The following is a 57,371-nucleotide window of genomic DNA, read 5'->3' on the forward strand; positions in this document are numbered from 1 at the left end:
GCGGTGCTGGCGTACCTCGACCGGGGCTGAGGCCGTGAGGGGTGCGCGGTGGGTGCGGGGCGGTGACCGGAATTGACCATTCCTCTCTGCCGACCGCCCTCCCCCGCCCGCACCTCGGTCTTTACGCCCACACCTGACCGGAGTTGACCGCCGCTGACCGATGTACGACCGGTCCAGTCACAACCGGCCGGAATCGGACACTCCACGGACAACCACCGTCCGGGCCTCGTCGTTAAGGTTGCGTTATGACGACCACCACGACCCCCGGTGTACGCCGCAGAATGGGCGTCGAGGAACGGCGGGAGCAGCTGATCGCCGTGGCGCTGGAACTCTTCAGCGTCCGCTCCCCCGACGAGGTCTCCATCGACGACATCGCGTCCGCCGCCGGAATCTCCCGGCCGCTCGTCTACCACTACTTCCCCGGCAAGCACAGCCTGTACGAGGCCGCCGTCCGCCGCGCCGCCGACGAGCTGACCGCCCGCCTCCGCGAGCCGCACACCGGCCCGTTGAGCGTCCGGCTGCTGCGCGTCATGAGCCGCTACTTCGACTTCGTCGCCGACCACGGCCCCGGCTTCTCCGCCCTGCTGCGCGGCGGCGCGACCGTCGGCTCGAAGCAGGCCAACGCGGTGGTCGACGACGTACGGCAGGCCGCGTACGAGCAGGTCCTCGCGCACCTGCGGATCGACGCGCCCGGCCCCCGGCTCGCGCTGGTCGTGCGCTCCTGGGTCGGCCTCGCCGAGACGACCGCGCTGACCTGGCTCGACGGCCGTACGATGCCGCGCGCCGACCTGGAGGTGCAGCTCGTGCACGGCTTCCTCGCGCTGGCGGCGGTGACGGCCGCCGACGACGAGGAGACGGCCGAGGTCATACGACGCATCATCGCGAACGAACCCGCCGACGGGCTCATCGGCCACCTGGTGACGACGCTGCTGGGCCTCCTCCCGGCGAACGGCGGTCCCCTCCTCGTACCGCGGGACGCGCCGCCCGGCAGACCGCCCGGCACACCGGAGGAGGCGGCGACCGCCGCCGCGCCTACCGCGCCCTGAACACCGCGACCGTGCGCCCCGGCACCGCGAACTCCCCCGCACCGACGTCGTACGACGCCGACTTGACCGTCCGGTCCGCGCCGCCCGCCTGCACCGGGTGCAGCGCGTACGGCGTCCCGGCCGTCCCGGGGACCCGCTGCGTGTGCCGGTCCGGCGTCGCGTTGAAGACGACCAGCAGGTCACCCGCCCGCAGCACCACGACCCCCGGCGTCTGCGCGGGGCCGCCGGACACCGGGAACGACACCTTCCGTTGCACCTCGGCCGCGCTGTCCAGCGAGAACGCGTCCTCCGTGGCGCGGATGCGCAACAGGTCGCGGTAGGCGGCGGACGCGCCGTCGATCTCCGTGCAGGACGGCGTGAGCGCGGGAGTCGTCAACAGGGGCCGCGCGTAAGGCCACTTGTCCTCGTTGTCCCAGGCGGGCGGCAGCCCTCGGCCGAAGCCGTTGCCCGAACGGCAGTCCCAGTGCAGGGCGTTGAACCAGTCGCCGGAGTCGAACGAGTTGCGGTCCAGCGACTTCGACCGCAGCCGCTCGCTGCCCGCCTGGCTGAGCGCGGGCCCCTGCGACAGTACGGCCGTACCCAGCGCCAGGACCTGCATACGGGCGCGGTCGGCGGCGGAGGTGCCGACGGGCAGCTTGTAGGCGAGGGCGTCGTACAGCGTCTCGTTGTCGTGCGCGTCGGCGTACGCGACGGCCTCCTCGGGTGCGGCCGTGTAGCCCGCGGGCGCGCCGTTGTAGTCGACGTCGGCGCCGCGTACGCGCCTGCCCCCGGAGTCGGTGAACGTGAAGTCCGCGAGGCTGCCGGTGAGTCCGACGGCGATCAGGTCCTGGTAGTGCAGCAGCCGCGCGCGCTGCTCCGCCCGACTGCCTTTCGCCGCCGAGGAGTTGGGGTCCGTCCACAGTCCGCTCGCGAAGCCCTGGACGCGCGGGTCCTCGTCGAACGGGCCGCCGCCGCGCACCGCGTCGCGCGCCCGGTCGGAGAACGTCGCGACGCCCGTACCGGCCATGTTCGCCTGCGTGGCCTGCGGGAACCGCGCGTCGCCCGCCACCTCCCCGAAGTCCCAGCCCTCGCCGTACAGCACGACGCGTTTCCCGTCGACGCCGTCCCGCTCGGGCGTCAGCCGGTCCAGGGCGGCGCGCACGGCCTGGATGTTGGCCTTCGGGTGGTGGCCCATCAGGTCGAAGCGGAAGCCGTCGATCTTGTACTCGCGGGCCCACGTCACCACCGAGTCCACCACCAGCTTGCCCATCATGGCGTGTTCGGGCGCGGTGTTGGCGCAGCACGTGGACGTCGCCACGCTGCCGTCCTCCAGCAGCCGGTGGTAGTAGCCGGGCACGATCCGGTCCAGCACCGAGCGCGGGTCCTGACCGGCGGCGACGGTGTGGTTGTAGACGACGTCCTGGACGACGCGCAGCCCGGCCCCGTTCAGCCCCCGCACCATCTCCCGGTACTCACGGGTGCGGCCCGGCCCGTCCGGGTCGCTCGCGTACGAGCCCTCCGGCACGGTGTAGTGCAGCGGGTCGTAGCCCCAGTTGTACGCGTCCTGGTCCCGTACGGCGCCCACACACTCCTGCTGCGCCGCCGAGTCCGCGGGCGACGCGCCGAGGTCGCAGCCGGGCCGCGCCTGGTCACGTGCGCGCTCGGGGATGCTCGCGATGTCGAACGTCGGCAGCAGATGCACGTACGACGTCCCCGCGCGCGCCAACTCGCGCAGCTTCCGCATGCCGTCGGAACCTCGCTCGGTGAACGCCGCGTAGCGGCCGGGATGGTGGGACGTCGCGTCGGCCACCGAGAAGTCCCGTACGTGCAGTTCCTGGATACGCGCGTCCCGCAACGGCGTCGCCGCGGGCTTCCGCAGCCGGTCCCAACCCCGGGGCGCCAGACGGGAGTCGGACAGATCCGTCACGAGGCCGCGGCGCGAGTCGACGGTGAGCGCCGTCGCGTACGGGTCGGTGACGCGGTTCGTGACCATCCTCCGCAGCGACGGCGCCCACACCTCCACCCGGAAGCGGTACGCCTTGCCGCGCCACGCGCGCTCACCCCGTACCCGCCACACGCCCGTCGCGTCGTCGCGCCGCATCCGTACGGTCTCCGGCGCCGCCCCGGCCTTCCCGGCGTCCGCGTCCGCGTCCTCCAGCTCCAGCGCGACCCGGTGGGCGGTCGGCGCCCACACCGCGAGCGTGGGGCGGCCGTCGGGCGCGAACACCGGGCCGAGGGCGGCGTCGGCGGCGCGGGTGCCGTACAGGTCGTCGAGCACGCCGGGCACCTGCACGCCGGTGGACTTCCGTACGGCGCCGTCGGCGGCGCGCTGCGTCACGACGAGCCGACCGCGTACGGCGGCGGGGACGCGGGCGAGGTCACCGGGGTGGACGGTGAAGGCGGCGTGGTCCTTGAGGTGGGGGTACCGGGCGCGCTGCGCGTCGGTGAGGCCGCCGGGCGCGGGCGTGAGGCGGAGGTGCGGGCCGTCGGGGCCGCCGTAGTCGAGGCGGGTGCGGGTGCCGGAGGGGGCGGGGACGTCCCAGGCGACGGTGCGGCGGTCGATCCACTGGGCGGCGGCCTCCGGTTCGGGGGCGGCGGCGGTCTCGGACGGGACGGTTCCGGCCGGTGCGTTGGCGGGCGCCGGGGTCCCGGCGGGCGCGGGGGCGCTCGCGAGGGACGCGAGGAGCGCGCCCGCGAGGGCGGTGGCGAGGGCGCCGCGTACGGCGGTTGCTCGGTGGTTCACGGGCGCTCTCCTTGGCACGGGGACCCGGGGCGTACGGGCGCGGCGTGCCGGGGCGGGCATGCCGGGCACCGGTACCGGGCGGCATGTGCCGCCTCTGCGGGGCGGGTTGGCGCCGGTCCGACCGGCCGGGCGCATGAAGCCCTCCCGAGGGGACCTCCGACCGGCCGGACCGGGACGCTGGAGAACGTAATAGCTTGCAGAAACTTGCGGAAGGGAGTGCGCGCGACTTCACCGCCTCCGCACACGTACGTACTCGCGCGCGGGGCGGTGGGCTTCAGCGGGTGTTCGGGCGGGCGTTCAGCGGGGCGCGGCGTCCACGAGACCGGCGCGGTCGGTGCGGTTGAGGACCATCAGCCCGTCGAGGGCGTCCCGGGCGCGGGCCAGCTCCGCGATGCTCGCGGTCAGCCGCTCGCGCTCCCGCTCCATGCGCTCCAACGCGCGGTCGGAGTTCTCGGGGCTGGGCGACTCGGAGCAGGGCATCAGGTCGTAGATGGTGCGGCTGGACAGCCCGGCGGCGTACAACTGCCGTATGCAGGCGACCCGTTCGACCTGGTCGGGGGTGAAGCGGCGCTGACCGCTGGCGCTGCGGGAGCTGGTGAGCAGCCCCTGCTCCTCGTAGTAGCGCAACGAACGGACACTGGCCCCCGTACGCCTCGCCAACTCCCCGATCCGCACCTGGACCTCCGCATGCCGTCCACCGGGCCCACGTACGCGTCCGCTTCCCTGACATGGGCGTGAGGTTCCAGCGTAACGGGTCCGTCGGCGGCCGACCGGCCGGGTCGCGCGCGGACGTACGTCCAGCGAGACCCGTCCGCTCAGCCCCGCGCCCGGCGCCACGCCCCGGAGGCGTACCGGGTCAATACGTCGCGCCGAGCCTCGCGCCGATGTCCCCGGGGAGCGGATAGACGCTCTCGGAGGGGAGTTGGGCGCGGGCCGCGTCGAGGTCCCCGTTCCGTACGTGCCCGTGGACGCGATGGGCGAGGGCGGTGACGTCGCGCAGATCGGTGATCCACTCGTCCACGTAGCGCTGCACGGCGACACCGGACAGCCCGATCTGGATCGACCGTTCCGTCCGCGGCTCCAGCCGCAGCGACCGTTCGGGGTCCCACTGCACCCGCACCGGGCTGGCGTCCTTCTGCTCGCGCCACGACCCGTGGTCGTCGTGCACCGCGCTGTCGTAGTGGCTGAGGCTCGCGTGCCGCAGGGCCCACTCGAACCCGCTCCGCCGGATCCGTACGGCGAGCACCCGCTCCTGGCCCTCCTTCCCGGCCCAGCCGCAGCGGTACATCATCCAGAGGAACGACGGCTTGATCCACGTCATCCGCTCCCGCTTGAACGGCGCCACGAAGGTGCCCGCGGCGAGCGCGGCATCGGCTATCGCGGGCGGGTACGCCTGGTACACGACGACGCTCTCGCCGTCGAAATCGGCCCGCACCTGTCTGTGCACAGAAGTCTCCAAGGGGGTGGCACTCACGGCGCGTTGAGGCGCCGAACACAACGTAACGAGAGCCGGCAGCGGGACGCACCCGAGTATCGCGACGCGAACACCGGAGAGGTCGCGGAAACCCGGGACAGGCCAGCACCGCGGGGCTGTTTCAAGCGGCTCGACGAAGCCTCCTACGACGCCTCGCCAAGTCCAGCCATGCGTCTCGTTTCACTCTCCGAGAGCCAGTACGGAGAGGCAACCACGGAGACCCACCCAGCCGCCTCCTCCTCGGACATGAAACCCCAATCGGGGTGTCGTTGCACGTAAGCAGCGACCATCTGCCAACGCTCCCGGTGCGCGGAGAGCCGGTAAGCCTTCCTCCACCCTTCCGCAGACTCCGGATCGGACGCCGCCATCCGACCAGCGACAACGGCTTCGAGCATGGCCCTCAACGCGGCGGCGTACCGAGGGCTCCCCACGTAGATATCCGCTTCACTTCCCTTACTGAACTTGAAGACGACGGCCGCGCGCAAAAGCGCCTCCACGCTCAGACTGTCGTCAAACTCCACAGCAAACACCAAGGGCTCCTTTCCTGTGCGAACCGAGTCCTGGCGACCCCGCCGGGACGCGTGCGCTCAGAGTAGTTTTTCTTCTCTCAGTAGTGACTTCGTCATGGCGGCCGTCACTCTCCCGTTTCCGCCAGATCAATGAACCTGTCGATCTGGCTCATCCCGGTGAACCACTCTGAGATCTTGTTGCCATCCTCATCCACAGATTCGCGAGGCCCGAGGGAAAGCCACGGGCGGTCCGGGTCGAACACGGGGTCCAGCTCGTCGAGAAAGATCACGGAGTTTTGGACGACCACGAGATCTCCCTCACGGTACAGCGGCCAGCAGAACACGAAATTACCGGACTCCGGCTCAGCAACCGAAGAGATGAGACACGAGACAGCCGATTCACCAGGACCTCCCAATCGCCGAAGGGCCCTACGCCAATGCCGTCGGTAATCAGCAACGCACCAAAGACTCAAGTCCATCGTAAACGTCTCACTGAATCCTCCGACCGTGATTCTTGCTCGCGCTTCACGAGCGCACGCCTCTTCATTCTCCAGAGCCTCGATCGAGAATCGATCGCTCCTTGAGGCAGCGGGGGTAGCCATCCCAGGCACCAGCCCTTTCCTCGCTGATCCGACTTCTTCCAGCCACCTGCCACGGGCGCCGACACCGTACGCGCCGCACCCAGCCGCCCACCGACAGAGAACCGGCCGCACCAACACGAGTGACGGTTCCCGCCGATCATCCTCCCCGCGCACGGCGACGGGATCCAACCGCTTCCCCTGCCCCGCTTCCCACCGGCGCTTTCGATACGTCCCGACACCGCCGTCAAGCAACTCCGCTACAGGGCTGGCTGGTTCGTGCCTGGCGCGCAGGGACGGCCAAGGCTGCGTCGGAACCATCGGGCGGGCGAGCCACGTCTCTTGTGCACACACGGTGAAGGGAACTGGAAATGGGCAGTCACTTACGCCCGCCGCACACCCCACCCCTTCCCCCGCTTCCGCCCCATCCTCCTCGCCCGCCCGGAGATCCGGGCAACGGACCGCGGCCCTCCCGGTCGTTGCGGCAAACGCTGAGTGAGGACGAGTGGCCGCCACTGCGTGAGTTGCTGCGGGACCACGGACACCGCTCCGTACTGGTACTGCTGGTGCCGTGCCTGTGGTGGCTCACGGGAGTGCTGGTGATCGCCTACCAGGTGGCCCGTTCGGCCCGCCGGATCGCCCGCCGCGTCTTCCCGACCCGTCCGGTGGGACGCATCGAGGACCACACGGTGCTGAGGGTGCAACGGGTGCGGGCGTGGGTCGCCCTCGCCATGTCAGGGGCCCTGCTGGCTGCGTACGGCGGTGCCTCGGATGCCTGGCGGCAGCTGATGCAACGGCTGTATCTCGCCCCTTGGTTGGCACTGGCGAGTGCGGTGCTGGTGGCGGCTGTGCTGTACGGGGCGGCCCGGCCCGGGAGGCGGCTGCTCATGCGGGCGCACTTCAGAAGCGCCGGTCTGTCGATCCTCAAGTACGTGGGCGCCTGGGCACTGCTGCCGCTGCTGTTCGGGGCGGCGTTCACCGGCATGGACGTGCTGATGCCGCACAGCGTCACCGAGACAACCCTGCCTGTGGTGTACGTGCTGGCGCTGGCCTACTGGTCACCGTTCTGGTGGATCGTCTACTTCCTGTGCTTCGCCTCCGGGCCGGCACTGCGCAACGGCTTCAACCTCTCCGCCATGCACGCGGCACTCCCGGCACTGGCAACCTCCGGCGCGGTCTGGGTGTTCGCCCTCGTCTGCCGCATCACGGCCGGCCCGCCACCGGGCCCGGAGGCACTCGCGTCCTGTATCCCGTTCTGCGGCCCGGTGTCGGTGACGGCACTGGCGTGGTGGGAGATCCACCGCCTGCGGCACCGGCACGGCATGCGCTGGCGCGACTGAACCCGGTGGTTTCCGCCCGTCACGCGCCAAGGCGTCGGGATGAGGGAGGCGAGGGGCCTTGCGGGGGAACCACGCGCCGGGCGAGCACCGCTTCCATGAAGACACTCGGCGGCTGGTATCGGTGAGCCGTGACGTAGTGGTGCACGAGATCGGGTGCGATCAACCATCTGCCGTCCTCGGACACGACTCTCACCTCGGCGGCGCCCAGGGCGACTTCAGTGCCGTTCACCTGCGCCAGAAGCGGGTGGCCGAGCTGTTCGCACCCGCGTCCCAGCCGACATGCATGCCAGCCTCTGCTCCTCGCACGAGACTCGTCGCGGCAGAGCACCCCCAGAGCATCGACGAAGGTGGTCTCGGCATCACCACGAGGAAACACCCAACCCGGCTCCAGCCAGCCCACGTTGACAGCGCACACTGCGTCAGGGATGGATTCAAGGAGGTACACGTAGGGGGAAAAGTCTCCGTAGCCTGTCAAAGGCGTTTCCCTCCCACATGCGGACCGTGACGGTAGTAACGTACACGCCGGTCGTAGCCGATAACCGTCGCAGTGAACCACTCGCATACCCGGAAAATACCCAGGGACCGAAAACCGAGCCCTCGCGTAATGTGCCGTCTCATGTCACACAGGTCATTCGGTCGCGCTATATTACTGGCCTGCTGATCTCTCACTCCAGAAGGTCATTAATATATACCAGAAGGCTTCCAGGCGTCGAATCCCTGTCGATTGTGTTCAAATTTTCCAGGAACTCAATATCGAGAAATCCGCTTGCGCAGAGCGCCAGGAGCGCATTCAACTCCGACTCCAGGGCGGCAAAGTTCGACTCGACTACCGCTGCGGCAGTCACCACCCCCGCAATGGTATTTACGTCCGCCCGCGAGAGTGACGGCACGATGTCGGTGATCTCGTCAGCAGAAGACTCCCTCTGTCTCGCGTCTGAAGTAGCGATGCCGCGAATGATATCCATCGACCGCTCCGCCGAAATAGTCATCTGGAGCTTTTTGTTCCTCAATAGGGAAGAGTGTGCTGGCTGGGCCACGGGATATGCGTATCATTGGCCGCATTGGGATTGCAGTTAGAAGCATCCACGTACACGGGCAGCGGAACGGGTTCCGTGCACGTCCGAAGGGTTCGCATTTCCCCAGCGTGCTGCGCGACTACAGGGCCATGCCACCGGAACAACCTGCGGCATCTCGTAACGGGGGGCTTCGACTGTCCGCTGTACATTGCCGTGGATGCGTGAGCAGCTTTACGGTGTCAAACATTTCCACAATGCACTCACCTGCATACCCACAGAAATCCGGCCGAGAATACCTGCACTTCTCGACACCCTCGATTCAAACACTGATATCAGCTGGATACAGCACATTCGAGCGTAGCCCTGCTGCTGAACTCGCGGATGCTCATCTCGCAGCCTCCAGGCCCAACTCTTCGTCAAAATGCACGGCCAAAATCGTACTTCATTCGGTTGCATAAGCTGAAATTTTTGCGAGAATAGCAAAATCAGAAACAGCCTGAAGTTTCATTTGACGGGAATCGAATCGCGTCGAGATCGCGCCCCCTTCACGAGTGATTATCAGGTCACCGATGATCGTCGTGGAGAAATTCTCCAAGCGCACAGACTGCAATCCAAATAGATCGATTTGGATTTGCACTGTATCGAAGCCCTGAGCAGCCCACTTACGCGGAGGAGGAGACGGATACTCGGCAAGGTCCATGCGCAACGTAAGCTGCGGCCCATCTCTCTTAAGGAAGACCTCATGCATCGAAACAGCCTGGAGTTGAGGTGTGCTGTCTCCGTAGATTGCGTGAATAGCTGTCGCATCAATAAGAGCGGTGGTCCAGTCCATGATGGTGGTTCCTAGTATTCGTAGTGCTGGGAAGTACCAGGGAGTTTACCTGTCCGCGGGTTATCGTAGGGGCGAACATTGAAATGACGCCCTTGGTCACCTACACCACCTTCGCCGAACTGGTGACCTGCGGAATGATCCTGAATTATCACCTTACCACCATCAGCTCGCGTGAATACATATTCGCGGGACACAATTGGTATACCACGTTCATCAACGATACGCGTTCCAAACTTGTCGGACATAGCTACCCTAGTAACCTCATCAGGATGTTGCGTACTCGGAATTCCGAGATCCCGTTTAGCCTCTCGAAATGCTTCACTCCGGCTTGCCAGATGTTTGTGTGTTGGTACATCACCACACCCCGGCGCCAGCCCCAGGGGGTCCGTCCACGTGTGGGGGTTCGGGACGTACGTCGTCGGGTTCGGGGACGGGGTGAGGCCCAGGGGGTCCGGGGTGGTGTAGCGGGCCGTCGTGGGGTCGTAGTGGCGGTGGAGGTTGTAGTGCAGGCCCGTTTCGGGGTCGTGGTACTGGCCCGGGAAGCGGAGCGGCGTGTACGCCGTCGCGTCCGCGTTCCACGTCGTGTGCCCCCACAGCGTGCTACGGGTCCGCCAGGCGATGCCGCCGCGCTCGTCGACGAGTTCCGTCGGGGTGCCGACGAGGTCGGTGACGATCGCGAAGAAGCGCGCGTCGATCTCCGCTTGCGTCGCCGCGTCCGTCAGCCGCTCGGTCTGCGTCAGCGGCGTGAACCCGTCGTGGTCCCAGGTGAGCGTCACCGGGTGGGGTAGGTCCGGGGCGGTCGTCGTCTGTTCGATGAGCACCGGCCCGTCCCAGGTGAAGTCCACCCGTTCGACGGTCTCCCCGTCCGCCCCGAGCCGCGCTTTCGACGTACGACGGCCCAGCACGTCGTACGTGTACCGCCAGGCCGTCCCGTCCGGTGTGGTCACCCCGGTGAGGCGGTCGTCGGCGTTCCACGTGTAGTGCCACGTGTCCGGCTTCCGGGAGAGGCGGGTCCGCCGGCGGAGGGTGACGCGGCCCGCCGCGTCGTGTTCGTAGCGGACGCGTCCGGCCGTCTCGACGCGGGTGCCGGTGTACGTGCGGGTGCCGCGCGCCTCCGGCAGGGCGTGGCCGCCGGGCCAGTCGGCGTGCGTCTGGTTGCCCGCGTCGTCGTACGCGTACGTCTCCGTCCAGCCCTCCGCCCGTACGCCGGTGACGCGTCCGGTGGCGTCCAGGTCGAAGTGGCGGGCGCCGGAGGGGTCGTCCGTCACGGAGGTGAGGTTGCCGTCCGCGCGGTAGGCGTAGCTGCGGTGCCGGACCGGCCGGGAGCCGGGCCCCAGTACGGTCACGTCGGTCAACCGGCCCGCCGGGTCCCAGAGTTGGGTCTGGGTGAGGGTGTCGCCCATGCGGCGGCCGGTCTCGCGTCCCGCCGCGTCGTGGGTGAAGTCCAGGGTGTGCCCGGAGGCGGTGACGGAGGTGCGGTTGCCCGCCAGGTCGTACGTGAACGTGGAGACCGCGCCGGACGGCGTCACCCGGCGGGTGCGGCGCCCCAGCGCGTCGTAGGTGTGGGTGAGGACGCGGCCGTCGGCGAACTCCGTACGGGCCCGGCCCAACTTGTCGCGCTGCCAGACCAGTTGGGTGCCCGGCCCGGTGGCTTCGAGGAGCCGCCCCGCCGCGTCGTACGCGAACGTGGTGACGTCGCCGTCCGCCTCTTTCCGTACGATCCGGCCGAGTTCGTCGTGGGTGTAGGCGACCGTGTCGCCCGACGGGCCGGTACGGGTGGCCAGTTGGCCCGCCGCGTCGTAGGCGTACGTGAGGGTGCGCCCGTCGAAGTCCGTCTCCGAGGTGAGCCGCCCCGCCGGGTCGTACGCGTAACTCCACACCAGACCCTGCGGGTCGGTGACGCGGGTGAGCCGCAGCTCGCTGTCGTGCGCGAACTCGTACCGCACCCCGTCCGGCCCGGTCTGCGCCGTCAGCAGGTCGAAGTGCGTGTACTCGTACGTGCTGACGCCGCCGTTCGCGTCCACGTGCGCGGTGCGGTTGCCCTCGCCGTCGTACGTCCAGCGCTGCCGCGCCCCGTCCGGCTCCGTACGGGACAGCAGCCGCCCCTCGACCGACCACTCCAGCCGGGTGACGGCGCCCAGCGGGTCGACCAGGGCGACGGGTCGGCCGAACGCGTCCCGCTCGTACGTGGTGACGGCACCGAGCGGGTCGGTGATCTCGACGGGGAGTCCGGCCGCGTCGCACCGTACGCGGGTGGTGCCGCCCAGCGCGTCGGTGACGGCCGTGAGGTGGCCGCGGGGGTCGTACGCGTACGCCGTGCGGTGGCCCAGCGGGTCGGTGGCGGAGGTGCGGTTGCCGCGGTCGTCGTACGTGTACCGCCACGTCGTGCCGTCCGCGGCGGTGGTGGTGACGGGGAGCCGCAGGTCGTTGTACGTGGCGCTGGTGGCGCGGCCGTCGGGGCGGGTCAGGGTGACGGGACGGGTGCCGGGCCCGTCGTAGCCGAGGCGGACGGTGCGGCCGAGCGGGTCGGTGCGGGACAGGACGCGGTGGTACGGGTCCCACTCGGTGCGGGTGACGGCGCCCAGCGGGTCGGTCTCGGCCACGATCTGGCAGCGGTCGTTGACCACGTAGCGGTAGACGTGGCCGCGCGAGGTGGTGACCGTGGTGACGCGGTGGCCGGTCTCCGGGTCGGTGTCGTCGTAGGCGAGGCGCAGCTGCACGTGCCCGTCGGTGCCGCCCTCGGCGACGCAGCGGTCGCGGTGGTCGTAGACGTAGTCGTAGCGGCGGTCGTTGGTGTCGGTCCAGGAGATGACGCGGTGCTCGTCGTCGTACGCGAACCGCAGCGGCAGTCCCGAGGAGCCGGTGACGGAGGTGAGGTCGGCGCCGGTGTAGCCGTAGCGGACCAGTTCGCGGCCGTCGAGGGAGAGGGCGGTGATCCGGCCGTCCGTCACGGCGAGGTCCAGGCGGTAGCCGCCGCTGTGGACGAGGGCCGACGGGGTGCCGTCCGCGTCGTACTCGAAGGTGATCGTGTGCCCGTTGCGGTCGCTGATCTCCTCCAGCGGTGCGACGCCGTCGCGCCCGTCCCCCGGCGGCCCGAAGTGGCGTACGAGGCCCGCGTCGTGGTCGGTGACCGTGTAGCCGCCGTCCGGGGTGCGGTCCAGGGGCCAGCGCGCTCCGGCGGAGGGCAGGACGGGCACGCCGGGCGCCGGGTGGGGGTACGCCAGCAGGCGGCCGTCCTCGGTGACGAACACGACGCCCTCGGCGTCCACCTCCAGCCGCTGGTCGGCCGTGCTGGACCAGGACGGGCCGAAGGAACGGCCCGCCGCGTAGCCGGACTCGACCCGCCGTACGAACACCAGCGGCAGCGCGCCGGGCAGGGTCACGTCCGTCTGCGGCAGGTACATCCGGCCGGTCGCCATGTCCACGGGGTCCGAGGGGCCGTTCGACACGGACTCCGGGGCGCGTCCGCTCCCGTCCGGCCCGTCGGGGTGCTTCCTCAGGCCGAGTCGGCCCGCGCGGGAGCCGGTCTTGAGCAGTCCGGCGCCCTTCGTACCGACCAGCTCGGGCGCCAGCTGGCCGAGGAAGTCCGCCGGGTCGCCCTGGAACGCCTTGGCCATGTTCTCCGCGGTGCCCTGCGGGTCGCGGGCCATCTGGTACATGCCGTTGGCGGCGGAGTTGAGGTTCGTCACGTAGTCGGCGGGGTTCATGAGGTTGTGCGGGTCCATCGGGTTGACGCTCCGCGCGAACGCGAGCACCCCCGCGGAGCCCTTGATCGCGCCGCCCGCGAGGTGGGTGACGTCCAGCGCGTTGATCTCCGCGTCGCTGGCGAACCGCCGGGCCGCCGAGGGTTTCGCCGGTGCCGCGCTCTTCGCGGCGCGGACCGCGGAACGGGCCCGTTCCGCCGCCTCGTCGCGCTGCCCGCGAGCGGCGGCGAGGATCTCCTGGGCCTCCTCGCGCAGCTTCGGCCCGGGGTCGCGGAACTCCCCCGGCGGCTTCGGGCGGGTCCCCGGCTCGTCCCCCGCGCGTACGGCGGCGTTGTACGCGTCAGCGGCGGAGTTGTACGTGTCGACCTTCGCGTGGTGGGCCTTCTCGGCGTCCTCGGACGCGGTCGCGGCGGCCTTCCACTTCGCGAGGGCCTCGCGGGCGCGGCCCTGCGCCCAGTCGACCGTTCCGGCGAAGTCCTCCAGCGCCTCGGCGGCCTTCTCGCACGCGTCGGCCGCCTCGAACCACTTCTTCGGTTCCGGGTCCAGCCGGTCTCGGAACGCCTCGGCCGCCTCGCCCTTCCAGTGGCCGGGGTCGAGGCCCTTCAGGCCGTTGCCGACCTTGTCGAAGGCCCGTTGGAAGTCGGCCAGGTGTCGGCCGGTGGAGCGGAGCTTGCCCGCGCTGCCGAAGACGAGTTCCTTCGGGTCGTCGGTCTGGCCGAGGGACAGTTCCGCGACGTCGGCGCCGAGCCGGTTGGCCGCCGCGTTCTTCGCGTGGCGTACGGCGTCGGCGCCGTCCTGCCAGCCCACGCCCTCCAGGCCGTCGGCGGCGAGTTCGCCGCCCTCGTCGATGACCTCCCCGGCGAACTCCTTGCCCTTGTCGACCCAGTCGTCGACCGGCCCCCAGCTCATCCGCCGTCACCGCCGGGCCGGAACGACTTCTGCGTACCGTCCGGGTTCGCCCACATCTCGTCGGTCTCCCGCTGCGCCTCGGCCATGGACTCCGGGCTGAGGTCGGGGCCCTGCGGGCGGAGCACGTCGCCCCAGCCGCGTTCGGCGGCCTCTTCCTGGGAGAGGCCCGGGTCGGCGGTGGAGTTCACGGAGTTGGCCGCGTACTTGAACGTGCCCTGCCAGTAGCGGTCCTCCGCGTGGAGCATCCCGGCGGACAGGCCGAGGGCGGCCGCGAGGGTGTTCGCGTCGCGGACGAGGCCGCGTACGCCCCACTCCCAGGTGTCGCAGAAGTCCTCGAAGTCGTCGGCCAGGCCGCCGTGCCCGGCCTCCTTCTTCGTCAGGGACAGGCCCTCGAAGCCGGAGCCCATGACGGACTCCGTGGCCGAGGCGCCCGACGACCTCAACTCGCCGACGGCCGCGTTCAGTCCGTCCTCGATCTGGCGCACCGCCTCCCGGCTGACGCTCAGATCGGCGTGCTCCCCGCTCACCCTGCCCCGCCCCGTCCCCGTACGTGTCCCGGCGGACCGCCGCCGCTGTCATGAGCACCGTACGACACGGGTACGGAGGGTCACCACGGGCGGTCGCGCGCGGGGCACGGGTAAGGGCGCGGACGGGGAACGGCGGGTCAGCGGCTCGTCGCTGACTGGGCCGTGGAGCCGCGCACGACCAGCTCCGGCTGGAAGACGAACTCCGTACGCGGCACCGGGTTCCCGCCGACCTCCTCCAGCAGGCCCTGCACCGCCGCGTGCGCCATGGCGCGGACCGGCTGCCGGACGGTGGTCAGGGGCGGGTCGGTGAAGGCGTTGAGCGCGGAGTCGTCGTACCCGACGACGGAGACGTCCTCGGGTACGCGCAGCCCGCGCTGCCGCGCCGCCCGTACGACGCCCAGCGCCATCAGGTCGCTGCCGCAGACGACGCCGGTGCAGCCCGCGTCCAGCAGCGGCCCGGCCGCCGCGTGCCCGCCCTCGACGGTGAACGGCGTGTGCTCCACCGATCCCCGTACGGCCCCGCCGAGTTCACGGAGCGCGTCCGCGAAGCCCTCCGCCTTGCGGCGGGACGGTACGAAGCGGCTCGGGCCGAGCGCCAGCCCGACGTGGGTGTGGCCGAGGTCGGCCAGGTGCCGTACGGCCATGCGGGCCGCCGCGCGGTCGTCCGGGGAGACGAAGGGGGCGCTGACCTTCGGGTTGCAGCCGTTGACGAGGACGAACGGGACGCCGCGGGCGGCGAGCCGGGTGTAGCGGCCGGGGTCGGCGGACAGGTCGGCGTGCAGGCCGGAGAGGAAGATGATGCCGGTGACGCCCCGTTCGACGAGCTGGTCGACCAGTTCGTCCTCGGTGGCGCCGCCGGGCATCTGCGTGCCGAGGACGGGCGTGTAGCCGTAGCCGCTGAGTGCCTGTTCGATGAGTTGGGCGAAGGCCGGGAAGATCGGGTTGGTCAACTCCGGGATGACCAGCCCGACGAGGCCCGCGCTGCGCTGCCGCAGCCGTACGGGCCGCTCGTAGCCGAGCACGTCGAGCGCGGCGAGGACCTTCTGCCGGGTGGCGGCGGCCACGCCCGCCCGGCCGTTGAGCACGCGGCTGACCGTCGCCTCGCTGACCTCGGCCTGGCGGGCGATGTCGGCGAGGCGGGCGGTGGGCAGCGGCGACGGTGCGGTCATCCGGCCGTCCACCAGACGGTGGTGTCGGCGGGTACGGCGACGGTGTCCGTACGGGGTGCGGGCACGTCGGCGCCGTGCGTCGGCGCGGGGCCGCTGGTGAGGAGCGTCCGCCCGGCGCCGAGGGTGAGTTCGGCGTCCTCGCCGGTGGTGTTGGTGGCGCACACGAACGCGCCGCGCCGGAACGCGAGCACCCCCTCGGGTGCGGCCAGCCACTCCACGGCGTCGCCCGCGCCGAGGTCGGGGTGGTCGCGGCGGACGCGGAGCGCCGCGCGGTACAGCTCCAGCGTGGAGTCCGGGTCGTCCGTCTGCGCCTCGACGCTGTACGCGCCCCACTCCGCGGGCTGCGGCAGCCAGCTGCCGCCCGTGCCGAAGCCGTACGAGCCGCCGTCCCGGCCCCGGGTCCAGGGCAGGGGTACGCGGCAGCCGTCGCGCAGCCCGTCCTGGCCGTTCGCCTTGAAGAACGACGGGTCCTGCCGCGCCTCGTCGGGCAGGTCCGTCACCTCGGGGAGGCCCAGCTCCTCGCCCTGGTAGACGTACGCGGAGCCGGGCAGCGCGAGCATCAGCAGGCTGGCCGCGCGGGCGCGGGCGAGGCCGCCGTCGAGGCGGGTGGCGTGCCGTACGACGTCGTGGTTGGAGAGCACCCAGGTGGTGGCGGCGCGTACGGGGCGGAGCGAGTCCAACGAGCCGTCGATGACGGCGCGGAGCGCGGTGGCGTCCCAACCGGCCTGGAGGTAGTGGAAGTTGAACGCCTGGTGCAGCTCGTCGGGCCGCAGGTAGAGGGCCGTACGGGCGGCGCTGGGCGTCCACGCCTCCGCGACACCGATGCGGTCGCCGCCGTACTCCTCCAGGACACGGCGCCAGTCGCGGTAGATCTCGTGCACGCCGTCCTGGTCGAAGAAGGGCAGCACCTGGTTGCCGAGGAGCTTCAGCTGGCCGCCGTGGCCCATGTCGGGCAGGCCCGCCGCCTTGACGAGGCCGTGGGCGACGTCGATGCGGAAGCCGTCGACGCCCTTGTCGAGCCAGAAGCGCAGGACGGTGCGGAACTCGTCGCGTACGGCCTCGTTCTCCCAGTCGAAGTCGGGCTGTTCGGGGGCGAAGAGGTGCAGGTACCAGTCGCCGGGGGTGCCGTCCGGGTCGGTCGTACGGGTCCAGGCGGGGCCGCCGAAGATGGACTCCCAGTCGTTCGGGGGCTCCTCGCCGTGGGCGCCGCGGCCGGGCCGGAAGTGGTAGCGGGCGCGCAGCGGCGAGCCGGGGCCCTCGCGGAGCGCCTGCCGGAACCACTCGTGCCGGTCGGAGGAGTGGTTGGGGACGAGGTCGACGATGACGCGCAGGCCGAGGTCGTGGGCGTCGCGGAGGAGGTCCTCGGCGTCGTCGAGGGTGCCGAACATCGGGTCGACGCGGCGGTAGTCCGCGACGTCGTAGCCGGCGTCGGCCTGCGGGGAGGCGTAGAAGGGGCTCAACCAGACGGCGTCGACGCCGAGTTGGGCGAGGTACGGCAGCCGGGCGCGGATGCCGGGGAGGTCGCCCATGCCGTCGCCGTTCCCGTCGGCGAAGGAGCGGGGGTAGACCTGGTAGATGACGGCGTCGCGCCACCAGCCCGTACGGTCGCCGGTGCCGCTGACGGGGGCGGTGTCGGCGGCGGCGGCGCGTACGGCGGTGGCCTCCCGTACGGCGGGGTGCTCGGCGACGTTCTCGGCGGTCTCGGTTCCGGCGGGGGTGGGGGTGTGCTGGGTGGTCATGTCTTCCCTGGGGTCGTGGCGTCCGTCGGCCGGGCTTTCGGGGTGCGGGTCAGGACTTGACGGCTCCGGCGGTCATCCCGGAGACGAGGTGGCGCTGTGCGAAGCCGAAGACCACCGCGGCGGGCACCGCGATGACGACCGCGGCGGCGGTCATGGAGCCCCAGTCGGCCCCGTAGCGGTTGACGAAGGTCTGGAGGCCGCCCGCGAGGGTGAGGTTCTCCTCGCCGGTCATGAAGGCCGTCGCGTACGCCACTTCGGCCCACGCGGTGACGAACGTGTAGAAGCCGGTGACGGCCAGTCCCGGCTTCGCCAGCGGCATGATCAGCCGCCAGAACGTGCCGAACGGGCTGAGCCCGTCGACCCGCCCCGACTCGTCGATGGAGACGGGCACGGTGTCGAAGAAGCCCTTCATCATCCAGGCGCAGAACGGCACGGCGACGGTGAGGTACGTGAGGATCAGCCCCACCGGCTGGTTCAGCAGGCCCAGCGTGGCGAGGGTGTTGTAGAGCGGCACGATGAGCACCGCCATGGGGAACATCTGGGTGATCAGCAGCACCCACAGCAGCGGCCGCATCCCGGGGAAGCGGAAGCGGCTGAGCGCGTAGCCGGTGGTGGCGGCGATGAAGACGCCGATGACGGTGGTGCCGACGACGACCAGCAGCGAGTTGGCGAACCAGTCGAGGAAGTACGTGTCGGCCAGCACGTGGTCGTAGTTGTCGAGGGTGAAGTCCTTCACCAGCGCGGTGGAGAACGCCTCGCCCTTCGGCTTGAACGACGTCACCAGCAGCCACAGCGGCGGGAACAGCGCGACGGCCGTCCCGACGATCAGGCCCGCGTGCAGTCCGGCGGAGGCCGCGGCGCTTCTCTTCCGGGTGCGCATCGTCACCACACCTCTCCCTGCTTGCGCAGTGCTCGTCGGTAGATCAGCGTGAAGAGGGACAGCAGGACGAGGATGAGCACGCCCCACGCGGCCGAAGTGGCGTAGTCCCGGGGGCTGTTCACGAACGACAGCCGATAGGCGTAGGTCACGAGGATCTCGGTCTCGTCCCCGGGCCCGCCCTGGGTGAGGAGGTAGATCACCGGGAACATGTTGAACGTCCAGATGGTGCTGAGCAGCACCACGGTGCCGCTGACCGCGCTGATGCCGGGCAGCGTGATGTGCGTGAAGCGCTGCCAGGGGTTCGCGCCGTCCATCTCGGCGGCCTCGTACAGCTCGTCGGGCACGGCCTGGAGCGCGCCGAGCATCGCGACGATCATGAACGGGACGCCCAGCCACACGTTCACGACGACGACCGCGACCTTGGCCCACGTCGGGTCGCTCAGCCAGGGCACGCCGTCGACGCCGCCGCCGTCGAGGACCTCGTTGAGGATGCCGTACTTCTCGTTGAACAGCATCTTCCAGGCGAAGACCGACACGAACGCGGGGACGCCCCACGGCACGATCATCGCGACGCGGTAGAAGGAGCGGCCCTTCACCTGCCGGTTGAGCATGTTGGCGAGGGTGAGGCCGAGCAGGAAGGTGACGCTGACGCAGCCGACGGTCCACAGGGCGGTCCAGCCGAGCCGGTCCCAGAAGACGCTGTCGGAGAGGATCGCGGTGTAGTTGTCGAGGCCGACGAAGTCGTACGTCGCCGGGATCTCGTTGACGCCGATGGTGCGGGCGACGTTCGACTCGTCGGCGTCGGTCAGTGACAGGAAGACGCCGCGGCCCAGCGGGTAGCCGATGATGAGGCCGATGACCAGCACGACCGGGGCGACCATCGCCCAGGCGTACCAGTGGCGTCGCAGCCGCCGCCCCAGTCGGCCGGGGGGCGCGCCGCGGCGGCCCTTCGGGTTTCCGTTCTCCGCGCTCCCGCCGCGGCCGCGGCCGGAGCGGTGCGCTCCGTCCGCGGCCGGCTCCGCGGGCCTGCCGGTGTCCACAGCCATGGGTGGGCCAGTCCCTACTTGTAGTCCTTGAGCAGCTTGCGGAACGCGTCGCCCATCTTCCCGGCGGCTTCCTCGGGCTTCGCGTCGCCGAAGAGGACGGCGTTCATCTGCACGCGTACGGGCTCGAACAGCGAGTTGGTCTCGGGGATCCAGGGACGCTGGTGGGCCTTGTCGACGGCGGGCTTGAAGAACTGCACCATCTCGTCGCCCTTGACCGAGGGCTTCTCGTAGACGGAGGCGCGCGTCGGCAGGAGGCTCAGCTCCTTCGTGGTCCGCTCCTGGACCTCGGCGGACGCCATGTACTTGGCGAACTCGTACGACGCGTCGAGGTTGCCGGAGCCCGCGTAGACGGAGAGGTTCCAGCCGCCCTGCGGCGCGGCCTGTCCGGCGCTGCCGCCGGGGACGGGGGCGACGCCGAGGTTGGCCGCGTCCTCGAACTGCTCGCCCTCCAGGGCGCCCGCGAGGTCCCAGGGGCCGTCGACGATCATCGCGGCGTCGCCGTCCTTGAACGCCTTGAGGCCGTTCTCCTGGCCGTTGTTGGCGTCGCTGGTGGCGGCGCCGGAGTCGACGAGGTCCTTCATCAGGGCGAGCGCGTCGGCGCCGGGCCCGTCGTCGACGGTGACCTTCTTGGCCTTCACGTCGAGCAGGTCGCCGCCCTCGCCGTAGAGGTAGGGGAGGAACCAGTACGGGTCGTCGCCGCGGAGGTAGAGGCCGGTGGCGTCGGTGGACTTCTCGATCTTCGCGGCGGCCTTCTTCAGTTCGTCGAAGGTCTTCGGCACCTCGACGCCCGCCTCCTTCAGCAGCTTCTTGTTGTAGAACAGCCCGAGGGTGTCGGTGACCTGCGGCACGGCGTACGTCTTGCCCTCGAACCGGGCGCTCCCGGCGGGTGCCTTGAGGAAGTCGTCCGCGCCGTCGAGGGCGGGGGTGCCGTCGAGCGGCGCGAGGTAGCCGAGGTGGGCGAAGTCCGCGACCCAGGCGACCTCGGTCCGCATCACGTCGGGGGCGCCGGAGTTGCCGCCCGCCGCGTTCTTGAACTTGGCGTTGGCGTCACCGAAGTTGACGTGCACGTACTTGACGTCGACCTCCGGGTACTTCTTCTCGAAGCCCTCGGCGATCTTCCGGTACGTGCCCTTCTCGGCGTCGTTCGACGTGTCCCAGTAGGTGACGGTGCCGGAGATCTCGCCGTCCGAGCCCTTGCCGTCACCGCCGTCCCCGCCGCAAGCGGTTGCCGCAAGTGCCAGCCCCGCTATCAGAGCGGTGGCCCCTATGCCACGGCGCATGTCGGTCCTCCCCAGGTGTGGCCCCGCGCCGTCGCGGCGCCCGGATGCCGAGGAACGTAACAGCGGCACCCCGGTTCCGAAAGACCTTGCGGCAATTTTCTGCAAGTACGACCGGGAGCGTTACCGGCGCACGCGCCACCACCCCGCGGACCGGCTCACGGGACCGCACGGGGGTCGCGTACGGCGCCCGCGCACCGCCCGTACGGCACCGCGCGCGCTGTGCAGCGCCCGAGGGCGCCCGGTACAGTCCGGACCGTGACCGCACGACTAGCTGACATCGCAGGGCAGGCGGGGGTCAGCGAGGCGACGGTCAGCCGAGTCCTGAACGGCAAACCGGGCGTCTCCGCTGCCACCCGCGAGTCCGTCCTCGCCGCGCTCGACGTGCTCGGGTACGAGCGGCCCGTACGGCTGCGGCAGCGCAGCGCGGGCCTCGTCGGGCTGATCACCCCGGAGCTGGAGAACCCGATCTTCCCGGCGTTCGCGCAGATCATCGGGCAGGGCCTGACCCGGCAGGGGTACACGCCGGTGCTCGCCACCCAGACCCCCGGCGGCTCCACCGAGGACGAGCTGACGGAGATGCTGGTGGACCGCGGCGTCGCGGGCATCATCTTCGTCTCCGGACTGCACGCCGACACCACGGCGGACACCCAGCGGTACGAGCGACTGCGCGGCCAGGGCGTCCCGTTCGTCCTCGTGAACGGCTTCTCGCCCAAGGTGCGCGCCCCGTTCGTCTCGCCCGACGACCGCGCCGCGATGCGGCTGGCCGTCACACACCTGGTGTCGCTGGGTCACCGGGAGATCGGGCTCGCGCTGGGGCCAGAACGGTTCGTGCCGGTGCAGCGCAAGATCGAGGGCTTCCTCGCCGCGATGACCGGGCAACTCGGCCTGACCGAGGCCGCGGCGCGGCGGCTGGTCGAGCACTCGCTGTACACCCTGGAGGGCGGCCAGGCCGCCGCCGGGACCCTGCTGGAACGCGGCTGCACGGCGGTGGTGTGCGCCAGCGACATGATGGCGCTGGGCGCGGTACGGGCCGCGCGGGAGCGCGGGCTGGCGGTGCCGCGCGACGTGTCCGTCGTCGGCTTCGACGACTCCCCGCTCATCGCGTTCACCGACCCGCCGCTGTCCACGATCCGGCAGCCGGTGACGGCGATGGGGCAGGCCGCCGTACGCGCGCTGCTGGAGGAGGTCGGGGGTACGCCGGCGCCGCACAGCGAGTTCGTCTTCCTGCCTGAACTGGTCGTTCGCGGGTCCACCGCCTGTCTTCCGGCATACTCCGAGCGCAGGACCGGTAAGGGTCAGGACCAGACCGCAGGATGACCGGCGGCACGGCCGTTTCTGGCAGACTGTTGCTCCATGGGGGCACCGACTGCGAGGACGAAGACAGCCCACGAGCCGGTCGCCGCGACCGACCCCGGTGAGGAGCGTCGCGGGACCGACCCGGCGGGGCGGGAGGGGCGTACGCGGACCGCGGCGCTCGTGCGGCGCGTGCGGACCCCCCGCAGACCCCGGCTCTGGTTCGAGATCGCCCTGATCGCGGTCAGTTACTGGACGTACTCCCTCATCCGCAACGCGGTGCCCGAGCAGCGCGACTCCGCCGTGCGCAACGCCGACTGGATCTGGGACACCGAGCACGCCCTCGGCCTCGCCTTCGAGCACTCCGTCAACCACACGGTGAACGGCGTGACCTGGCTCATCGTGTCGATGAACTACTACTACGCGACGCTGCACTTCGTCGTCACCATCGGTGTGCTCGTGTGGCTCTACCGTTGGCAGCCGGGCCGTTACGCGGCGAGCAGGCTGGTCATCTTCGCCACGACGGGCGTCGCCCTGGTCGGCTACTACCTGTATCCGCTCGCTCCCCCGCGCCTCATGCCGGGCGGCGACTTCATCGACACGGTGCAGTTGCACGGGACATGGGGCTCGATGGCGTCGGGGAACCTCGCCGACATGTCGAACCAGTACGCGGCGATGCCGTCCATGCACATCGGCTGGTCGACGTGGTGCGGCGTCATGATCTTCACGCTGGCGAAGCCGCTGTGGGTGCGGGTGCTCGGCGCGCTGTACCCGGTGGTGACCCTGTTCGTCATCGTGGCGACCGCCAACCACTTCTGGATGGACGCCGTGGGCGGCCTGCTCTGCCTCTCGTTCGGCTTCGCCGTGACACGCGCCTGGTACGGGCGGCTCCCGGCCCAGATGGCGCCCCAGGTGCCGCCACGGGCGGCGCTCGCACCGGCCTGACGGCGCGCGTGACGGGAGCGCCTGCCGGGGCGGCGCGCGGGGGCCGTACGGTGCGCCCGGCCGCGCCACCCGCCGTGCCCCGCCCGCCGTGCCCCGCCTGCCGTACGACGCCGGGTGACCCCGCGCTCACGTACCGCGCGGGCCCCGGTCACGTCCCGTAGAAGAGCCGCTCCATCACCGCGCGGGCCCGCCGTGTCGTCCGCCGGTAGTCGTCCAGCATCTCCCCGACGCCGCCGCCCGTACCACCCGTGCCGCCGTTGTGCTCCGGCTGCTTCGGCTCCGCCTCGTACCCCAGGTACCGCCCGACGGCGGCGAGTTCGCGCGGCTCGGACGGGAACGTGTCGCCGGGACGGCCGCGTACGAGCATCACGGCGTTGCGCACCCGCGTCGCGAGCAGCCACGCCTCATCCAGCGTACGGGCGTCCTCCGGGTTCAGCAGCCCGGCGGCGGTGGCGGCGGCCAGCGCCTCGCGCGTACGCGTCGTGCGCAGCCCCGGTTCCGCCGCCGCGTGCCGCAGCTGGAGCAGCTGCACCGTCCACTCCACGTCGGAGAGCCCGCCCCGGCCCAGCTTGGCGTGCGTGGTCGGGTCGGCGCCGCGCGGCATCCGTTCCGTCTCCATGCGCGCCTTGAGTCGGCGGATCTCGCGTACGGCGTCCTCGGTCAGCCCGTCCGCCGGGTACCGCAGCGGGTCGATCAGCTCCACGAACCGCGCGCCCAGCTCCGCGTCGCCCGCCACGGGCGCGGCGCGCAGCAGGGCCTGGCTCTCCCAGACCTTCGACCAGCGGCGGTAGTACGCGGCGTAACCGGCGAGGGTGCGCACCAGCGGGCCGGACCTGCCCTCGGGGCGCAGGTCCGCGTCGATGGTCAACGGCGGGTCGGGGGCGGGGAGTTGGAGCAGCCTGCGCATCTCGTTGGCGACGGTGAACGCGGCCTTCGCCGCCACCTCCTCGTCGTCCCCCGGCCGCGGCTCGTGGACGAACAGCACGTCGGCGTCCGAGCCGTAGCCCAGCTCGTGGCCGCCGAAGCGGCCCATCCCGATGACGGCGAAGCGGGTGGGCAGCTCGTCGCCCCAGTGGGCGCGTACGGCGGCGCGCAGGGCGCCCGCGAGGGTGGCGGCGTTGATGTCGGAGAGGGCGGCGCCCAGCCGGTCGACGGCGGGCGCGGGGTCCTCCGGGACGGGGCTGTCCTCGGTGCCGTACGCGCCGATGATGTCCGCGGCGGCCGTACGGAACAGCTCCCGCCGCCGTACGCCGCGCGCCGCCGTCACCCCCTGCTCCGGGTCGTCGGCGCGGCCGACGGCCGCCAGCACCTCCTGGTTGAGCGACTCCCGGCCGCGCGGCCGGAGTTCACGCGCGGAGCCGAGGAGGGCGACGGCCTCGGGGGCGCGCAGCAGCAGGTCGGGGGCGAGGCGCCCGGCGGACAGGACGCGCGCAAGGTTCTCGGCGGCGACACCCTCGTCGCGCAACAGCCGCAGGTACCACGGGGTCTTGCCCAGCGCGTCGGACACCTTGCGGAAGTGCAGCAGCCCGGCGTCCGGGTCCGCCGAGTCCGCGAACCAGCCCAACAGCACCGGCAGCAGCGTCCGTTGGATCGCGGCCTTCCGGCTCACCCCGCTGGCGAGCGCCTCCAGATGGCGCAGCGCGGTGCCCGGATCGGCGTAACCCAGCGCCTCCAGACGCTGCGCGGCCGCGCGCGGCGACAACCGGATCTCACCGGGGGCGAGTTGGGCGACGGCGTCGAGCAACGGCCGGTAGAACAGCTTCTCGTGCAGCCGCCGTACGGAGCCCGCGTGCCGCTTCCACGCCTTCTCCAGCTCCGACACCGGCTCCGTACGGAAGCCCAACGAGCGCGCCAGGCGCCGCCGTTCGGCCTCGTCCTCGGGCATGAGGTGGGTGCGGCGCATCCGGTAGAGCTGAATGCGGTGCTCCATGAGGCGCAGGAAGCGGTACGACGCGTCGAGCGCGGCGGCGTCCTGGCGGCCCACGTAGCCCCCGGCGGCGAGGGCGTCCAGCGCGGCCAGCGTGGTCGGGCTGCGCAGCGACGCGTCGTGCCGCCCGTGCACCAACTGGAGGAGCTGCACGGCGAATTCGACGTCCCGCAACCCGCCGGGGCCGAGCTTCAGTTCGCGCTCCACGTGCGCCACGGGGATCGCCTCGACGACGCGGCGGCGCATCTTCTGCACGTCGGCCACGAAGTTGTCGCGTTCCGACGCCTGCCACACCAGCGGCGCCACGGCCTCCACGTACGCGGTGCCCAGCGCGGCGTCCCCGGCCACCGGCCGCGCCTTCAACAGCGCCTGGAACTCCCAGGTCTTGGCCCAGCGTTGGTAGTACGCGAGGTGGCTGCTGAGGGTGCGTACGAGCGGCCCGTTCCGGCCCTCCGGGCGGAGGTTGGCGTCCACCGGCCAGATGGTGCCCTCGCGGGTGGTGTCGGAGCAGATCCGCATCATGCGGGACGCCAGGCGGGTGGCGGCCCGTACGGCCTCCTCCTCGCCGGAGTCGGCGGACGGGTCGGCGGGCTCGCCGACGAAGATGACGTCGACGTCGGAGACGTAGTTCAGCTCGCGGCCACCGCACTTGCCCATCGCGACGACCGCGAGGCGGCAGGCGGCGGCGTCCGCCGGCTGCTCCGCCGAGGCCAGGGCGAGGGCGGCGCGCAGGGTGGCCGTCGCCAGGTCCGCCAGCTCGGCGGCGGTCTCGGCCAGGCCCGTCGTCTCGCACACGTCGCGCGCGGCGATGGCCAGCAGGCAGCGGCGGTAGGAGACGCGCAGGTCGTCGGGGTCGGCGGCGGCCGCGAGGGCGGCCTCGAACTCCGCGACGCCCGGGTGCAGATCGGCCGTCTCGTACGTCACCAGCGCCTGCCAGTCGGCGGGGTGGCGGGCGAGGTGGTCACCGAGCGCCTCGGACGCGCCGAGCACGCCCAGCAGGCGGTCGCGCAGCGGCTTGGCGGTGAGGAGGGTGTCGAGCAGGGGCTGGGCGGGGTTCGGGGGGTTCGCGGGGGGCGTCCCCTTCGGGGCGGCGGAGGCGTCCGAAGGCTCCGCCCCCTCCGGCGGCTCCGGCGGGGCGAGCGCCTCGACGAGCCGTACGAGGCCGAGCAGCGCCAGGTCCGGGTCGGCGGTCGCGGCGAGCGCGTCGAGGAACAGCGTGTCGTCCCGTACGGGTTCCAGACCCGGTGTGTCGAGGAGCCGCCCCGCGTCCGCCGGGTCCTGGAACCCGCGCCGCAGCAGCTGCCCGAACCTGCTGTCCCGTCGCCCGCCCTGCGCCACGTCCAGTCCACGCCCTCTCACGTCGTCCCGCGCCGTACGCCGTCACCACGTCGTACGCCGTCCACCGCGCCGGGTGCCACCACGCCGGGCGCCGTTCGCCGCACCCGTGCGCGGTCGCCCCGTACGTCACTCCCGGCCGCTCCCGCGAACCGGCCCGCCGACCATCATCACCGCGCCGGGGCCGCACGTCGACCTGCCCCGACGGTGCGTCGCGGCGGGGGCGTCGCGCGGGCACGTCGTGGCGGGGCGGAAGCGGGCGCGGTCGTCCGGCTCGTACGGGACCCGGCTCACGTACCGGCGGCGGTCGCCGTCCCCTCCGCGACGGGGCGTACGCCGCCCTCCGGCGCGCAGTGCTCACCCGCGTCGTGGGCGCGGCTGGAGGTGGCGATGATCGCGTCGAGCCGCTCCCGGGTGCCGGTCAGCTCGGTGATCTGCCCCTGGATACGGTCCCGTTCGGCCGTCAGGCGTCCCAGCAGCTCCGGCGTGACCTCGCCGGTCACGACGCAGGGCAGGATGCCCAGGATGGTCCTGCTGGACAGGCCCGCGCCGTACAGCCGCTGGATCATGCGGACCCGGTCGACCGCGTGGTCCGCGTACTGCCGCTGCCCGCCGGGGCTGCGCTCGGAGAACAGCAGGTGCTGCTCCTCGTAGTAGCGCAGGGCCCGTACGCTCACGCCCGTCCGCGCGGCCAGTTCACCGATGCGCACCGCTCCCCCGCCTCCCGTGTCGCTGTGTCCCCGTGTCCCGTCCGGGGTCCTGGTGTGTGATCCGGACGACATCACTTGCCTCTGACGTCAGTGTCAGGTTTTAGCGTAGCCGACACGGAGCCGCACGGACCCGCCCGTACCGGACGGAGGCGCGCTGCACCGGACCGTACGGCGCGCGCAGCCCGTACGGAACCGTACCGAACCACCCCCGGCACCCCTGGAGCGAACGCCATGACCAGCCTGTTCGACAGCCACCAGCTCGGCTCCCTGAAGCTGCCCAACCGCGTGGCGATGGCACCCATGACCCGCGCCCGCGCGACCACCGACGGCATGCCGACCGCCTCCATGGCGACGTACTACGCCCAGCGCGCCACCGCCGGACTCCTCGTCTCCGAGGGCGTGCAGCCCAGCCTCCAGGGCCAGTCCAACCCGTACACCCCCGGCCTGCACAGCCCCGAACAGGCCGCCGCCTGGCGGCCGGTGACCGACGCCGTACACACCAACGGCGGCCGCATCTTCGCCCAGCTCATGCACGGCGGACGCGTCGCGCACCCGGAGGTCGCGGGGTACGTACCGGTCGCCCCGTCCGCCGTACGGCTCGACGCCGAGCTGTTCACCGGCCCCAAGGGGCTGCTGCCCGCGCCCGTACCGCGCGCCCTCTCGACGGCCGAAGCGGCGGCCGAGGCGCGGGTGTTCGGGGAAGCGGCCCGCCACGCGGTCGACGGCGGCTTCGACGGCGTGGAACTGCACGGCGCCAACGGCTACCTGATCCAGCAGTTCCTCTCCACCAACGTCAACCGACGCACCGACGCGTACGGCGGCCCCGCCGCCCACCGCGTACGGTTCGCCGTCGAGGCGGCGGAGGCCGCCGTCGACGCGATCGGCGCGGACCGCGTCGGCATCCGCCTCTCCCCCGGCGGCACGGTGTGGGGCATGGCGGAGGACGACGCACCGGAGCTGTACGCGGCCCTGCTCGACGGGCTTGCCGCGCTGGACCTCGCGTACATCCACGTGCTGGTCGGGGACGACGAGGACGCGATGGTGGCGCTGCGCAAGGCGTGGCCGAACACGTTCATCGCCAACCCCGGCGGCCAGATCGGCCCCCGCCCCACCACCCACGCGGACGCCGAACACTGGCTCGGCCTGGGCGCCGACCTGGTCAGCTTCGGGCGCGCGTACATCGCCAACCCGGACCTGGTCGAACGGCTGCGCACGGGGGCGCCGTTGAGCGAGGACGACAAGACCACCTGGTACCAGGGCGGCGACACGGGCTACCTCGACTACCCGCACCACGTCCCGTCCGCCGAGCCTCTGCCGGAGGCGGGGGCGGGGGCGGGGGCGGGGGCGGGGGCGGGGGCGGGGGCGGCCTGAGGGGACCCGCGCGTGCGGGGGCGGGTCCATCCCCGCGCGTGCGGGGAGCAGTGCTGATCGCGGAGGCCGTGGAGGCGCCCGAGGGGTCCATCCCCGCACGTGCGGGGAGCAGGCTTGCTGAGCTGCGGGTTTGGGCGGGCTCGGGGTGGTCTGAGCAATTACTGGAGATGCGGACATTTCCCCCACCCCCGAAGTCCCGAGCGCCGCCCTCACAAGGCAGTCGTCAGCAGCCGGTTCACCCACCCCCTCACAACACCGGCAGGTTCTTCCGCAGTTCGAACGCCGTGACCTCCGAGCGGTACTCCTCCCACTCCTGCTTCTTGTTGCGCAGGAAGAAGTCGAAGACGTGCTCCCCCAGCGTCTCCGCGACCAGTTCGCTGCGCTCCATCAGCGTGATGGCCTCGCCGAGGTTCTGCGGGAGGGGTTCGATGCCCATGGCGCGGCGTTCGGAGTCGGAGAGGGCCCAGACGTCGTCGTCGGCGCCGGGGGGGAGTTCGTAGCCCGCTTCGATGCCCTTGAGTCCGGCGGCGAGGAGTACGGCGTACGCGAGGTACGGGTTGGTGCCGGAGTCGAGGGAGCGGACCTCGATGCGGGCGGAGCCGGTCTTGCCGGGCTTGTACATCGGTACGCGGATGAGCGCCGAACGGTTGTTGTGCCCCCAGCAGATGTACGACGGCGACTCGCCGCCCTCGCCCGCCGTGCGCTGGGAGCCGCCCCAGATGCGCTTGTACGAGTTCACCCACTGGTTGGTGACGGCGGAGATCTCGCCCGCGTGCCGGAGGAGGCCGGCGATGAACGAGCGGCCGACCTTGGAGAGTTGGTACTCGGAGCCGGACTCGTAGAAGGCGTTGCGGTCGCCCTCGAAGAGGGAGAGGTGGGTGTGCATGCCGGAGCCCGGGTACTCCGAGAAGGGTTTCGGCATGAACGTCGCCTGCACGCCCTGTTCCAGCGCCACCTGCTTCATGACGAGCCGGAAGGTCATGATGTTGTCGGCGGTGGACAGCGCGTCGGCGTACCGCAGGTCGATCTCCTGCTGGCCGGGGGCGCCCTCGTGGTGGGAGAACTCGACGGAGATGCCCATCGATTCGAGCATGGTGATCGCCTGCCGCCGGAAGTCCTGGCCGACGTGCTGCGGTGTGTGGTCGAAGTAGCCGGACGAGTCGGCGGGGGTGGGGCGGGTGCCGTCGACCGGCTTGTCCTTGAGCAGGAAGAACTCGATCTCGGGGTGCGTGTAGAAGGTGAATCCGAGGTCGGAGGTACGGGCGAGGGTCCGCTTGAGCACGTAGCGCGGGTCGGCGTACGAGGGCGAGAGGTCCGGCATCAGGATGTCGCAGAACATCCGCGCGGTGCCGGGCGCCTCGGCCCGCCAGGGCAGGATCTGGAACGTGCCGGGGTCGGGCTTGGCGATCATGTCCGACTCGTAGACGCGGGCGAAGCCCTCGATCGCGGACCCGTCGAAGCCGATGCCCTCGTCGAACGCCTGCTCAAGCTCGGCGGGTGCGACGGCGACGGATTTCAGGAACCCGAGGACATCGGTGAACCAGAGCCGGACGAACCGGATGTCGCGTTCTTCGAGCGTCCGGAGCACGAATTCCTGCTGCTTATCCATATCCACCATCCTCGCTGGTCAAGCCGCCTGCCGCGACGCCTCGGCGCACAAGGGGGCACGTCGCGGCACACGACCATCCCACCACAGGTTTTCGCGGGCGTTACGGCCCCGCGCCCCGCGCCTGGCGGGTGTGCCCCGGTACGGGTGCGGCGCGGAGGCGCCCCCGTACGGCGCGGGGTGGCCGTACGGGGGCGCGGGTTCCGGCCCGCTGCGGGGCCGGGGCGGCCGGACGTCTCGGTCCGGGCGGGTCCGGCGTGGTCAGGGCCGGCCCGGCCGGGGAGGCGGGGCCGCCGGACCGGCCGCGTTCCGTCGGGGAACGCGGCCGGTCAGGGCGTGGCCGGTGGATCAGCCGTGGGACGCGGTCAGTTGGGGAAGGGGACGGCGTCGGAGGCGTCGGCGTGCCAGTTGGTGGCGATGGGGTCGATCACGGTGGCGGTGCTCGGCAGTTCGAGAGTGACCGAGTGCGTCGTGTCGCCCAGCAGCGACAGGTGCAGGAAGTCGTACTGCAAGCCGCCGTCCTCGTTCACCGGCTTCGGGTTGATCCCCGCGTACGCCTCCGTGTCACCCGTCAGCCGCACGCTGTCCGACACCGCCTGCTGCGCCGGGGACACCTCGCTGTCCGCCGACGAACCGAACGACGCCGACGGGTACACGCCCTCCAACCAGCACGTGACCCCCGGCTTCGCCTTCGCCGTGATCTGGTAGTAGCCACCCGCCTGCGACTTCTCACTCACCGAGAAGTCCAGGTCGTTCGTCCCGCACGTGGGCTCCACCCCACCCGAGGCACCACCCGACGCGGCGGTCGCCGTGACGGCCGCGCCACCGGCGAGCGCCAGCCCCGCGACGGCGGCCAGGACGAGACGGGCGGGACGGGAGGACATACGTGCACGCATCGGAATCTCCATGGGTTCGGATCGGTGCGTCCGGCGGATCGACCGGACGACCGCAGCGTGTCCGGTGATCCGTCCCGGCCGCCACGGATGGCGGGCCATCCGGGACGCTGGAACGCCGGAACAGGCCCTGACCTGCGGGAACACCGACCGCCTGGAACGGCTTCCCGGGACGCCCGGCCATGTCGTACGGGGTCCCGCGACCCCGCCGTACGGGTTTCCGCGCCTGGTCGACGGGCGCGCCCTAGGCCAGCCCCAGCACCGGCAGGCACTCCGCGACGCCGCTGAGTTCGATGTCGTTCCGGCGGTGCCGCTCCCACGTGTCGCGGGTCAGCCGCCAGCGCTGGATGCGCGCGGGTTCGCCGCGGCGGGTGTCCCAGTCGGCGCCGTTCGGCTCGTAGCCGAGGGCGCGGGAGACGCCGTTGGAGGCCACGTTGTCGACGAACGCGTCGCTGCCCGCCTCCTGGGCGCCGAGCCCGGCGAAGGCAAGTTCCAGCAGGGCCGCCCGCATCTCCTTGCCGAGGCCGCGGCCGCGCGCGCCGGGCGCCAGCCACGCGAAGCTGGACACCGTGCCGAAGCGCGCGAAGTCGGTGGCGACGAGGTCCTGCGTGCCGACGGGTTCGCCGTCGACGAGCACCGCGAAGTACAGCCGCCAGGCGTCCGGGCTCATCCGGGAGCGGCCCGCCCAGACGGCGCGCAGCCAGCGCCACTCGCGTTCGGGGTTGTCGGCGTAGAACGAGATCGGGTCGTCGAACGGCCACGGCTCGGTGTCGGCGATCCCGGCCCGTACGAGCGGTACGAGTCGTTCCAGCAGGTCGTCGGTGGCTCCGGCCAGGGTGAGGCGGGGCGTGCGGACCGCGAGGTTCAGCGGGGGGTAGGTGTGGGGCACGTACCGACGCTAGCCAGGGGGCCGGGGCGCCGCACCCGGGTTTCCCGGCGCCCCGCCACGGCCCGCCACGGCCTCCCGCGGGCTCACGCGTCGAGCCGCTTCGCCTTCCCGAGCGCGGCGGCCAGGCCCTCGACCACGGGCGCCCAACCGAGGTGGCTGCACCGCTCCTCCATGGCCCAGGGCAGGGTCTGCCCGGCCTTCACGGCGGGGAGCCCGGCCCAGACGGGGTGCTCGGCGAGGTCCTTCTCGCTCGGGGCGGCGGTGCGGTTGTCGAGCAGCAGCAGGTCGGCGTGGTACTTGTCGGCGTTCTCCCAGCTGAGGAACTCCCAGAAGCCCCACTTGTCGCTCTTCTTCCCCTCCACGAACTCGACGCCGAGGTCCTTGAAGTAGTGCAGGTCGACGTACGAGTCGGGCACGGCCACGTACATCTGCTCCGCGTCCCCCGTCATGGCCAGCACCTTCAGGCCGCGCTTCGCCTTCGCGGCGTCGCGCAGCGTCCGCTCCGCGCGGCGGAAGCGCTCCTTGGCCGCGGTGACCTTCGCGGCCTGGAGGTCGGCGCCGAGGGAGGCGGCCAACTCCTCGTACTTCTTGAGGGGTTCGAGCAGGGACGCGTGCGCGAACGAGATGCCCGCCGTGGGCGCGAGCCGGGCGATCTTCTTGCTGGACTCGGCCGGTACGAACCACAGGTCGGGCGGCGGGAACATGTTGCTGACGAGCAGGTCGGGGCGCAGCTCCGCGTACTTCTCGATGTTGAAGTCGCCGAAGGCCGTGCCCAGGCTGGTGAGGCCGTCCGGGCTGAGGGCGCCGAGCTGCGGATTGGGCTTGCCGTCGACGGGCTCGCTGGGGCCGAAGATCCCGGCGCACTCCACGCCGTAGTCGTGGAGTGCGGCGGCGGTGCTGACGTACGCGACGATGCGTTCCGGCCGCTTGTCGGCCTTCAGCTTCTTCCCGCGGTCGTCGGTGAAGGTCCAGGGGCCGGAGGCGCCGGAACCGTCGCCGCCCGAGCCGCCGTCGTCGTCGCCGCATGCCGTGAGGAGGGCGCCGAGGCCCAGCGCGCCGCCCGTGGCGAGCAGTCCGCGGCGGGAAAGAGGGGTGCCGGGAAGGGAGTTGGACACCGGGGGCTCACTCTCGGAACGGGTGGGGGCGGGTGGGTTTAGGCAAGGCTAACCTCATCCGTTCACTGGCCGAAAGTCACCCCCGGTGTCGGAGGTGCGTGCGGCGAAGCGAACATGCCGGAACGGCATGAAACTTTGCCGCCGGCCCGGACCGCGCCGCATCGTGCGAGGGACCAGCCCGCCCCGAGCGAAAGAGGCACCGATGCACGAGACCACCGACTCCGCGACCTTCTGGGAGACCCACTACAGCGGGCTCGACGCCAGTTGGGGCACGCGGCCCAACGAGGTGCTGGCCGCCCTCGTCACCGACCTCGCCCCCGACCCGGGCACCGCGCTGGACCTGGGCTGCGGGCACGGCGGTGACGCGCTCTGGCTCGCCGGACGCGGCTGGGACGTCACCGCGACCGACGTGTCGGCCACCGCGCTGGGCCGGGTCGCCGCGGGCGCGGCGGACGCCGGGCTGGCCGACCGCGTGCGCACCGACCGGCACGACCTCGCCGCGACCTTCCCGGAGGGCTCGTACGACCTCGTCAGCGCCTGCTACTTCCACACCCCCGTCGACCTCCCCCGCGCGCGGGTGCTGCGCCGCGCCGCGCGCGCGGTGGCGCCGGGCGGGCTGCTGGTCGTGGTGGACCACGCCTCCGTGGCGCCCTGGTCCTGGCGGACGGACGAGGAGGTGCGCTTCCCGGCGCCCGAGGAGGCGTTGGCCTCGCTGGCGCTCGACGACGGCTGGCGGACCGAGCGGTGCCACGCGCCCCGGCGCGTCGCGACCGGGCCCGGCGGGCAGCGGGCGGAGGTGACGGAGAACGTCGTGGTGGTACGGCGCGCGGCCCGCTGAAGCGCGCACCGCCGCCCGGTCGCGGACAGGACGCCGTACGCGGGGCAGGACGCCGTACGCGCCGCGTGGCGCACCAACGCCGACCGCGGCCCTGCGCTTGCGCGCGGGACCGCGGTCGGTTGTGGGGGGTGTGTTGCGATGGATCGTCAGGCGACGGTCCGAACCTTCGTCAACCCGTCAGGGTGTCACTCGACGATGTTGAGCAGCAGGTTCGGGGAGCCCTCGCCGGGGTTGCCGACGACGTCGGCCGAGGCACCGTCGGTCAGCGCCTTGGAGACGTCCTCGGGGGTGGCGTCGGTGTGACCGGCCAGGTAGACGGCCGCGGCGCCCACCACGTGCGGGGTGGCCATCGACGTGCCCGAGAGGGTCTCGGTCGCGTCGTCGCCGGTGTTGTAGCCCGCGGTGATGTCCACGCCCGGGGCGTAGATGTCCAGCACCTCACCGAAGTTGGAGAAGTCGGCCTGCGCGTCGGTGTCGTCCGTGGCACCGACCGTGATGGCCTCCTTCACCCGCGCCGGGGAGGAGCTGCCGGCGTCCGAGCCCTCGTTGCCCGCGGCGACACCGTAGGTGACACCGGAGGCGATCGAGTTCTTGACGGCCTCGTCCAGGGCCTCGTCCGCGCCGCCGCCGAGCGACATGTTGGCGACCGACGGGCCCTCGTGGTTCTCGGTGACCCAGTCGATGCCCGCGACGACGCCCTCGGTGGTGCCGGAGCCCTGGTCGTCGAGGACGCGGACGCCGACGACGCTGGCCTTCTTGGCCACGCCGTACTTCTCACCCGCGACGGTGGTCGCCACGTGCGTGCCGTGGCCGTTGCCGTCCTGGGCCTCTTCGTCGTTGTCGACGGCGTCGAAGCCGTCCTCGGCGCGACCGCCGAGGTCCGAGTGCGTCTTGAGCACGCCGGTGTCGATGATGTACGCCGTGACGCCCTCACCGGCGGCGTCCGGGTACGTGTACTTCTCGTCGAGCGGCAGCTCGGGCTGGTCGATGCGGTCCAGGCCCCAGTTCTCGGGGCTGGGCTGCTCGCCGGAGATCTTGTGCTGCTGGTTGGCGTACACCTTGTCGACCGCCGGGTCGGCGGCCAGTTCCTTCGCGTCCTGCGCGGACATCGACGCGGAGTAGCCGTTCAGCGCGTGGCTGAACGTGCGCTTCACCTTGCCGCCGTGGTCCGCGACGACCGACTTGCCGTCCGCTGAGGACGCCTTGAAGGCCGACTTCTTGAGCGTGACGATGTAGCTGCCCTTGATCGCCGTCTCGGACTTCGCACCGACGACCGTGCCCTCCGCGGGAGCGGCGTTGGCGCTGGGCAGGGCCACCACCGTGCCGATGGCCGCGGCGGCGACCGCGGCGGAGATCCCGACGGCGAACTTCTTGCGCTTTGCTGCCATAACCGAGGGTCCTTTTCCTGTGGGGGTAGGCGCCGTGTGAGGACGCTTGCGGAGCAGCCAAGCGCATTCACTGGCGAGTAACAAGGGCTGTGGAGAAACGGGCAATTGGCGCTTCGGTCAGCAATACGGGTCGAGTCGCCGCCTCGTTTTACGATCCCCTTACTCGATCCTTCCCCGCACGTTTGAGATCCGGAACGCCCACGGGGCCCGGCCCCGGCCTCCCCCACCGGACCGCGCCCCCGCGTCGGGCCGCCACCGACCGCCCCTGACCGGCCCGTTCACCCGGATCGGGGCGCGGGTCCCGGCGAGGGCACGGCCCCCGGCCCCGCTCAGCCCTCCGGCGTACGGTCCTCGCCCGGCGCCACGAACCCCTGCCCCGCGGCCCGCAGTCCGAGCTGGAAGCGGGTCGTCGCCCCGAACCGTTTCATCAGGTTCCGCATCCGGCGCTGGAACGTGCGGTGGCTGATGCCCAGTTGCCGCGCCATGACCTGGTCGGTGAGGCCCGTGCTGAGCAGCGCCAGGAGCCTTCCGTCCTCGTCCGGTTCGGGTCCGCCCGGCGTCGCGCCGGAGCGCTCCGCGAGGTGGTCGCTGAGCGGCAGCGCGCCCGCCCACAGCACCTCGAAGAACTCGCACAGCGCCTCCAGCAGCCCCGAGGGGTGCACGACGACGCTGCTGGCCACCTCGTACGGCGCCGCGCGCAGCGGGACCAGGCCGAGGCGGTCGTCGGCGATCATCATCTTCGTGGGCGTGTGGGCCATCACCCGGGCCTCCTCGCCCAGTTCGGCGCAGGCCTCGATGTCCATGTCCAGGCGGTGGAAGGTGGCCAGGCCGTCCATGTCGTAGATCACGCGGTAGCCGACGCCGCGCCGCATGGTCTGCTCCTGGAGCGGCATCATCCCGGTCCTCGGATCCCGCCGGTCCGGACCGCTGTTGACGTACGGCGGCCGGTCGATGCCGCGGATCTGCTGGCGCGCGCTGCGCTGCAACTGGTCGACCTGCTGGATCACGGCCGCCCGGCCGGTGACGATCTCCACGACGTCGGTCGGGTCGCGGGTGTCGCTGTTCGCCCGGAAGCGGGCGGCGAGCTGCTGCACATGGCGCCGCGCGCGCTGCAACTCCTCCTCGCGGGCGGCCAGGAGCGTGTCGAACGCCACGTCCGGCGAGACCGGCAGGTAGCGGTCCGGTTCGCCGCGGGAGCCGCTCACGCGCTCGACGAGGTTCAACTCCTGAAGCGCCGTCAGCGTCGCCCGTATCCGGGTGGCCGGGACGCCCAGCGCGGCCCGCAGGTCGGGCACGGTGAACGCCCCGTCGACGAGCGCCTCGTAGGTCTGCTGCTGTACGGGGTCCAGATCCAGCGCCTCCAGCATGGACGCATCATGTTCGGCATGGCGAGTTCGCGTCAATGTCGTAACCCCGCCAACCCGCGCGGAGGTCGACGCGCGTGGACCCGTACAGGGCTCGTACGCGGCGCGCGCACCGGGCGCGTACGGGACGGCTCGGCCGCCGCGCGTACGCGGGGTCCCGGTGGCGGCGGGAGGGAGGGCGCGGGCCGCCCACCCCATCGCGTCAGTAAGACGATTACAGTGGAGGGCGTGCCTCAACTACGTCTCGCCCTGAATCAGATCGACTCGACCGTCGGGGATCTCGACGGCAACTCCGCGGCCGTCGTCCACTGGACGCGGCACGCCGTCCGGCAGGGGGCGCACCTGGTCGCGTTCCCCGAGATGATGCTCACCGGCTACCCCGTCGAGGACCTGGCGCTGCGCGCCTCGTTCGTCGAGGCGAGCCGCGCCGCGCTGCGCGCGCTGGCCCGGCGGCTGGCCGACGAGGGCTTCGGGGACACCCCCGTCGTCGTCGGCTACCTGGACCGCGCCGAGCAGCCGCAGCCCCGTTACGGCCAGCCCGCGGGCGCCCCGCGGAACGCCGCCGCGGTGCTGCACGGCGGTGAGGTGGTGCTGACGTTCGCCAAGCACCACCTGCCCAACTACGGCGTGTTCGACGAGTTCCGCTACTTCGTGCCGGGCGAGACGCTGCCGGTGGTCCGGGTGCGCGGCGTGGACGTGGCGCTGGCCATCTGCGAGGACCTGTGGCAGGACGGCGGCCGGGTGCCCGCGGCCCGTACGGCCGGTGCCGGGCTGCTCGTGTCGGTGAACGCGTCGCCGTACGAGCGGGACAAGGACGACACCCGGCTGGAGCTGGTCCGCAAGCGGGCGCAGGAGGCGGGCTGCACCACGGCGTACCTGGCGATGATCGGCGGGCAGGACGAGCTGGTCTTCGACGGCGACTCGATCGTGGTGGACCGGGAGGGGCGGGTGATCGCGCGGGCGCCGCAGTTCGAGGAGGGCTGCGTGGTGCTCGACCTGGAGCTGCCCGCGGCGGGCCCGGTGCCGTCCGGCACGGTCGACGACGGGCTGCGGATCGACCACGTGACGCTGTCGGCGGAGCCGCTGCCCGCGTACGAGCCGGAGGTGACGGGCAGCGAGGCGCCGCGTCTGGAGGACGCCGAGGAGGTCTACACGGCGCTGGTCGTGGGCCTGCGCGCGTACGCCGCGAAGAACGGCTTCCGCTCGGTGCTCGTCGGTCTCTCCGGCGGCATCGACTCGGCGTTGACGGCGTCGATCGCGTGCGACGCGGTCGGCGCGGACAACGTGTACGGCGTCGCGATGCCGTCCCGCTACTCCTCCGACCACTCCGTCGAGGACGCGGAGGAGCTGGCCCGCCGTACGGGGCTGCGGCTGCGCACCGTGCCGATCGCCCCGATGTTCGACGCGTACATGGAGTCGCTGGGCCTCACCGGTCTCGCCGAGGAGAACCTCCAGTCGCGGCTGCGCGGCACGACGCTGATGGCGCTGTCCAACCAGGAGGGCCACATCGTGCTCGCCCCGGGCAACAAGTCCGAGCTGGCGTGCGGCTATTCGACGCTCTACGGCGACTCGGTCGGCGCGTACGGGCCGATCAAGGACGTCTACAAGACGACCGTCTTCCGCCTCGCGGAGTGGCGCAACCGCGCCGCCGCCGAGCGCGGTCACACCCCGCCGATCCCGGAGCGTTCCATCACGAAGCCGCCCAGCGCGGAGCTGCGCCCGGACCAGCTCGACACGGACTCGCTGCCGGACTACGAGGTGCTGGACCGCGTACTGGAGCTGTACGTGGACCAGGACCGGGGCCGGGACGAGATCATCGCGCGCGGCTTCGACGCCGAACTGGTCACGCGTGTGCTGCGGTTGACGGACGGCGCGGAGTACAAGCGGCGGCAGTACCCGCCGGGCACGAAGATCTCCGCGAAGGGCTTCGGCAAGGACCGGCGGCTGCCGATCACCAACCGCTGGCGCGAGACCGGCGAGACCGGCGACTGACGCGCGCCGTACGCGGGGACGCGAGCACGAGGACGTACGCGCGGGGACCGGCTCCCGGGGAGAGGAGCCGGTCCCCGCGCGCGTGGCGGGCGGTCGTACGGGGGCACGTACGGGCCTCAGCCGCGTACGGTCTCGCGTCCCACCGCCGGGGCGGCGGTCTCCCCCGTGCCCGGCGCGCGGGCCACGACCCGCGAGACGGAGCCGGTCGTGGGCCGGTCCAGGACGCCCGCGAGCAGGGCGACGCCCAGCCCGGCCGCCGCGAGGACCGCGCCGACGAGCATCGGCGAGGTCCAGCCCCAGCCCGCCGCGATGGCGAGGCCGCCGAGCCAGGCGCCGCCCGCGTTGGCGAGGTTGAACGCGGAGTGGTTGGACGCGGAGGCCAGCGTGGGCGCGTGCCGGGCCTTCTGCATGACGAGCATCTGGAGCGGCGTCGTCGTCATGAAGCCGACGGCGCCGAGCACCGCGACCATCACCAGCGCCGCCCACTTGACGTCGACCACGGCGTGGAAGACGAGCAGCGACACGGCGAGCGCGGCCAGCGACCCGTACAGCGTGGGCCGCAGCGCGCGGTCGGTCAGCGGCCCGGCGGCCAGCGCGCCGAGCGTCATGCCGATGCCGAACAGCGCCAGCACGAGCGTGACGGAGGACTCGGCGAAGCCGGTGACCTCGGTCATCATCGACGCCAGGTAGCTGTAGACGGCGAAGACGCCGCCGAAGCCGAGGACGGCCGTGAGCAGCCCGAGCAGCACCTGCCGGTCGCCCAGCGCGCGGATCTCGTGCCGTACGCCGCGCTGTTCCTCGGCCGGGAGCGCGGGGACGAGCGCGGCGAGCGCCACCATGGCGACCACGCCGATGCCGGTGACGACGAGGAAGGTGGCCCGCCAGCCGAGGGCCTGGCCGAGGGCGGTCCCGGCCGGTACGCCGACGATGTTGGCGACGGTCAGCCCCAGGAACATGGTGGCCACGGCGCGCGCCCGCCGGTCCTCGGCCACCAGCCGGGCGGCGACGACGGCGCCGACGCCGAAGAACGCGCCGTGCGGCAGTCCGGCGAGCAGCCGTCCCGCGAGCAGCGTGCCGTAGTCGGGGGCGAGGGCGGAGGCGAGGTTGCCCGCGGCGAAGACACCCATGAGCAGGACGAGCATGCGGCGGCGCGGTACGCGGTTGCCGACGGCGGTGAGCAGCGGCGCGCCGACGACGACGCCGACGGCGTAGGCGGAGACGAGGTGGCCGGCGGTGGGCACCGAGGTGTGGAGGTCGTCCGCGACGTTGGGCAGCAGGCCCATCATGACGAACTCGGTCGTGCCTATTCCGAAGGCGCTGATCGCGAGAGCGAGCAAGGCCAGGGGCATGGCGGTGGGACCTTTCGGGGCGGGGGCGGGCCGACGGCCGCACGGCGTGCGGGCGTACGGGCTCACGGGGCGGGGCAGGGCGGGATCGGGCGCCGGGAGGGGATGGGGACGCGGGTTCCGGCGGTTTATGTTCTCAAGCTGAACAAACTCTACAGCCCGCTTTGTTCCCCCGCGAAACGCGCACGTTTCGACCAGGCGAACTCTTCGCGGAGCGCGGCCCGAGGGGGCCTACGGGTGGCTCAGAGGTCCATCGACGCGGCCACCGGCAGGTGGTCGCTGCCCGTCGCGTCCATCGTCCACGACGACGTGGGGTCCATCCCCCGCACCATGATCTGGTCGATGCGCGCCATCGGGAACGACGCGGGCCAGCTGAAGCCCATCCCGTCCCCGCTCGCGCCCTGCGTGGAACGCAGCTGCGCGGTGACGGGCGCCAGCGCGCGGTCGTTCATCGTGCCGTTGAGGTCCCCGAGCAGCACCACCCGGCGTACGGGGTCCGCGTCGATGCTCCGCCCCAGCAGCTCCGCGCTGTCGTCCCGCTGCCCGGCCGTGAAGCCGGACCGGAACTGCACGCGTACGGACGGGAGATGGGCCGCGTACACCGCCACGTCCCCCTGCGGCGTCGCCACCGTCGTGCGCAGCGCGCGCTTCCAGCCGAGGCCGATGTCGACGTGCGCGGAGTCCTTCAGCGGGTAGCGGCTCCAGACGCCGACGGTGCCCTGGACCTCGTGGTACGGGTACGCCTCCGCGAGTTCCCTCGCGTACACCCCGACCCGGCCGCTCGTGACCTCCTCCAGCGCGATGACGTCGGCGCGGGAGCCGACGAGCTGGTGCGCGGTGCCGACGGGGTCGGCGTTCTCCGCGTTGACGTTGTGGGTGACGACGGTGAAGTCCCCACGGGGGCCGCCCCGGTCGGACACCAGGCCGCCGAAGAGGTCCATCCAGACGAGCGTCGGGACCAGCAGCGCGACGAGCGCCGGTACGGAGCGGCGGACCACGGCGCAGACCAGCAGCACCGGGACGAGCAACCCGCCCCAGGGCAGGAACGTCTCCCACAACGAACCGAGGTTGCCGACCGCGTTGGGGACCTCCGCGTGCAACGCGAGCGCCAGGCCGAGGGCCAGCGCGACGGCGGCCAGCACCCAGCCGCGCCGCCACCTGTCCTCGCCGCCCCAGCCGCCGAACGCCCGCCGCAGCCGTTCCGCCGATCCGCGGGGACGTGCGGGGCGACCGTCGACAGAATCCGCGGCTTCCGCGGTGAACACCCGTGCCATGCGCCGTCCTCAATCACCGTGCAGCTGACTGAGGGAACCATAGGCGACCGCGGGCGATCACCGCGAAGCCGGTAAACCGCACGATTCGTGCGGTTCGGGACGCCGGGCCCCTCCAGTCCGTACCCAGTGCAGGACGAACGGCGCGGCACGACGGGTTCCGGCGGGCCCGTACGGTCGGGGCGGCTGTGACAGAACCCGCACATCCCGCAGGTCACACGGGGGCCGCGGGCTCCCCCGGGCCGCCGGTGGACGCGCCGGGGCCGGTCGTACGCGCGCCCGGTCCGCCCGTACGCGCCCCCGCGCCCGTGGCGACGCCGCGCAGCACGCCGTCCACGATCCGCTCGGCCAGCCCCTCGGGCAGGTCCCGGCCCTCGTGCAGGATCGCGCGGACGAGCATCGGCCCGGTGAACAGCTCGCCCAGCAGCTCGATCCCGATGTCATCCCGGAGTTCACCGGCGGCCACCCCGCGCCGCAGCACGTCGTACAGCGCCCGCCTGCGCGCCTCGATCACCGTGTCGTGGTACTCGCGCCACAGCTCCGGGTGGCTGCGCAGGTGGCTGATCATCGTGCGCATCAGCACCGAGTCGCGCTTGGCCAGGCCGCGTCGGCGCAGCTGTTCCAGCAGGGCGACGAGGTCGTCGCGTACGGACGCGCCGAGTGGCGCGGCCACCGGCTCGTCGAGGGTCCGCATCACGTCGAGCAGGAGCGCGTCCTTGCCGGGCCACCGGCGGTAGACGGTGGCCTTGCCGACCCCGGCGGTACGGGCGATGCCCTCGATGGAGAGGGCGTCGACGCTCGCCCCCTCCTCCAGCAGCCGCAGTACGGCCTCGATGATCGCCGTGTCGGCGGCGGCGTTGCGGGGGCGGCCCCGGCGCGCGCCGGGGGCTCCCGCGCCGGGCGCCGGGGCGGGCGCGGGCACGCGCGCCTCCCCCGGGTCGCCGCGCTGCCCCGACCCCTCCGGCCGTACGTCCCGCGCGGTCACGGCGTACCGCCGCCCCGGCCCGCCGCCGCCCGGTCGCCGCCCCCGGCGCCGTCCGGGTCACCGGCTCCGCCGGGCCCGCCCGGCCCGCCGGGTCCGGTCGCCTTCTCGGCGGGCTTCCCCGGCAGCCAGATCGCCACGACCAGCGCGCCGACGAGCGCCACCCCGGCCGCGCCCAGCACGGTGACGTGCATCGCGTCGATGAACGCGGCCTTCGCCGGATCGACCAGCACACGGCCCGCCGGGCCGAGCCGGTCCGCGACGGCGAGCGTGCCCTCGATCGACTCGCCCGCCGCGTGCCGCGCCTCCGGCGGCACCCGTCGCAGGTCGTCCTCGATGCCGGAGCGGTACGTGGCGGACAGCAGCGACCCCAGTACGGCGACCCCCAGCGAACCGCCCACCTGCCGGAACGTGTTGTTGACCGCCGAGCCCGAACCGGCCTTCTCGCGCGGCAGCGCCTGCATGATCGACACCGTCGCGGGCGGCATGACGTGCGCCATCGCGGAACCCATCACGAAGTAGATGACCTCCAGCACCCACAGGGGCGTGTCCTGGTCGAGGAGGACGAAGGCGGACATCGCCAGACCGACCAGCGTCAGCCCGGTGGCGCACACCGCCTTGGCCCCGAACCGTTCCACGACCAGCCGCGCGCGCGGCGCGAAGATCATCTGCGCGACGGCGAGCGGCAGCAGCAACAGCCCGGCGGTGAGCGGCGAGTAGCCACGGACGCTCTGCATGTAGAAGACGCTGAAGAACGTGACGCCCATCAGCGCGAAGAAGACCAGCGCGATGGCGGCGACGGCGGCCGAGAAGGCGGGGTCGCGGAAGTAGCCCATGTCCAGGGCGGGATGGTCGCTGCGCTTCTCGTGCAGCACGAACGCGGTGAGCAGCGCCAGCCCCGCTCCGGCGGTGGCGAGCACCTCGGGGTCCGTGAAGTCCGCGAGCTGGCCGCCCTTGATGATCCCGTACACGAGCAGCACCAGCCCCGCCACGGACAGCAGCACGCCGGTCGGATCGACACGGCCGGGCGCCGGGTCGCGCGAATCGGGGACGAGGACGGCCATGGCGATCACGGCGACGACCACGATCGGCACGTTGACCAGGAAGACCGAGCCCCACCAGTAGTGCTCCAGCAGTACGCCCCCGGTGATCGGACCGACGGCGATGGCGAGCCCCACGGCGCCCGCCCATATGCCGATGGCCTTGGCCTGCTCCTCGCGCTCGAAGACGTTCATGAGGATGGCGAGCGTGGCGGGCATCACGAAGGCGCCACCGAGGCCCATCAGGGCGCGGAAGCCGATGAGTTCGGCCGGGGAGTCGGAGATCGCGGCGAGCACGGAGCCGAGGCCGAAGACGAGCATGCCGAAGAGGAGGACCTTCTTGCGGCCGATCCGGTCGCCCAGCAGCCCGGCGGTGAACAGCAGCCCGGCGAAGACCAGCGTGTACGAGTTGATCGCCCACTCCAGCTCGCTCTGCCCGGCGCCCAGGCCGGTCGGGGCGGGCTGGGCGATGGTCTTCATCGCGACGTTGAGGATGGAGTTGTCGAGGACGACGATCAGCACGCTGAACATCAGCACGCCGAGGATGGCCCAGCGGCGCCGGTGTACGGCCTCGGGTACGGCCGGGGACGGGGCCCCGGAGACGGAAGCACTCATACGGCCCAGCGTAGACCCGTTTCGATACGGGGGCGTCTCGTATCGTAAAGGGACGGTCAAGGGGCTCCGGGACCGTCGTCGGGGCGACGTTCCGGGGTCCACGGATACGGGCACCGGGAGGGCGGGGACGGGCCTTCCGCGCGGCTCCCGGTCGTGCCAGCATGGACGGGAGATCCGGGGACGCCGTAAGGGCGCCTCGAGACGACGACCCACAGGAGCCAGAGCGATGACGCCTGCCCAGACCCCCGCCGGCGCTCAGCCGAGCGCCCCCGCCGCGGACACCCCCGCGACGGACGCCGGAGCCCAGTCCTCCCCCAAGTCCCTCTACGGCGGCGCCCGCAACCGCCGCGTCACCATCCGCGACCTGGCCGCCGCCAAGGCACGCGGCGAGAAGTGGCCCATGCTCACCGCGTACGACGCGATGACCGCCTCCGTCTTCGACGAGTCCGGCATCCCGGTGCTCCTCGTCGGCGACTCCATGGGCAACTGCCACCTCGGCTACGACACCACCGTGCCCGTCACCATGGACGAGATGGCGTTCCTCTCCGCCGCCGTCGTACGGGGCACCAAGCGGTCCCTCGTCGTCGCGGACCTGCCCTTCGGCTCGTACCAGGAGGGCCCGACCCAGGCCCTGCGCAACGCCACCCGGCTCGTCAAGGAGTCGGGCGTCGGCGCGATCAAGCTGGAGGGCGGCCAGCGTTCACTGGCCCAGACCGAACTGCTCGTCTCGGCGGGCATCCCGGTGATGTCCCACCTCGGCCTCACGCCGCAGTCCGTCAACGCGATGGGCTACCGCGTACAGGGCCGCGCCGAGCAGGACGCCCACGAACTGCTCCGCGACGCGAAGGCCGCGCAGGAGGCGGGCGCGTTCGCGGTGGTGCTGGAGATGGTCCCGGCCGCGCTGGCGGCCGAGGTCACCGCCGCCTTGGAGGTGCCGACCGTCGGCATCGGCGCGGGCGCCGACTGCGACGCGCAGGTGCTGGTCTGGACGGACATGGCGGGCCTCACGGCGGGCAAGCTGCCGCGCTTCGTCAAGCAGTACGCGGCGCTGCGCGAGACGCTGGGCGGCGCGGCGAAGGCGTTCGCGGACGACGTCACGGGCGGCGGCTTCCCGCAGCCGGAGCACAGCTTCACGTAGGCCCCCGGCGCCGGGGCGGTCCCCACGGGTACGCCCGTGGGGACCGCCCCGCCCCGCCGAACGGGCGGGCGCACGGGGCGGGTTGGGCGCGTCGGCGTCCGCCGTCAGGCGGTACGGGCGCGTACGACCGCTCCCAACTGCCGGACGCTGGCGGCCCGGGGGTGACGTTCGGTGAGTTCAGCGACGATGACCCGCATGCTGGGGCGATCACGGACTTCAGCGGGCGCCTCCCGATGAGCGGCGAGGAGTGCGGCCGCCGTCTCCTCAACCTTGCCCCGTTGCCACCAGGCTCGCGCCATGTCCGTGTGCAGTCGACCTCGCCGCTCGGCAGTCGGGAACTGTGCGGGGTGCAGATCCTTGCCCGCGTGCACGGCTGCTCCGGCGTCGCCAAGCCCCCACAGCACGCCCACCTTGTAGAGAGCCACTGACGCCGGGGTCACGCTGAAAGTCTGCCAACGGTCAGACCGGTCAGGAAGGATCTTCGCCGCGCGTTCAGCCGCGCCGATCATCTCCAGGGCGCGGTCGCGATCCCCGGCCTGCGCGGCCGTGTACGCCACGGTGCACAGCATCTGCGCGAAGGTCGCAGCCTGTGCCCGAGTGCTCAGTCCGGTGGCCTCCACCTTCCCAGCGGCATGAAGGGTGACACGTTGGGCGGTCGAACCTCGGCCCTCGTGACGCAGGACGATGCTGAACGCACGGGCGGAGGCCGCAGCAGCCAGGGGTGAACCCGACAGGTCGGAAAAGATGGTGGACCGGTCGGCGGTGATCTTCGCGGCCGAGTAACGGCCGATCTTGGCGAGCGCCTCTGTGGCAAGGTCATAACAGGCGGCGAGTCGCACGTAATCCCCTGTCTCGCCATCCTCGACACGGGCGTGGCCTGTGGCGAGAAGGTTGGGCAGCGCCAGCATGAGCTGTTCGTGATCGCCTACGTCGAAGAGGGCACGCGCGCGCCGGAACTGGACCATGAGGCTCGCGGTGGTCGGCGTCGAGGTCGGACTGGGGAGCAGAGCCAGCGACTCGTCAAGTCCGTTCAGGACCGTGAGCGGGACAGCGAGGCCCGCGGCTTGCAGCACGGAACGGCGCCTCATCGGGTCCTCTTCGGCTTCGGTGTGCCTTCCAACAACGACGGCAACTTTAGTGCGAGGGGCGGAGGTTACGCGTAGAACTGCGGCAAGTGCGCCCGCAGGGATGAACAGGGCCTGCGCGAAGTTTCGAATCATGTCGAGGTCGGTGGCGCTTCGATCGGCGGTCTCCAACCGGGAAACGGCCGAGGCCGAGTACCCGGTGGCCTTGCCGAGATCGACCTGTCGCCAACCCAGCTCATTGCGCGCCCATCGGATCAGGCCGCCGACGTCGCCTGCCTGGATGAGTGCCCGCGCCCTGGGAGAGTCCCAGTTCGGTGCGTGTGTGCGCATCGCGACCCCCGACGGAAAGAGACGAAAGCGAACTTACGGTATCCAGTCCGCCACTTTCCGTCGAGGTCATGTGCGTGACGCGCAAGCGATGTGCGACCGGCGGGAGCGCGCTCGCTTCCAGGGGCAGGCTGCGGTGTTCTGAAGCTGCGCCGCTCGCAGCCTCCAGACAGGGGGCCGGGCGACGTGACCATCCGTTGGTGAACCCGAGAGGAACGACCATGGACAACCCGTTGAGCGCTGCGACTGCCACATCCGACGACGAACTCCTGCCGGTCGAGATCGGCGACACCGCCGACCTGACCGAAGGACAAGGCGGAGGCCACAGCGAGGACAAGCGCCGCGCCTACAACTGCTGATTCTTCCACCGTGGTGGTGCGGCCCTTCCTCCGCACCACCACGCACCGCCCGATCCGGCCGGAGGAAATCGTGACTTTCGGAGGCTTCAGCACCACAAGAGAGGTGTGTCCGCGTCCCGAGAACGCCCGGTACATCAGCGTCGATTCAGCGGTCTGGCGGATCGGGCGTGCCCCGGCTCGTCGGACGGCAGCAGGCCCCGGGCAACGGCGTTTTGTGGTCCTGGGCGAGTGTGGGGCCACCGACTTCGAGTGGGGCCGATGGTCCGATACCGAGCTGCCCCCCGACATCACCTGGCGCTGGCCCGGTGTCTACGCGATCGTCGAAGAGCGCCCGGACCGCACTGTGCTGTACACCGACCCAGCAGCCGCGCTGCCTGTTTATGCGACGCGGTGGCAAGGCGGTTGGGCATGGTCCACCTCCGCGCGAGTACTCGCCCGCCTCACCGAGGCATCCATCGACGTACAGCGACTCGCCTGCTCCGTACTCGCACCGTCGGTCCCGGCTCTGGCAGGTGCGAGGACCTTCTTCACCGGCATCGAGCAACTGGCCCCTGGCAGCCGGGTCGAGTTGCCTGCCGACGGTGGTCGGTTGCGGGTCGCCGTACGGTGGCGGCCCGATCCGGTTGCCGGTGAGCCACACCACCGCCTGCGTGCGGCGTTGACCGAGTCGGTGGCACTGCGGGTGAACGGTGCCCCGAACCTGTCGTGCGACCTGTCCGGAGGGCTGGACTCCACCAGCGTCGCCGTTCTCGCCGCAGTCAGCCTGCCCGAGCCCCACCGCCTCAACGCGATCACGATTCACCCTGACGGCGATGAGAACGGGGCGGATCTGCGGTACGCCCGCTTGGCCGCCGCCGTGCACAGCCGCCGGATCCACCACCATCTCCTACCCCTCACTGCCGAGCATCTGCCCTACACCGAGATCACCGGCGTCCCTCCGACAGGGGAGCCCGCACCTTCGACGCTCGCCCATGCCCGCTTGGCGCGGCAGCTCCACTGGATGCGTCAACGTCTGGGCAGCCAGACCCACTTGACCGGGGACGGCGGTGACAGCGTCCTGTTTCAGCCGCCCGTGCACCTGGCCGACCTTGTACGCCACCGCAAGTGGCGACGCGCGGTGCACGAAAGCCTCGGCTGGGCACGGCTGCGGCACACCTCGGTTCTCCCGCTTCTGCACGATGCCGTGACAGTGGCACGCAGCAGCCGTCACAGTGGGTTCCAGGAGCTGACCCGCGCTCTCGCCGACGGAGGTCGGAGCGAGAACTGCGGCAATGTCTCCTGGTTCGCGCTCCTGCCGCTGCCCGACTGGGCGACACCCACGGCCCGACGACTGCTACTCGACGCGGCAGACGAGGCGACCAGTACAGCGGACTCTCTGCCCGGCCTCGACATGTCAGTGCGCGTCCTGATCGACGAGATCCGCGAAGTCGCCCGCACCGCTGCCGCCGACACCGAACTCGCCGCCGCCTACGGCACCAACCTGCGCAACCCCTTCCTCGACCCACTCGTCATCGACTCCATCCTGCGCACCTCCCTCGAACACCGCCCGACAGTCCACTCCTACAAACCTGTTCTCGGTCACACGATGCGGCACCTGCTGCCGGATGCCGTCGTCCGACGCACCACCAAGGGCAGCTTCAACGCCGACCATTACGCCGGAATGCGCGCCAACCTGCCCGCACTCATGGCCCTGGCTGACGGCCATCTCTCCGGCCTCGGACTCCTCGAACCGGCCCGCTTCCGCAGCCACCTCCGCCAAGCCGCCCTCGGCATTCCGATGCCCCTGGCTACGGTCGAACAAGCCCTGAGCGCCGAGGCATGGCTCCACGCCCACCACGCCACCCCTGGACCGGCATGGACTACTCGACCCCCGGAGCGTCCCCATGCTTGACCTGCCTCGATGTGTCACCGCCCCGCGCGAGGTACGAGCCTTGGACTTCGGGCACGTCCTCGTCCTGATCAACTACCGGTCCCAGCATGTCCAGTGCCTCTTTCCGGCGGCCGCGTTGCAGTGGACGGCAACAGCTCGCACCGGCCGACTGAACACCATGAACACCACCCTCGCAGCGCAGCTCCTGACCTCCGGATTCCTCACTCCGACGCCCACCGCGACCCCTTGGGCCGCACCCGTGGCGGCTTCTCCTGCGGCTCCGAGTTGGGGAGGTGCCGAACATCCCGCCGGAACGAATCGGCCTCGAACTCCGCGCGACCACGGTTCCCTCACTGCCGCTACAGCGTTGGCATCCGTCCTCGCCGTGAAGAGCTCCGGTCCCAAGAGGTACGCCATGCGGCGCATCATCGGCGCGTTGAACACCGCAGTGTCAACATGTCGCCTATCGGCTACTCCAGCTCAAGCGACGGCCGCCGTGCTCGCTGTACGCCATGCGTGTTGGTACTCCCCTGTCCGTACTGCCTGTCTGGAAGAATCCGCAGCCGCTGTTGTCCTCCTTGCCGCCCGGCGCCTGTCCGTCACGTGGTGCCACGGCGTCGCGCCGGACCCCATCCGCCTGCACGCCTGGGTGGAAACTGAGAACGGCACCCCCGTTGCCGAGCCCGCCTCGACACTCACGTATACGCCCGCCCTCACCATTGGAGGCCGTCATCGGCACCACCTCTGAACCGACGCTGTGGATCAGCACCGACGCCTGCGGGCTCGGCCCCTACCGCGCCGACCTGGTCGAGACATACTGGCGCTGGGAACAGGACCCCGCCCTCCTCGTGGGCTACGGCCGCCAGAGCCCCGAGTCCCTCGAAGCCCGCACGGAGGGCATGGCCCACCAACTACGCGGCGAGAACGTCCGGTTCACCGTCTACGCCCTGAGCGACGGCACTCCGACACCCGTCGGCGTCACCACGCTCCTGCCGGACCACTCCGTACGGACCGCCGAGTACGTGATCATGCTCGCGCCCGAAGCCCGAGGTCGCGGCCTCGGCACGGCAGCCACCCGGCTCACCCTCGACTACGCCTTCCACGTCACCAACCTCCGGATGGTCTGGCTCAAGGTCCTCGCCCCGAACGGCGCGGGCGTCCGCGCGTACGAGAAGGCCGGGTTCCAGCGGGTCGGGGCGCTGCGCGAGGCCGGGTACTGGCTCGGTGAGGTCTGCGACGAGATCGTCATGGACGCCCTCGCGAAGGACTTCACGGGCCCTTCCGCCGTACGGGCCGCGCTGGGCGGCGACGGGCACTGATGAACGGGGCCGCCCGGCCCGCGACTTGACGCACGGACGGGCGCCTCGTCAGGCCCCGTTCGGCCCCCGTACGCACCGGACGAGCAACGTACCCGTGCGTCGTTTGCCCGGGGGTGGGGCGAGTACGGACGCGGACACGTCGACGAAGCCGTGCTCGTGGAGGATCAGCACCCACGCGTCGGGCTCGTGGTCCCACCGTTTGACGATGGCGGGGTCCTCGTCAGGGCCGCGCGGGATGTACGACGCCTGGCAGCCGTAACACCCTTCGACCGGGGGCCGTTGGGAGAACGCGAACACTCCACCGGTCTTGAGGTGCGCGTGGACGAGCGGCAACAGCAAGGCGGGGTCGGTGAACCAGGCGGCGCCGAAGACGCTGTAGACCGCGTCGAACATCGAGCGCGTGTCTCCGAGGTAGGTCAGCGCGTCGGCCTGGTGGAGGTCCATCCCGTCCACGCCCGGCCAGCGCTCGCGTGCCTTGTCGAGTTGCCGGGCGGAGAGGTCGATCCCGACGGACTTCATGCCGAGGGTGGCGAGGTGAGCGGCGTTCCCACCGGACCCGCACCCGAGGTCGAGCGCCCTGTCTCCCGGCTTGAGCTTGAGCACGTCCGCCCCGGGCCCGTGATCCGGGTACTGGCTCCAGTTGAACCACGTGACCTCGCCCCGGGCGTTGGTCCTCCGGCGCTGAGGCTTGCTCTGCGAGTAGGTGTCCCATGCGGCGCTGCGAGCGTCAGTCACTACGTGTCCGTCCTCGTTCCGGGCGATGCCATGGCTGATCCTCGCTGTCAGGTGGGTGCGGGGTGAAGGCGGCACACTGGGAAGCTGCCCTCGGCGTCCTGGCCGAGGACCCGATACCGCCTTCGAGACTGCGGAGCGTCCTGGATGTACTCGCCGCCCCCGGCCACTGCTGATCAGCAGCGGCTCACGGCCGCGCACGGCAGGGCCGCAACGGCGCTCGGCGCCACCCCGCGCGGCGAGAAGCTGTGGGGCTGGCACGGGCGCACCCTCTCCCGCGCCGCCGAGCACCCCCAGCACGGGGCGTGCTGGCTGCGGTTGTCGGCCGCCCCCGCCGAGCAGGCCGGCGGGAAGCTCTGGGAAGGCACGGCCGCCGCGACCGAAGCCGTCCCGGCCTCCGTACACAAGCCGGTGCTGTACGGGGTGTACGACAAGACCGACGGCGCGTACGCCTACCGTACGGAGCTGACCGCCTTCGTCGACTCCCCCACCTGCTCCGCCAGCCCGGTGCTGCGCGAGGAGCTGAACCTGCCGGATACCTGGTGGGCGCGGCTGCGCACCGACCTGGCCCAGCTCGCCACCGCCCGCACCGACCGGGTCGCGGTCCGGCAGGAGTACGCAGACCGGGCCGTGCCGCGCTTCACCGGCCACCCGGCGCCGCAGGTGACCGAATGGGTCACCGTCCACGGCGACCTCCACTTCGCCAACCTCACCGTCGACGGGCCCGTACTGCTGGACTGGGAGGGCTGGGGCATCGGCCCGGCCGGATACGACCCGGCGCTCCTGTACGCCTACAGCCTGCTCGCCCCCGCCACCGCTGCCCGCATCCGTAACGAGTTCGCCCACGTTCTCGACTCGGCCTCGGGCCGGACCGCGCTGCTGATCGTGGCCACCGAGCTGCTCCAGAGCGCGTCACGCGGCGACCACCCTGACCTCGTGGAACCGCTGAACCTGCTGGTGCAGGAGATCACCGGGGCCGACGCTCTCAGTTGATGGTGCGGTAGGAGCGAACCGAAGCGTCAATCAGGCGGGGGCGGGGGGATGTGGGTGAGGAAGTGCGACCACGCTTCCGCGGGGAAGACGAGGGTGCCGCGGGTGTGGTCCGTGGTGTCGCGTACGGCTTGGCGGCCGGAGCGGAGTCGGCCCCGTTCCACGCAGCCGTTGTCGGCACCGCTGTAGCTGCTCTTGTGCCAGGACGCGCCCGACAGTTCGCCGTCAGGGGTGCCGGACACGGAGTCCTGAGTCATGCTCCGCCCTCCTCGCTGAGTTGAGGTGCCGCTCCGCCCATGAGAAACGCCCCGCACCCCGGAAGTCCAGGGCGCAGGGCGCGGTTTCCGCCAGTCTCAGAGTCGGCCGTCACGCACGCTGCCGACGAACTCCGTCCACGCCTCCGCGTGGAAGACGAGGGTGCCGCGGGTGTGGTTCGTGGTGTCACGTACGGCTTGGCGGCCGGTGCGGAGACGGCCGCGTTCCACGCAATCGTTGTTGCTGCCGCTGTAGCTGCTCTTGTGCCAGGACGCACCCGACAGTTCGCCGTCAGGGGTGCCGGACACGGAGTCCTGAGTCATGCTCCGCCCTCCTCGCTGAGTTGAGGTGCCGCTCAGCTCATGAGAAACGCCCCGCACCCCGGAAGTCCAGGGCGCAGGGCGCGGTTTCCGCCAGTCTCAGAGTCGGCCGTCACGCACGCTGCCGACGAACTCCGTCCACGCCTCCGCCTCGAACACGAGAGCACCACGGGCGCGGTCAGCGGTGTCACGCACGGCCTGACGGCCGGTGCGGAGCTGCCCCCGTTCCACGCAGTTGTTGTTGCTACCGCTGTAGCTGCTCTTGTGCCAGGACGCACCCGACAGTTCGCCGTCAGGGGTACCGGACGCGGACTCCAGAGTCATGGTCCACTTTCTTCGATGAGATCACGGATGTACTGCTGCGACGCAGAGAGGGACAGCGCGGCGGCTGTCAGCTCTTCCCATGTCTTGGAGTACACCTGAACATCCGGCCGCTGCTCCAGCAAAGTACCACCCGTGATGTGCTCCAACCAGACGAGTTCGACTGGGGGTTCGCCCTCGACGTTGAGGATGGCGAAGGGGCCGTACTGCTCCATGGGCAGCGGTGCCTCCAGCGGAAGCACCTGGATGTGGATGTTGCTCCGCTTACCGACCTGAAGCAAGTGGTTCAGCTGCTCGACGATCAGCTCGGAGCCACCATGGATGCGGTGGAGCGCTGGCGCGTCGATGACCGTCCGCAGACGGAAGTCCCTTGAGTTCTTGAGGAGTTCCTGTCGCTTCAGTCGGATCTGGATGAGTTGTTCGGTTCTCTCGGGGTCCTCGCCCGCACCCACGAAGACCGCTCGCATGTAGTCCTCGGTCTGGAGCAGGCCGGGCAGCACCTTGGGTTCGTAGGCACGCATCAGATGCGAGTCGGACTCCAGCGTCAGGTAGTCCCGCAACGCGTCGTGCAGCAACGGCGCTTGGCCGCTCCACCAGTCCACCCGGTGGATGTCCTTGGCGAGGCGCTTCAGGTTGACGCGGTACGTGTCGTCGGTGACGCCGTACAGGTCCAGCAGCAGGGTCAGGTCCAGCTGACGTATGCCGCGCTTGCCGTTCTCGATCTGGCTGATCTTCGGCTTGCCGCACTCCAGGGTGTCGGCGGCGTCCTGCGTGGTGAGTTCGGCCTCGGAACGGAGGCGGCGCAGCTCGTTGCCGAGTCGGCGACTGCGCATCGTGGGCATGTCGGCTTGGGCCATGGCGGCATGATGCCCGCGCGCGAGCCCGACAGGCAACTCGCATATGCCAATTCATTCGTTCGTGTGGTTGCTGCGTACGAAACATTGCCTAAGTGAGCGCACGAGACCCACACTCTTGCCTGTGTCCGACAGCACCCGTGCGTGTACGGGGTGTTGACCACTGCTATGCGCCGACCCCAACAGGTGTGGCGCTGGAGGAGCCATGGATGTCATGGCGGTAGCAGAGAACCGGCGGTACCGGCAGGAACTCGTAGCTGATCCACGGGAGTTCGCCCGCGTACGCCGTACCCTGACCGCTCGGCTCGTCGACTGGGGCAGGAGCGGGATCGCCGCTTCCGCCGTCCTGTGCGCGACGGAGTTGCTGGCGAACGTGCACCGTCACACGGGTGGCGAGTGTGTCCTGTTGCTGGAGGAGACGCCCCACGGGGTACGTCTCACGGTCAGCGACACCAGCCCGGCCCCGCCCCGCGTGTACCAGCCCGACTGGCTCTCCGAGAACGGCCGCGGCATGTGGCTGCTCAGCTGCGTCGCCCACGACTGGGGCGTACGGGCCACACCCACCGGAAAGGACGTCTGGGCCGAAGTCCGCCCCGACGAGGGCGAGTACACGCGTGAACCCGGCGACGAGGAGCCTCCGTCGTGAGCGGGCCCACCATGGTCGCGGACACCGGCAGCCAGACGATGGCGCACCTACTCGTCCGCCTCCACGAGGCGTTCCTCCACGACGACGACCTCTACGACGACCTGGACGCGATCCTCTGCGACGGACCCACCACCTGGCACCCCAAGCACCGACGCGGACGCGAGCCCCACACCGGCCCCGCACTGGACCACCGGATCCACCGCCTGGCCCGGATGCTCGACCAGCTCGTCAACATCGCCGGACACCGCCGCCCCACCCCCGCCCTCCACACCGCCACCCACCGCGCCCGAAACCTCAACTGCCAACCACCCACCGGAGAGTTCACGGCGGACCGAGGGCAGCTACGGCGCATGGCACTGGCCGCACTCGACCTCCTCGAACTCCTCCACGCACACCAGACGGAACCCCCATGACCGACCCCGCACCGTCCCGACGACGCGCCCGCGCCGCCGTGTTCGCCGCCGCCCGCGCCGACAAGGCCACGATCATCACCCGCTACGAGGCAGCCGAACCCCTCACCCGCATCGCCGCCACCTACGGCGTCTCCCGCACCTGGCTCCGCCGCCGACTCCACGAATGGAACGCACTCCCCCCACCCCTCCACGCCATCGCCCAAGCCCGCCACCGTCCCCCCGCACACGTCTTCCGCGGCCGCCGCACCACCACCCGCACCCCCACCGAAGTACGCGCCGCCCGCACCACCCTCCTCACCAACCGCCACCACGTCATCACCCGCTATACCAACGGCGAGTCCCTCGCCCGACTCGCCCGCGAATACCGCGTCAACCCCGCCTGGCTCGCCGACAAACTCGACGACTGGAACATCCCCCGCCGCACCACCCGCACCACCCGCACCACCAACGACCGCACCCCCTGAACACCGCTGACACGTACGCCCCGCACCGCCGTGCCGCCCCTACGGTCGCTGTCGGTGGGATGTCGGGGCTCTGTCGGTGGCGGGTGGCACCTTGGAGTCATGACGCGACAGGACACCACGGACCACGGCCGGAACGCCGTGGAGGTCCGCGGCCTGGTGAAGCACTTCGGCGACACCAGGGCCGTGGACGGCATCGATCTCGACGTGCGCGAGGGCACCGTGATGGGTGTGCTCGGGCCGAACGGCGCGGGCAAGACGACCCTCGTACGCATCCTCTCCACCCTGCTGCGGCCCGACGCGGGCACGGCCACCGTCGCCGGTTACGACGTGGTGCGGCAGCCCCGGCAGCTGCGCCGGACGATCGGCCTGACCGGGCAGTACGCCTCGGTGGACGAGAAGCTGTCGGGCTGGGAGAACCTCTACATGATCGGGCGGCTCCTCGACCTCCCGCGCCCCGCCGCCCGCAAGCGCGCCGACGACATGCTGGAGCGGTTCTCGCTGACGGACGCGGCGAAGAAGCCGGTGATGAAGTACTCGGGCGGGATGCGGCGCCGCCTCGACCTGGCCGCCTCCATGATCGGGAACCCCCGGGTCCTCTTCCTGGACGAGCCGACGACGGGCCTGGACCCGCGTACGCGCAACGAGGTCTGGACGGAGATCAAGCACATCGTGGCCGACGGGAACACGGTGCTGCTCACCACGCAGTACATGGAGGAGGCCGAACAACTCGCGGGCGAGCTGGTCGTGTTCGACCAGGGCAAGGTGATCGCCGAGGGGCGGGTGGCGGAGCTGAAGGCGCGGGTGGGCGGCCGGACGCTGGAGATCCGCCCGGCGGACCGGGGCGAGGTGCACCGCGTGGTCGGCGCGCTCGCGCAGGCCGGACTCGACGGTACGGCGGGGGCCACGGCCGACGAGAAGCGCGGCGTCGTGGCCGTGCCGATCATCAGCGACGAGCAACTGACTGCCGTCGTGGGCCTGTTGGCCGAACGGGGCATCGCGCTCACGGACCTCTCCACCCACCTGCCCAGCCTGGACGAGGTGTTCCTGGCGATCACCGGCCAGAAGGCCACACACCTGGCCGGGGAGAACGAGACCGAGGAGGTCGCGGCATGAGCACCACCACCGAGTCGCCGGAGTCCCCCGTCTCCGCCGAGTCCCCGGCGAAGGACCGTACGCCCCCGGAGGGGGTCGCGGACGAGGGCCGGATCGGCCTGCGCAACAACCTGCGGCACATCGGCGCGTTGGTGCGGCGCAACGCCCTCCAGATCAAGCACGACCCCGAGTCGATGATGGACGTGCTGATGATGCCCATCATCTTCACGCTGCTGTTCGTCTACGTCTTCGGCGGCGCGATCGGCGGCGGAGGGGCGGGCGGCGACCGGGACGCGTACACCAACTACCTGCTGCCCGGCATGATGGCCATGATGGGCCTGAACATCTCCATGGCCGTCGGCACCGGCATCAACGAGGACTTCCGCAAGGGCGTGATGGACCGCTTCCGGTCCATGCCCATAGCCCGCTCGTCGGTGCTGGTCGCCAAGTGCGTCGTCGAGGTCGGCCGGATGCTGGTGGCCATCGTGGTGCTGCTGACCGTGGGCTTCATGGTGGGCCTGGACATCGACGGCCGCTGGGCCGGGATGCTCGCGGGGGTCGGGCTGACGACGCTGTTCGGCGCGTCGCTGGTGTGGATCTTCATGGTGGTCGGGCTGACGATGCGGACGGCGCAGGCCGTGCAGGGCATCTCGATGCTGGTGATGATGCCGCTCCAGTTCGGCTCGTCGGTCTTCGTGCCCACGGGCACGATGCCGGGCTGGCTGAAGGCGTTCACCGACGTCAACCCGCTGACGCACGTGGCCGACGCGTCGCGCGGGCTGATGCTCGGTGAGGGCGCGGTGGCCGCTCCGGTGCTGTGGACGGTCGTCTGGTCGGTGGGGCTGACGGCGGTCACCGCGCCGATCGCGATCGCGCAGTTCCGCCGGAAGACCTGAGCGGGCGGACGTACGGGCGGCGGGGGGCGTACCGGCGGCGGGATCGGGGCCCGTACGGGGGTCGGGCCGGGCGCCCGGGGCGAGCTCAGCGCCCGTACCCGCTCACGCCGTCCGGCCCGCGCCCCGTTCCGGGTCGTGCGCCGCGCACGCCAGGGCCGTCGCCTCGTCCGCGCCGAGGCGCCCGCCCTCGGCGTGCAGCCGCGCGTACGCGGTGTCGCCCAGAGCGGCACGGGCCGCGCGCCCGGCGCGCTCCGCGCACTCGCGCGGGCTGACCGGCACGTGCCCGTGGTCCGCGCGGCGGGTGTCGTACGCGCCCAGCAGGCGCGCCGCCGCCTCCGGCCGCCCCAGCCCGGACACGGCCTCGGCGACGGTGGCCAGCCACCAGACGATGAGCTGCGGGGCGACGATCCGCGTCAGCGGGTCGGAGCGGCTGCCCGCGAGCGCCCGGCACAACTTGTCGAGCCCGGCGCGCGGTTCACCCGCGCGCACGTCCAGGTAGCCGTCGATGCCCTCGATCATGTCGCGGAAGAAGGACGGCACCCACTGCTCGCACGAGTCGCGCAGCGCGGCGAGTTCCGCCCGCGCCTCGTCGATCCGGC

The 57,371-nt window shown here is 71.4% G+C and carries 52 protein-coding genes (2 of these 52 cut by a window edge); 19 read left to right on the plus strand and 33 right to left on the minus strand.

The annotated features are described in order from the left end of the window. Nucleotides 1–30: the 3' end of a response regulator transcription factor gene (locus tag D7M15_RS05850; protein ID WP_121516517.1), read on the plus strand. The gene continues 618 nt to the left of window position 1, outside the view; only the last 30 of its 648 coding nucleotides appear in the window; its start codon lies beyond the left edge, outside the window; the stop codon is at nucleotides 28–30. Nucleotides 31–281: 251 nt separating this feature from the next. Further along, nucleotides 282–1,046 (plus strand): TetR/AcrR family transcriptional regulator, encoded by a 765-nt coding sequence (locus D7M15_RS05855; protein WP_121516518.1) that lies wholly within the window; start codon nucleotides 282–284, stop codon nucleotides 1,044–1,046. Here the strand turns inward: D7M15_RS05855 and pulA are convergent. The 5 genes from pulA to D7M15_RS29500 form a co-directional block, all read right to left on the minus strand. Then, nucleotides 1,033–3,768, minus strand: a complete 2,736-nt coding sequence (pulA, locus tag D7M15_RS05860) for a pullulanase-type alpha-1,6-glucosidase (protein WP_240649146.1) — start codon at nucleotides 3,766–3,768, stop codon at nucleotides 1,033–1,035. The genes D7M15_RS05855 and pulA overlap by 14 nt on opposite strands. A gap of 297 nt (nucleotides 3,769–4,065) precedes the next feature. Then, on the minus strand, nucleotides 4,066–4,443 hold the full coding sequence (locus D7M15_RS05865; RefSeq protein ID WP_121516520.1) for a MerR family transcriptional regulator: 378 nt from the start codon (nucleotides 4,441–4,443) through the stop codon (nucleotides 4,066–4,068). 181 nt (nucleotides 4,444–4,624) lie between these two features. Further along, nucleotides 4,625–5,215 carry a DUF4291 domain-containing protein gene (locus tag D7M15_RS05870; protein ID WP_240649147.1) on the minus strand — a complete coding sequence of 197 codons (591 nt, stop codon included), beginning with the start codon at nucleotides 5,213–5,215 and terminating at the stop codon, nucleotides 4,625–4,627. Between the two features lie 170 nt (nucleotides 5,216–5,385). Beyond that, nucleotides 5,386–5,772 (minus strand): hypothetical protein, encoded by a 387-nt coding sequence (locus D7M15_RS05875; protein WP_121516522.1) that lies wholly within the window; start codon nucleotides 5,770–5,772, stop codon nucleotides 5,386–5,388. A 104-nt stretch (nucleotides 5,773–5,876) separates the two neighbouring features. Next, a complete protein-coding gene (locus tag D7M15_RS29500; RefSeq protein ID WP_346428786.1) occupies nucleotides 5,877–6,650 on the minus strand; it encodes a hypothetical protein in 774 nt (257 codons plus the stop codon). A gap of 203 nt (nucleotides 6,651–6,853) precedes the next feature. Between D7M15_RS29500 and D7M15_RS05885 the strand changes: the two genes are divergently transcribed. Continuing rightward, entirely contained in the window at nucleotides 6,854–7,669 is an 816-nt protein-coding gene (locus tag D7M15_RS05885; RefSeq protein ID WP_240649148.1) for a hypothetical protein, read from the plus strand. 665 nt (nucleotides 7,670–8,334) lie between these two features. Here D7M15_RS05885 and D7M15_RS05895 read toward each other — a convergent pair. From D7M15_RS05895 to D7M15_RS05935, 9 genes are all read right to left on the minus strand, one after another. Next, nucleotides 8,335–8,706, minus strand: coding sequence for a hypothetical protein (locus tag D7M15_RS05895; RefSeq protein ID WP_127201712.1), 372 nt, complete (start codon nucleotides 8,704–8,706; stop codon nucleotides 8,335–8,337). A gap of 421 nt (nucleotides 8,707–9,127) precedes the next feature. After that, entirely contained in the window at nucleotides 9,128–9,517 is a 390-nt protein-coding gene (locus D7M15_RS05900; RefSeq protein ID WP_121516526.1) for an Imm50 family immunity protein, read from the minus strand. 11 nt (nucleotides 9,518–9,528) lie between these two features. Further along, the gene (locus D7M15_RS05905) at nucleotides 9,529–14,130 is read right to left on the minus strand and encodes a putative T7SS-secreted protein (protein ID WP_121516527.1); all 4,602 of its coding nucleotides are present in this window, start codon (nucleotides 14,128–14,130) and stop codon (nucleotides 9,529–9,531) included. Next, nucleotides 14,127–14,657, minus strand: a complete 531-nt coding sequence (locus D7M15_RS28390) for a hypothetical protein (protein WP_165906207.1) — start codon at nucleotides 14,655–14,657, stop codon at nucleotides 14,127–14,129. The genes D7M15_RS05905 and D7M15_RS28390 overlap by 4 nt, the downstream gene beginning before the upstream one ends. 137 nt (nucleotides 14,658–14,794) lie before the next feature. Further along, a complete protein-coding gene (locus tag D7M15_RS05915) occupies nucleotides 14,795–15,826 on the minus strand; it encodes a LacI family DNA-binding transcriptional regulator (protein WP_121520283.1) in 1,032 nt (343 codons plus the stop codon). After that, entirely contained in the window at nucleotides 15,823–17,565 is a 1,743-nt protein-coding gene (locus D7M15_RS05920) for a glycoside hydrolase family 13 protein (RefSeq protein ID WP_121516528.1), read from the minus strand. The genes D7M15_RS05915 and D7M15_RS05920 overlap by 4 nt, the downstream gene beginning before the upstream one ends. A 49-nt stretch (nucleotides 17,566–17,614) precedes the next feature. After that, a complete protein-coding gene (locus D7M15_RS05925) occupies nucleotides 17,615–18,445 on the minus strand; it encodes a carbohydrate ABC transporter permease (protein WP_206337456.1) in 831 nt (276 codons plus the stop codon). A 2-nt stretch (nucleotides 18,446–18,447) separates the two neighbouring features. Beyond that, entirely contained in the window at nucleotides 18,448–19,326 is an 879-nt protein-coding gene (locus tag D7M15_RS05930) for a sugar ABC transporter permease (protein ID WP_240649584.1), read from the minus strand. A 179-nt stretch (nucleotides 19,327–19,505) separates the two neighbouring features. Further along, nucleotides 19,506–20,771: an extracellular solute-binding protein gene (locus D7M15_RS05935; protein WP_121516531.1), complete on the minus strand. Its 1,266-nt coding sequence runs from the start codon at nucleotides 20,769–20,771 to the stop codon at nucleotides 19,506–19,508. Between the two features lie 255 nt (nucleotides 20,772–21,026). Here D7M15_RS05935 and D7M15_RS05940 point away from each other — a divergent pair, with 255 nt between their 5' ends. Then, nucleotides 21,027–22,088, plus strand: coding sequence for a LacI family DNA-binding transcriptional regulator (locus D7M15_RS05940; protein WP_121516532.1), 1,062 nt, complete (start codon nucleotides 21,027–21,029; stop codon nucleotides 22,086–22,088). 36 nt (nucleotides 22,089–22,124) lie between these two features. Further along, nucleotides 22,125–23,009, plus strand: coding sequence for a phosphatase PAP2 family protein (locus tag D7M15_RS05945; protein WP_121516533.1), 885 nt, complete (start codon nucleotides 22,125–22,127; stop codon nucleotides 23,007–23,009). 148 nt (nucleotides 23,010–23,157) lie between these two features. Here the strand turns inward: D7M15_RS05945 and D7M15_RS05950 are convergent, their stop codons facing one another. Together D7M15_RS05950 and D7M15_RS05955 are read right to left on the minus strand one after the other, a co-directional pair. Next, nucleotides 23,158–26,274: a bifunctional [glutamine synthetase] adenylyltransferase/[glutamine synthetase]-adenylyl-L-tyrosine phosphorylase gene (locus D7M15_RS05950; protein WP_121516534.1), complete on the minus strand. Its 3,117-nt coding sequence runs from the start codon at nucleotides 26,272–26,274 to the stop codon at nucleotides 23,158–23,160. A gap of 287 nt (nucleotides 26,275–26,561) precedes the next feature. Next, a complete protein-coding gene (locus D7M15_RS05955) occupies nucleotides 26,562–26,981 on the minus strand; it encodes a MerR family transcriptional regulator (RefSeq protein WP_121516535.1) in 420 nt (139 codons plus the stop codon). 231 nt (nucleotides 26,982–27,212) lie between these two features. On the opposite strand from D7M15_RS05955, the gene D7M15_RS05960 reads away from it, so the two are divergent. Further along, a complete protein-coding gene (locus tag D7M15_RS05960; RefSeq protein WP_121516536.1) occupies nucleotides 27,213–28,352 on the plus strand; it encodes an alkene reductase in 1,140 nt (379 codons plus the stop codon). 247 nt (nucleotides 28,353–28,599) lie between these two features. On the opposite strand, the gene D7M15_RS05970 is transcribed toward D7M15_RS05960, so the two are convergent. The 4 genes from D7M15_RS05970 to D7M15_RS05985 all read right to left on the minus strand — a co-directional run bounded on the left by D7M15_RS05970 (nucleotide 28,600) and on the right by D7M15_RS05985 (nucleotide 32,855). Continuing rightward, nucleotides 28,600–29,961 carry a glutamine synthetase family protein gene (locus D7M15_RS05970; protein ID WP_121516537.1) on the minus strand — a complete coding sequence of 454 codons (1,362 nt, stop codon included), beginning with the start codon at nucleotides 29,959–29,961 and terminating at the stop codon, nucleotides 28,600–28,602. 362 nt (nucleotides 29,962–30,323) lie between these two features. After that, nucleotides 30,324–30,854, minus strand: a complete 531-nt coding sequence (locus D7M15_RS05975; protein ID WP_121516538.1) for a DUF4232 domain-containing protein — start codon at nucleotides 30,852–30,854, stop codon at nucleotides 30,324–30,326. A gap of 241 nt (nucleotides 30,855–31,095) precedes the next feature. Beyond that, on the minus strand, nucleotides 31,096–31,740 hold the full coding sequence (locus D7M15_RS05980) for a GNAT family protein (protein ID WP_121516539.1): 645 nt from the start codon (nucleotides 31,738–31,740) through the stop codon (nucleotides 31,096–31,098). An 83-nt stretch (nucleotides 31,741–31,823) separates the two neighbouring features. Then, entirely contained in the window at nucleotides 31,824–32,855 is a 1,032-nt protein-coding gene (locus tag D7M15_RS05985) for an ABC transporter substrate-binding protein (RefSeq protein ID WP_121516540.1), read from the minus strand. Between the two features lie 202 nt (nucleotides 32,856–33,057). On the opposite strand from D7M15_RS05985, the gene D7M15_RS05990 reads away from it, so the two are divergent. Next, entirely contained in the window at nucleotides 33,058–33,693 is a 636-nt protein-coding gene (locus D7M15_RS05990; RefSeq protein ID WP_121516541.1) for a methyltransferase domain-containing protein, read from the plus strand. Nucleotides 33,694–33,878: 185 nt separating this feature from the next. On the opposite strand, the gene D7M15_RS05995 is transcribed toward D7M15_RS05990, so the two are convergent. Beyond that, nucleotides 33,879–35,081, minus strand: coding sequence for a S8 family peptidase (locus tag D7M15_RS05995; protein ID WP_121516542.1), 1,203 nt, complete (start codon nucleotides 35,079–35,081; stop codon nucleotides 33,879–33,881). Between the two features lie 329 nt (nucleotides 35,082–35,410). Beyond that, a complete protein-coding gene (locus D7M15_RS06000; RefSeq protein ID WP_121516543.1) occupies nucleotides 35,411–36,448 on the minus strand; it encodes a LuxR family transcriptional regulator in 1,038 nt (345 codons plus the stop codon). Nucleotides 36,449–36,673: 225 nt separating this feature from the next. Here D7M15_RS06000 and D7M15_RS06005 point away from each other — a divergent pair, with 225 nt between their 5' ends. Further along, entirely contained in the window at nucleotides 36,674–38,437 is a 1,764-nt protein-coding gene (locus D7M15_RS06005) for an NAD+ synthase (protein WP_121520285.1), read from the plus strand. 116 nt (nucleotides 38,438–38,553) lie between these two features. Here the strand turns inward: D7M15_RS06005 and D7M15_RS06010 are convergent, their stop codons facing one another. The 4 genes from D7M15_RS06010 to D7M15_RS06025 all read right to left on the minus strand — a co-directional run bounded on the left by D7M15_RS06010 (nucleotide 38,554) and on the right by D7M15_RS06025 (nucleotide 43,691). After that, nucleotides 38,554–39,786, minus strand: coding sequence for an MFS transporter (locus D7M15_RS06010; protein ID WP_121516544.1), 1,233 nt, complete (start codon nucleotides 39,784–39,786; stop codon nucleotides 38,554–38,556). A 239-nt stretch (nucleotides 39,787–40,025) separates the two neighbouring features. Further along, complete coding sequence (locus D7M15_RS06015) at nucleotides 40,026–41,057, minus strand: endonuclease/exonuclease/phosphatase family protein (protein WP_121516545.1); 1,032 nt, start codon at nucleotides 41,055–41,057, stop codon at nucleotides 40,026–40,028. A gap of 211 nt (nucleotides 41,058–41,268) precedes the next feature. Next, nucleotides 41,269–41,976, minus strand: a complete 708-nt coding sequence (locus D7M15_RS06020; protein WP_121520287.1) for a TetR/AcrR family transcriptional regulator — start codon at nucleotides 41,974–41,976, stop codon at nucleotides 41,269–41,271. Between the two features lie 59 nt (nucleotides 41,977–42,035). Then, complete coding sequence (locus D7M15_RS06025; protein ID WP_121516546.1) at nucleotides 42,036–43,691, minus strand: MFS transporter; 1,656 nt, start codon at nucleotides 43,689–43,691, stop codon at nucleotides 42,036–42,038. 226 nt (nucleotides 43,692–43,917) lie between these two features. On the opposite strand from D7M15_RS06025, the gene panB reads away from it, so the two are divergent. Beyond that, on the plus strand, nucleotides 43,918–44,829 hold the full coding sequence (panB, locus tag D7M15_RS06030) for a 3-methyl-2-oxobutanoate hydroxymethyltransferase (protein ID WP_121516547.1): 912 nt from the start codon (nucleotides 43,918–43,920) through the stop codon (nucleotides 44,827–44,829). 104 nt (nucleotides 44,830–44,933) lie between these two features. On the opposite strand, the gene D7M15_RS06035 is transcribed toward panB, so the two are convergent. Continuing rightward, nucleotides 44,934–46,244, minus strand: a complete 1,311-nt coding sequence (locus D7M15_RS06035) for a helix-turn-helix transcriptional regulator (protein ID WP_121516548.1) — start codon at nucleotides 46,242–46,244, stop codon at nucleotides 44,934–44,936. Nucleotides 46,245–46,474: 230 nt separating this feature from the next. Here D7M15_RS06035 and D7M15_RS06040 point away from each other — a divergent pair, with 230 nt between their 5' ends. From D7M15_RS06040 to D7M15_RS06055, 4 genes are all read left to right on the plus strand, one after another. Continuing rightward, nucleotides 46,475–46,600, plus strand: coding sequence for an albusnodin family lasso peptide (locus D7M15_RS06040; RefSeq protein WP_276314436.1), 126 nt, complete (start codon nucleotides 46,475–46,477; stop codon nucleotides 46,598–46,600). Between the two features lie 10 nt (nucleotides 46,601–46,610). Next, the gene (locus D7M15_RS06045) at nucleotides 46,611–48,491 is read left to right on the plus strand and encodes an albusnodin/ikarugamycin family macrolactam cyclase (protein WP_240649149.1); all 1,881 of its coding nucleotides are present in this window, start codon (nucleotides 46,611–46,613) and stop codon (nucleotides 48,489–48,491) included. Between the two features lie 157 nt (nucleotides 48,492–48,648). Next, entirely contained in the window at nucleotides 48,649–49,218 is a 570-nt protein-coding gene (locus D7M15_RS06050; protein ID WP_240649585.1) for a lasso peptide biosynthesis B2 protein, read from the plus strand. Next, nucleotides 49,190–49,789: a GNAT family protein gene (locus tag D7M15_RS06055; RefSeq protein ID WP_121516551.1), complete on the plus strand. Its 600-nt coding sequence runs from the start codon at nucleotides 49,190–49,192 to the stop codon at nucleotides 49,787–49,789. Before D7M15_RS06050 ends, D7M15_RS06055 begins: the two co-directional genes overlap by 29 nt. Nucleotides 49,790–49,837: 48 nt before the next feature. Here the strand turns inward: D7M15_RS06055 and D7M15_RS06060 are convergent, their stop codons facing one another. Continuing rightward, nucleotides 49,838–50,524 (minus strand): class I SAM-dependent methyltransferase, encoded by a 687-nt coding sequence (locus D7M15_RS06060; RefSeq protein ID WP_121516552.1) that lies wholly within the window; start codon nucleotides 50,522–50,524, stop codon nucleotides 49,838–49,840. Between the two features lie 144 nt (nucleotides 50,525–50,668). Between D7M15_RS06060 and D7M15_RS06065 the strand changes: the two genes are divergently transcribed. Then, on the plus strand, nucleotides 50,669–51,514 hold the full coding sequence (locus D7M15_RS06065; protein ID WP_121516553.1) for a phosphotransferase: 846 nt from the start codon (nucleotides 50,669–50,671) through the stop codon (nucleotides 51,512–51,514). Nucleotides 51,515–51,540: 26 nt separating this feature from the next. On the opposite strand, the gene D7M15_RS06070 is transcribed toward D7M15_RS06065, so the two are convergent. The 4 genes from D7M15_RS06070 to D7M15_RS06085 form a co-directional block, all read right to left on the minus strand. Further along, nucleotides 51,541–51,768: a DUF397 domain-containing protein gene (locus tag D7M15_RS06070; RefSeq protein ID WP_121516554.1), complete on the minus strand. Its 228-nt coding sequence runs from the start codon at nucleotides 51,766–51,768 to the stop codon at nucleotides 51,541–51,543. A 96-nt stretch (nucleotides 51,769–51,864) separates the two neighbouring features. Further along, nucleotides 51,865–52,089: a DUF397 domain-containing protein gene (locus D7M15_RS06075; RefSeq protein ID WP_121516555.1), complete on the minus strand. Its 225-nt coding sequence runs from the start codon at nucleotides 52,087–52,089 to the stop codon at nucleotides 51,865–51,867. Between the two features lie 96 nt (nucleotides 52,090–52,185). Next, on the minus strand, nucleotides 52,186–52,410 hold the full coding sequence (locus D7M15_RS06080; RefSeq protein WP_121516556.1) for a DUF397 domain-containing protein: 225 nt from the start codon (nucleotides 52,408–52,410) through the stop codon (nucleotides 52,186–52,188). Further along, entirely contained in the window at nucleotides 52,407–53,264 is an 858-nt protein-coding gene (locus tag D7M15_RS06085; protein ID WP_121520291.1) for a helix-turn-helix transcriptional regulator, read from the minus strand. Before D7M15_RS06085 ends, D7M15_RS06080 begins: the two co-directional genes overlap by 4 nt. 211 nt (nucleotides 53,265–53,475) lie before the next feature. Between D7M15_RS06085 and D7M15_RS06090 the strand changes: the two genes are divergently transcribed. The 5 genes from D7M15_RS06090 (at nucleotide 53,476) to D7M15_RS06110 (ending at nucleotide 56,772) form a co-directional block, all read left to right on the plus strand. Next, complete coding sequence (locus D7M15_RS06090; RefSeq protein WP_240649150.1) at nucleotides 53,476–53,907, plus strand: ATP-binding protein; 432 nt, start codon at nucleotides 53,476–53,478, stop codon at nucleotides 53,905–53,907. Next, nucleotides 53,904–54,320, plus strand: coding sequence for a hypothetical protein (locus tag D7M15_RS06095; protein WP_121516558.1), 417 nt, complete (start codon nucleotides 53,904–53,906; stop codon nucleotides 54,318–54,320). The genes D7M15_RS06090 and D7M15_RS06095 overlap by 4 nt, the downstream gene beginning before the upstream one ends. Next, nucleotides 54,317–54,784: a hypothetical protein gene (locus D7M15_RS06100; RefSeq protein ID WP_121516559.1), complete on the plus strand. Its 468-nt coding sequence runs from the start codon at nucleotides 54,317–54,319 to the stop codon at nucleotides 54,782–54,784. The genes D7M15_RS06095 and D7M15_RS06100 overlap by 4 nt, the downstream gene beginning before the upstream one ends. A 99-nt stretch (nucleotides 54,785–54,883) precedes the next feature. After that, on the plus strand, nucleotides 54,884–55,897 hold the full coding sequence (locus D7M15_RS06105; protein WP_121516560.1) for an ATP-binding cassette domain-containing protein: 1,014 nt from the start codon (nucleotides 54,884–54,886) through the stop codon (nucleotides 55,895–55,897). Further along, complete coding sequence (locus D7M15_RS06110; RefSeq protein WP_121516561.1) at nucleotides 55,894–56,772, plus strand: ABC transporter permease; 879 nt, start codon at nucleotides 55,894–55,896, stop codon at nucleotides 56,770–56,772. The genes D7M15_RS06105 and D7M15_RS06110 overlap by 4 nt, the downstream gene beginning before the upstream one ends. Nucleotides 56,773–56,874: 102 nt before the next feature. Here the strand turns inward: D7M15_RS06110 and D7M15_RS06115 are convergent, their stop codons facing one another. Then, nucleotides 56,875–57,371 carry the end of a BTAD domain-containing putative transcriptional regulator gene (locus D7M15_RS06115; protein ID WP_240649151.1) on the minus strand. 2,983 nt of this gene lie beyond the right edge of the window, so 497 of the gene's 3,480 nt are visible here — the last part of the coding sequence; its start codon lies beyond the right edge, outside the window; it ends in the stop codon at nucleotides 56,875–56,877.

The sequence above is a fragment of the Streptomyces sp. Z26 genome (assembly GCF_003665095.1).
GTDB lineage: Bacteria > Actinomycetota > Actinomycetes > Streptomycetales > Streptomycetaceae > Streptomyces > Streptomyces phytohabitans.

Coding starts and splice junctions, on each gene's coding strand:
- D7M15_RS06050 (WP_240649585.1), top strand. CDS start 48,649: ATGAACACCACCCTCGCAGCGCAGCTCCTGACCTCCGGATTCCTCACT.
- panB (WP_121516547.1), top strand. CDS start 43,918: ATGACGCCTGCCCAGACCCCCGCCGGCGCTCAGCCGAGCGCCCCCGCC.
- D7M15_RS06000 (WP_121516543.1), bottom strand. CDS start 36,448: ATGCTGGAGGCGCTGGATCTGGACCCCGTACAGCAGCAGACCTACGAG.
- D7M15_RS05920 (WP_121516528.1), bottom strand. CDS start 17,565: ATGACCACCCAGCACACCCCCACCCCCGCCGGAACCGAGACCGCCGAG.
- D7M15_RS05945 (WP_121516533.1), top strand. CDS start 22,125: ATGGGGGCACCGACTGCGAGGACGAAGACAGCCCACGAGCCGGTCGCC.
- D7M15_RS06010 (WP_121516544.1), bottom strand. CDS start 39,786: ATGCCCCTGGCCTTGCTCGCTCTCGCGATCAGCGCCTTCGGAATAGGC.
- D7M15_RS06015 (WP_121516545.1), bottom strand. CDS start 41,057: ATGGCACGGGTGTTCACCGCGGAAGCCGCGGATTCTGTCGACGGTCGC.
- D7M15_RS05970 (WP_121516537.1), bottom strand. CDS start 29,961: ATGGATAAGCAGCAGGAATTCGTGCTCCGGACGCTCGAAGAACGCGAC.
- D7M15_RS05930 (WP_240649584.1), bottom strand. CDS start 19,326: ATGGTCGCCCCGGTCGTGCTGGTCATCGGCCTCATCATCGGCTACCCG.
- D7M15_RS05915 (WP_121520283.1), bottom strand. CDS start 15,826: ATGACCGCACCGTCGCCGCTGCCCACCGCCCGCCTCGCCGACATCGCC.
- D7M15_RS29500 (WP_346428786.1), bottom strand. CDS start 6,650: ATGGTTCCGACGCAGCCTTGGCCGTCCCTGCGCGCCAGGCACGAACCA.
- D7M15_RS06035 (WP_121516548.1), bottom strand. CDS start 46,244: ATGCGCACACACGCACCGAACTGGGACTCTCCCAGGGCGCGGGCACTC.
- D7M15_RS06080 (WP_121516556.1), bottom strand. CDS start 52,410: ATGACTCTGGAGTCCGCGTCCGGTACCCCTGACGGCGAACTGTCGGGT.
- D7M15_RS05905 (WP_121516527.1), bottom strand. CDS start 14,130: ATGAGCTGGGGGCCGGTCGACGACTGGGTCGACAAGGGCAAGGAGTTC.
- D7M15_RS06105 (WP_121516560.1), top strand. CDS start 54,884: ATGACGCGACAGGACACCACGGACCACGGCCGGAACGCCGTGGAGGTC.
- D7M15_RS06075 (WP_121516555.1), bottom strand. CDS start 52,089: ATGACTCAGGACTCCGTGTCCGGCACCCCTGACGGCGAACTGTCGGGT.
- D7M15_RS06110 (WP_121516561.1), top strand. CDS start 55,894: ATGAGCACCACCACCGAGTCGCCGGAGTCCCCCGTCTCCGCCGAGTCC.
- D7M15_RS06070 (WP_121516554.1), bottom strand. CDS start 51,768: ATGACTCAGGACTCCGTGTCCGGCACCCCTGACGGCGAACTGTCGGGC.
- D7M15_RS05935 (WP_121516531.1), bottom strand. CDS start 20,771: ATGCGCCGTGGCATAGGGGCCACCGCTCTGATAGCGGGGCTGGCACTT.
- D7M15_RS05900 (WP_121516526.1), bottom strand. CDS start 9,517: ATGGACTGGACCACCGCTCTTATTGATGCGACAGCTATTCACGCAATC.
- D7M15_RS05960 (WP_121516536.1), top strand. CDS start 27,213: ATGACCAGCCTGTTCGACAGCCACCAGCTCGGCTCCCTGAAGCTGCCC.
- D7M15_RS06100 (WP_121516559.1), top strand. CDS start 54,317: ATGACCGACCCCGCACCGTCCCGACGACGCGCCCGCGCCGCCGTGTTC.
- D7M15_RS05975 (WP_121516538.1), bottom strand. CDS start 30,854: ATGCGTGCACGTATGTCCTCCCGTCCCGCCCGTCTCGTCCTGGCCGCC.
- D7M15_RS05855 (WP_121516518.1), top strand. CDS start 282: ATGGGCGTCGAGGAACGGCGGGAGCAGCTGATCGCCGTGGCGCTGGAA.
- D7M15_RS06085 (WP_121520291.1), bottom strand. CDS start 53,264: ATGGCCCAAGCCGACATGCCCACGATGCGCAGTCGCCGACTCGGCAAC.
- D7M15_RS06065 (WP_121516553.1), top strand. CDS start 50,669: ATGTACTCGCCGCCCCCGGCCACTGCTGATCAGCAGCGGCTCACGGCC.
- D7M15_RS06025 (WP_121516546.1), bottom strand. CDS start 43,691: ATGAGTGCTTCCGTCTCCGGGGCCCCGTCCCCGGCCGTACCCGAGGCC.
- D7M15_RS05925 (WP_206337456.1), bottom strand. CDS start 18,445: ATGCGCACCCGGAAGAGAAGCGCCGCGGCCTCCGCCGGACTGCACGCG.
- D7M15_RS06090 (WP_240649150.1), top strand. CDS start 53,476: ATGGCGGTAGCAGAGAACCGGCGGTACCGGCAGGAACTCGTAGCTGAT.
- D7M15_RS05995 (WP_121516542.1), bottom strand. CDS start 35,081: ATGGCAGCAAAGCGCAAGAAGTTCGCCGTCGGGATCTCCGCCGCGGTC.
- D7M15_RS05990 (WP_121516541.1), top strand. CDS start 33,058: ATGCACGAGACCACCGACTCCGCGACCTTCTGGGAGACCCACTACAGC.